General features: G+C 62.0%; 59 protein-coding genes (1 of these 59 only partly in view). 25 read left to right on the forward strand and 34 right to left on the reverse strand.

Annotated elements, in window-relative coordinates; genetic code table 11:
* From ATY78_RS09775 to sdhC, 5 genes are all read right to left on the reverse strand, one after another.
* On the reverse strand, window positions 1-268 hold the 5' portion of the coding sequence (locus ATY78_RS09775) for a protease inhibitor Inh/omp19 family protein (protein ID WP_088682142.1). It extends 248 nt beyond the left edge of the window; the window shows 268 of its 516 coding nt (coding positions 1-268); its start codon is at window positions 266-268; its stop codon lies beyond the left edge, outside the window.
* A gap of 382 nt (window positions 269-650) precedes the next feature.
* Window positions 651-1,430: a succinate dehydrogenase iron-sulfur subunit gene (locus ATY78_RS09785; protein WP_088682144.1), complete on the reverse strand. Its 780-nt coding sequence runs from the start codon at window positions 1,428-1,430 to the stop codon at window positions 651-653.
* Between the two features lie 18 nt (window positions 1,431-1,448).
* Window positions 1,449-3,290, reverse strand: a complete 1,842-nt coding sequence (sdhA, locus tag ATY78_RS09790; protein ID WP_088682145.1) for a succinate dehydrogenase flavoprotein subunit — start codon at window positions 3,288-3,290, stop codon at window positions 1,449-1,451.
* A 7-nt stretch (window positions 3,291-3,297) separates the two neighbouring features.
* A complete protein-coding gene (gene sdhD, locus ATY78_RS09795; RefSeq protein WP_088682146.1) occupies window positions 3,298-3,678 on the reverse strand; it encodes a succinate dehydrogenase, hydrophobic membrane anchor protein in 381 nt (126 codons plus the stop codon).
* Window positions 3,679-3,688: 10 nt separating this feature from the next.
* On the reverse strand, window positions 3,689-4,084 hold the full coding sequence (sdhC, locus tag ATY78_RS09800) for a succinate dehydrogenase, cytochrome b556 subunit (protein WP_088682147.1): 396 nt from the start codon (window positions 4,082-4,084) through the stop codon (window positions 3,689-3,691).
* A 312-nt stretch (window positions 4,085-4,396) separates the two neighbouring features.
* Between sdhC and ATY78_RS09805 the strand changes: the two genes are divergently transcribed.
* The gene (locus ATY78_RS09805) at window positions 4,397-4,891 is read left to right on the forward strand and encodes a hypothetical protein (RefSeq protein WP_088682148.1); all 495 of its coding nucleotides are present in this window, start codon (window positions 4,397-4,399) and stop codon (window positions 4,889-4,891) included.
* Here the strand turns inward: ATY78_RS09805 and ATY78_RS09810 are convergent.
* Genes ATY78_RS09810 through tsaD form a run of 5 tightly spaced genes read right to left on the reverse strand, consistent with a single transcriptional unit; the run spans window position 4,888 to window position 8,347 of the window.
* Window positions 4,888-5,535, reverse strand: coding sequence for a methyltransferase (locus ATY78_RS09810; protein ID WP_088682149.1), 648 nt, complete (start codon window positions 5,533-5,535; stop codon window positions 4,888-4,890). The genes ATY78_RS09805 and ATY78_RS09810 overlap by 4 nt on opposite strands.
* On the reverse strand, window positions 5,532-5,963 hold the full coding sequence (locus tag ATY78_RS09815) for an EVE domain-containing protein (protein WP_088682150.1): 432 nt from the start codon (window positions 5,961-5,963) through the stop codon (window positions 5,532-5,534). The genes ATY78_RS09810 and ATY78_RS09815 overlap by 4 nt, the downstream gene beginning before the upstream one ends.
* 2 nt (window positions 5,964-5,965) lie before the next feature.
* Window positions 5,966-6,259 carry a YciI-like protein gene (locus tag ATY78_RS09820; protein WP_088682151.1) on the reverse strand — a complete coding sequence of 98 codons (294 nt, stop codon included), beginning with the start codon at window positions 6,257-6,259 and terminating at the stop codon, window positions 5,966-5,968.
* Window positions 6,260-6,269: 10 nt separating this feature from the next.
* Window positions 6,270-7,253 carry an NAD(P)H-dependent glycerol-3-phosphate dehydrogenase gene (locus tag ATY78_RS09825; protein WP_088682152.1) on the reverse strand — a complete coding sequence of 328 codons (984 nt, stop codon included), beginning with the start codon at window positions 7,251-7,253 and terminating at the stop codon, window positions 6,270-6,272.
* Complete coding sequence (gene tsaD / locus ATY78_RS09830; protein WP_088682153.1) at window positions 7,250-8,347, reverse strand: tRNA (adenosine(37)-N6)-threonylcarbamoyltransferase complex transferase subunit TsaD; 1,098 nt, start codon at window positions 8,345-8,347, stop codon at window positions 7,250-7,252. Before tsaD ends, ATY78_RS09825 begins: the two co-directional genes overlap by 4 nt.
* Before the next feature lie 72 nt (window positions 8,348-8,419).
* On the opposite strand from tsaD, the gene hemC reads away from it, so the two are divergent.
* The 6 genes from hemC to ATY78_RS09860 all read left to right on the forward strand — a co-directional run bounded on the left by hemC (window position 8,420) and on the right by ATY78_RS09860 (window position 14,261).
* Window positions 8,420-9,349: a hydroxymethylbilane synthase gene (hemC, locus tag ATY78_RS09835; RefSeq protein WP_088682154.1), complete on the forward strand. Its 930-nt coding sequence runs from the start codon at window positions 8,420-8,422 to the stop codon at window positions 9,347-9,349.
* Between the two features lie 7 nt (window positions 9,350-9,356).
* Window positions 9,357-10,064, forward strand: a complete 708-nt coding sequence (locus tag ATY78_RS09840; protein ID WP_088682155.1) for a uroporphyrinogen-III synthase — start codon at window positions 9,357-9,359, stop codon at window positions 10,062-10,064.
* A 68-nt stretch (window positions 10,065-10,132) separates the two neighbouring features.
* Window positions 10,133-11,401, forward strand: coding sequence for a COG4223 family protein (locus ATY78_RS09845; RefSeq protein WP_190237428.1), 1,269 nt, complete (start codon window positions 10,133-10,135; stop codon window positions 11,399-11,401).
* Between the two features lie 4 nt (window positions 11,402-11,405).
* Window positions 11,406-13,016: a heme biosynthesis protein HemY gene (locus ATY78_RS09850; protein WP_088682157.1), complete on the forward strand. Its 1,611-nt coding sequence runs from the start codon at window positions 11,406-11,408 to the stop codon at window positions 13,014-13,016.
* 17 nt (window positions 13,017-13,033) lie between these two features.
* Complete coding sequence (locus ATY78_RS09855; protein WP_088682158.1) at window positions 13,034-13,519, forward strand: TerB family tellurite resistance protein; 486 nt, start codon at window positions 13,034-13,036, stop codon at window positions 13,517-13,519.
* Window positions 13,506-14,261: a glutamine amidotransferase gene (locus ATY78_RS09860; RefSeq protein ID WP_088682159.1), complete on the forward strand. Its 756-nt coding sequence runs from the start codon at window positions 13,506-13,508 to the stop codon at window positions 14,259-14,261. Before ATY78_RS09855 ends, ATY78_RS09860 begins: the two co-directional genes overlap by 14 nt.
* A gap of 25 nt (window positions 14,262-14,286) precedes the next feature.
* Here ATY78_RS09860 and ATY78_RS09865 read toward each other — a convergent pair whose 3' ends face one another.
* Window positions 14,287-15,528, reverse strand: a complete 1,242-nt coding sequence (locus tag ATY78_RS09865; protein ID WP_088682160.1) for an MFS transporter — start codon at window positions 15,526-15,528, stop codon at window positions 14,287-14,289.
* 139 nt (window positions 15,529-15,667) lie between these two features.
* Between ATY78_RS09865 and ATY78_RS09870 the strand changes: the two genes are divergently transcribed.
* Both ATY78_RS09870 and ATY78_RS09875 read left to right on the forward strand, forming a co-directional pair.
* Entirely contained in the window at window positions 15,668-15,958 is a 291-nt protein-coding gene (locus tag ATY78_RS09870; protein WP_088682210.1) for a YggT family protein, read from the forward strand.
* Complete coding sequence (locus tag ATY78_RS09875; protein ID WP_088682161.1) at window positions 15,955-16,266, forward strand: DUF167 domain-containing protein; 312 nt, start codon at window positions 15,955-15,957, stop codon at window positions 16,264-16,266. Before ATY78_RS09870 ends, ATY78_RS09875 begins: the two co-directional genes overlap by 4 nt.
* A 4-nt stretch (window positions 16,267-16,270) precedes the next feature.
* On the opposite strand, the gene ppa is transcribed toward ATY78_RS09875, so the two are convergent.
* From ppa to ATY78_RS09895, 4 genes are all read right to left on the reverse strand, one after another.
* The gene (gene ppa / locus ATY78_RS09880; RefSeq protein WP_088682162.1) at window positions 16,271-16,807 is read right to left on the reverse strand and encodes an inorganic diphosphatase; all 537 of its coding nucleotides are present in this window, start codon (window positions 16,805-16,807) and stop codon (window positions 16,271-16,273) included.
* A gap of 149 nt (window positions 16,808-16,956) precedes the next feature.
* Window positions 16,957-17,463, reverse strand: coding sequence for a GNAT family N-acetyltransferase (locus ATY78_RS09885; RefSeq protein ID WP_088677555.1), 507 nt, complete (start codon window positions 17,461-17,463; stop codon window positions 16,957-16,959).
* Between the two features lie 302 nt (window positions 17,464-17,765).
* Window positions 17,766-19,586, reverse strand: coding sequence for a translational GTPase TypA (typA, locus tag ATY78_RS09890; protein WP_088682163.1), 1,821 nt, complete (start codon window positions 19,584-19,586; stop codon window positions 17,766-17,768).
* 159 nt (window positions 19,587-19,745) lie between these two features.
* Window positions 19,746-21,833, reverse strand: a complete 2,088-nt coding sequence (locus tag ATY78_RS09895) for a M3 family metallopeptidase (protein ID WP_088682211.1) — start codon at window positions 21,831-21,833, stop codon at window positions 19,746-19,748.
* A 248-nt stretch (window positions 21,834-22,081) separates the two neighbouring features.
* On the opposite strand from ATY78_RS09895, the gene ATY78_RS09900 reads away from it, so the two are divergent.
* Entirely contained in the window at window positions 22,082-22,513 is a 432-nt protein-coding gene (locus ATY78_RS09900) for a hypothetical protein (protein ID WP_088682164.1), read from the forward strand.
* Window positions 22,514-22,564: 51 nt separating this feature from the next.
* Here the strand turns inward: ATY78_RS09900 and ATY78_RS09905 are convergent, their stop codons facing one another.
* Window positions 22,565-23,206, reverse strand: a complete 642-nt coding sequence (locus ATY78_RS09905) for a LysE family translocator (protein ID WP_088682165.1) — start codon at window positions 23,204-23,206, stop codon at window positions 22,565-22,567.
* Between the two features lie 235 nt (window positions 23,207-23,441).
* Between ATY78_RS09905 and ATY78_RS09910 the strand changes: the two genes are divergently transcribed.
* Window positions 23,442-24,848, forward strand: coding sequence for an adenylate/guanylate cyclase domain-containing protein (locus ATY78_RS09910; protein WP_088682166.1), 1,407 nt, complete (start codon window positions 23,442-23,444; stop codon window positions 24,846-24,848).
* A gap of 127 nt (window positions 24,849-24,975) precedes the next feature.
* Here the strand turns inward: ATY78_RS09910 and ATY78_RS09915 are convergent, their stop codons facing one another.
* On the reverse strand, window positions 24,976-26,199 hold the full coding sequence (locus ATY78_RS09915; RefSeq protein ID WP_088682212.1) for an argininosuccinate synthase: 1,224 nt from the start codon (window positions 26,197-26,199) through the stop codon (window positions 24,976-24,978).
* 177 nt (window positions 26,200-26,376) lie between these two features.
* Between ATY78_RS09915 and ATY78_RS09920 the strand changes: the two genes are divergently transcribed.
* Together ATY78_RS09920 and ATY78_RS09925 are read left to right on the forward strand one after the other, a co-directional pair.
* Window positions 26,377-27,228: an SDR family NAD(P)-dependent oxidoreductase gene (locus ATY78_RS09920; RefSeq protein ID WP_088682213.1), complete on the forward strand. Its 852-nt coding sequence runs from the start codon at window positions 26,377-26,379 to the stop codon at window positions 27,226-27,228.
* A gap of 83 nt (window positions 27,229-27,311) precedes the next feature.
* Window positions 27,312-27,953: a LysE family translocator gene (locus ATY78_RS09925; RefSeq protein ID WP_088682167.1), complete on the forward strand. Its 642-nt coding sequence runs from the start codon at window positions 27,312-27,314 to the stop codon at window positions 27,951-27,953.
* A 96-nt stretch (window positions 27,954-28,049) separates the two neighbouring features.
* Here the strand turns inward: ATY78_RS09925 and ATY78_RS09930 are convergent, their stop codons facing one another.
* From ATY78_RS09930 to ATY78_RS09950, 5 genes are all read right to left on the reverse strand, one after another.
* Window positions 28,050-28,844 (reverse strand): ABC transporter ATP-binding protein, encoded by a 795-nt coding sequence (locus tag ATY78_RS09930; protein ID WP_088682168.1) that lies wholly within the window; start codon window positions 28,842-28,844, stop codon window positions 28,050-28,052.
* Window positions 28,841-29,719, reverse strand: a complete 879-nt coding sequence (locus tag ATY78_RS09935) for an ABC transporter permease (protein WP_088682169.1) — start codon at window positions 29,717-29,719, stop codon at window positions 28,841-28,843. Before ATY78_RS09935 ends, ATY78_RS09930 begins: the two co-directional genes overlap by 4 nt.
* A gap of 121 nt (window positions 29,720-29,840) precedes the next feature.
* On the reverse strand, window positions 29,841-30,794 hold the full coding sequence (locus tag ATY78_RS09940) for an ABC transporter substrate-binding protein (RefSeq protein WP_088682170.1): 954 nt from the start codon (window positions 30,792-30,794) through the stop codon (window positions 29,841-29,843).
* Window positions 30,795-30,887: 93 nt separating this feature from the next.
* Entirely contained in the window at window positions 30,888-32,117 is a 1,230-nt protein-coding gene (rlmN, locus tag ATY78_RS09945) for a 23S rRNA (adenine(2503)-C(2))-methyltransferase RlmN (RefSeq protein WP_088682171.1), read from the reverse strand.
* A gap of 245 nt (window positions 32,118-32,362) precedes the next feature.
* A complete protein-coding gene (locus ATY78_RS09950; RefSeq protein ID WP_088682172.1) occupies window positions 32,363-32,872 on the reverse strand; it encodes an invasion associated locus B family protein in 510 nt (169 codons plus the stop codon).
* 335 nt (window positions 32,873-33,207) lie between these two features.
* On the opposite strand from ATY78_RS09950, the gene ATY78_RS09955 reads away from it, so the two are divergent.
* The gene (locus tag ATY78_RS09955; RefSeq protein WP_088682173.1) at window positions 33,208-33,765 is read left to right on the forward strand and encodes a sigma-70 family RNA polymerase sigma factor; all 558 of its coding nucleotides are present in this window, start codon (window positions 33,208-33,210) and stop codon (window positions 33,763-33,765) included.
* Here the strand turns inward: ATY78_RS09955 and ATY78_RS09960 are convergent.
* Window positions 33,762-34,154, reverse strand: coding sequence for a YkvA family protein (locus ATY78_RS09960; RefSeq protein WP_088682174.1), 393 nt, complete (start codon window positions 34,152-34,154; stop codon window positions 33,762-33,764). The genes ATY78_RS09955 and ATY78_RS09960 overlap by 4 nt on opposite strands.
* Window positions 34,155-34,204: 50 nt before the next feature.
* Window positions 34,205-34,510 carry a 4a-hydroxytetrahydrobiopterin dehydratase gene (locus ATY78_RS09965; protein ID WP_088682175.1) on the reverse strand — a complete coding sequence of 102 codons (306 nt, stop codon included), beginning with the start codon at window positions 34,508-34,510 and terminating at the stop codon, window positions 34,205-34,207.
* Between the two features lie 201 nt (window positions 34,511-34,711).
* Between ATY78_RS09965 and ATY78_RS09970 the strand changes: the two genes are divergently transcribed.
* Entirely contained in the window at window positions 34,712-35,158 is a 447-nt protein-coding gene (locus ATY78_RS09970) for a low molecular weight protein-tyrosine-phosphatase (RefSeq protein ID WP_088682176.1), read from the forward strand.
* On the opposite strand, the gene thpR is transcribed toward ATY78_RS09970, so the two are convergent.
* Window positions 35,065-35,658: an RNA 2',3'-cyclic phosphodiesterase gene (gene thpR / locus ATY78_RS09975; RefSeq protein ID WP_088682177.1), complete on the reverse strand. Its 594-nt coding sequence runs from the start codon at window positions 35,656-35,658 to the stop codon at window positions 35,065-35,067. The genes ATY78_RS09970 and thpR overlap by 94 nt on opposite strands.
* Window positions 35,659-35,726: 68 nt before the next feature.
* Window positions 35,727-36,371 (reverse strand): arylesterase, encoded by a 645-nt coding sequence (locus ATY78_RS09980; RefSeq protein ID WP_088682178.1) that lies wholly within the window; start codon window positions 36,369-36,371, stop codon window positions 35,727-35,729.
* Between the two features lie 72 nt (window positions 36,372-36,443).
* Here ATY78_RS09980 and ATY78_RS09985 point away from each other — a divergent pair, with 72 nt between their 5' ends.
* The 4 genes from ATY78_RS09985 (at window position 36,444) to ATY78_RS10000 (ending at window position 41,268) form a co-directional block, all read left to right on the forward strand.
* Window positions 36,444-37,151 (forward strand): ABC transporter ATP-binding protein, encoded by a 708-nt coding sequence (locus ATY78_RS09985; RefSeq protein WP_088682179.1) that lies wholly within the window; start codon window positions 36,444-36,446, stop codon window positions 37,149-37,151.
* Window positions 37,148-39,691, forward strand: coding sequence for an ABC transporter permease (locus tag ATY78_RS09990; RefSeq protein ID WP_088682180.1), 2,544 nt, complete (start codon window positions 37,148-37,150; stop codon window positions 39,689-39,691). The genes ATY78_RS09985 and ATY78_RS09990 overlap by 4 nt, the downstream gene beginning before the upstream one ends.
* A gap of 181 nt (window positions 39,692-39,872) precedes the next feature.
* A complete protein-coding gene (locus ATY78_RS09995; RefSeq protein ID WP_088682181.1) occupies window positions 39,873-40,601 on the forward strand; it encodes a Bax inhibitor-1/YccA family protein in 729 nt (242 codons plus the stop codon).
* A 109-nt stretch (window positions 40,602-40,710) separates the two neighbouring features.
* Window positions 40,711-41,268: a GNAT family N-acetyltransferase gene (locus tag ATY78_RS10000; protein WP_088682182.1), complete on the forward strand. Its 558-nt coding sequence runs from the start codon at window positions 40,711-40,713 to the stop codon at window positions 41,266-41,268.
* 6 nt (window positions 41,269-41,274) lie between these two features.
* Here ATY78_RS10000 and ATY78_RS10005 read toward each other — a convergent pair whose 3' ends face one another.
* The 3 genes from ATY78_RS10005 to acnA all read right to left on the reverse strand — a co-directional run bounded on the left by ATY78_RS10005 (window position 41,275) and on the right by acnA (window position 45,654).
* On the reverse strand, window positions 41,275-41,676 hold the full coding sequence (locus tag ATY78_RS10005; protein ID WP_088682183.1) for a DUF2794 domain-containing protein: 402 nt from the start codon (window positions 41,674-41,676) through the stop codon (window positions 41,275-41,277).
* Between the two features lie 312 nt (window positions 41,677-41,988).
* A complete protein-coding gene (locus tag ATY78_RS10010) occupies window positions 41,989-42,729 on the reverse strand; it encodes a thioredoxin family protein (protein ID WP_088682184.1) in 741 nt (246 codons plus the stop codon).
* A 234-nt stretch (window positions 42,730-42,963) separates the two neighbouring features.
* Window positions 42,964-45,654, reverse strand: coding sequence for an aconitate hydratase AcnA (gene acnA / locus ATY78_RS10015; protein ID WP_088682185.1), 2,691 nt, complete (start codon window positions 45,652-45,654; stop codon window positions 42,964-42,966).
* Window positions 45,655-45,915: 261 nt separating this feature from the next.
* Between acnA and ccmA the strand changes: the two genes are divergently transcribed.
* From ccmA to ATY78_RS10045, 5 genes are all read left to right on the forward strand, one after another.
* Window positions 45,916-46,560 carry a heme ABC exporter ATP-binding protein CcmA gene (gene ccmA, locus ATY78_RS10020; protein ID WP_088682186.1) on the forward strand — a complete coding sequence of 215 codons (645 nt, stop codon included), beginning with the start codon at window positions 45,916-45,918 and terminating at the stop codon, window positions 46,558-46,560.
* A gap of 265 nt (window positions 46,561-46,825) precedes the next feature.
* Window positions 46,826-47,485, forward strand: coding sequence for a heme exporter protein CcmB (gene ccmB / locus ATY78_RS10030; protein WP_088682188.1), 660 nt, complete (start codon window positions 46,826-46,828; stop codon window positions 47,483-47,485).
* 47 nt (window positions 47,486-47,532) lie between these two features.
* A complete protein-coding gene (locus tag ATY78_RS10035; protein WP_088682189.1) occupies window positions 47,533-48,294 on the forward strand; it encodes a heme ABC transporter permease in 762 nt (253 codons plus the stop codon).
* Between the two features lie 3 nt (window positions 48,295-48,297).
* Window positions 48,298-48,465 carry a heme exporter protein CcmD gene (gene ccmD / locus ATY78_RS10040; RefSeq protein WP_088682190.1) on the forward strand — a complete coding sequence of 56 codons (168 nt, stop codon included), beginning with the start codon at window positions 48,298-48,300 and terminating at the stop codon, window positions 48,463-48,465.
* The gene (locus tag ATY78_RS10045; protein WP_088682191.1) at window positions 48,462-49,070 is read left to right on the forward strand and encodes a DsbE family thiol:disulfide interchange protein; all 609 of its coding nucleotides are present in this window, start codon (window positions 48,462-48,464) and stop codon (window positions 49,068-49,070) included. Before ccmD ends, ATY78_RS10045 begins: the two co-directional genes overlap by 4 nt.
* A 2-nt stretch (window positions 49,071-49,072) precedes the next feature.
* Here ATY78_RS10045 and ATY78_RS10050 read toward each other — a convergent pair whose 3' ends face one another.
* From ATY78_RS10050 to dapF, 5 genes are all read right to left on the reverse strand, one after another.
* A complete protein-coding gene (locus ATY78_RS10050) occupies window positions 49,073-49,660 on the reverse strand; it encodes a DUF2585 domain-containing protein (RefSeq protein WP_088682192.1) in 588 nt (195 codons plus the stop codon).
* Entirely contained in the window at window positions 49,657-50,301 is a 645-nt protein-coding gene (locus ATY78_RS10055; protein ID WP_088682193.1) for a septation protein A, read from the reverse strand. The genes ATY78_RS10050 and ATY78_RS10055 overlap by 4 nt, the downstream gene beginning before the upstream one ends.
* A 78-nt stretch (window positions 50,302-50,379) precedes the next feature.
* Window positions 50,380-51,921: a signal recognition particle-docking protein FtsY gene (gene ftsY / locus ATY78_RS10060; protein ID WP_088682194.1), complete on the reverse strand. Its 1,542-nt coding sequence runs from the start codon at window positions 51,919-51,921 to the stop codon at window positions 50,380-50,382.
* Between the two features lie 16 nt (window positions 51,922-51,937).
* The gene (gene mtaB / locus ATY78_RS10065) at window positions 51,938-53,209 is read right to left on the reverse strand and encodes a tRNA (N(6)-L-threonylcarbamoyladenosine(37)-C(2))-methylthiotransferase MtaB (RefSeq protein WP_088682195.1); all 1,272 of its coding nucleotides are present in this window, start codon (window positions 53,207-53,209) and stop codon (window positions 51,938-51,940) included.
* Window positions 53,206-54,111, reverse strand: a complete 906-nt coding sequence (gene dapF / locus ATY78_RS10070; protein ID WP_088682196.1) for a diaminopimelate epimerase — start codon at window positions 54,109-54,111, stop codon at window positions 53,206-53,208. Before dapF ends, mtaB begins: the two co-directional genes overlap by 4 nt.
* Window positions 54,112-54,309: 198 nt before the next feature.
* Between dapF and ATY78_RS10075 the strand changes: the two genes are divergently transcribed.
* Window positions 54,310-55,224 carry a cobalamin biosynthesis protein CobT gene (locus ATY78_RS10075; RefSeq protein WP_088682197.1) on the forward strand — a complete coding sequence of 305 codons (915 nt, stop codon included), beginning with the start codon at window positions 54,310-54,312 and terminating at the stop codon, window positions 55,222-55,224.
* Window positions 55,225-55,334 lie beyond the last annotated feature (110 nt).

Consider the following 55,334-nt stretch of genomic DNA (forward strand, 5'->3'; position numbering starts at 1 on the left):
CCATCGATTCCTTGGTGACATCGAGCGCATTCGCGGCCATTGCACCGGGCTGCGCACCCGGCATCGGCGACGTCGCCGTCGGCGCGGCCGGAAACTGCGAGCTGCCGGTCGGCGGCGGAAGCTGCCCACCCTGCACGGAGGGAACGGGCTGCGCCGTCAACGGCGCCGGCCCGGCGTTCGAGTTGGAGCTGTAATCATATGCCGTACGCTGACAACCGGCTAGCGCGAGAGCCACCACCAGACCTGTCATCGCATATCGCAACTGCATCATCATACTCCTGAATTCGGCTATCGCCGCGAAGAAACGGGCGTGAGACAAGTCCGATTATCGTAATTCGCTTTGGTTAATCAAGTCGGGCGGCATAAATTGCCCGTGACAACAACTAACCGAAAAACGATACAGTTCAACTGTCTCGCTGCAAAACTTCCTGCACATAGAATTTGTCAGCAAGGTGTTGCGCGCATTCATCTCTGCCGGGATCCCAGTCAAAGTCTCGTATCATCTTGGAATAGTATGTGACCGACTTCGCAGGAAGGATTGCAGCCGCTCGATGCGAATGCCGGCCCGCGGACCGAGGCGAGCCGCGACCTGATCTCTCTGACGGCTTCCGGATCGAAGCCGTCTATTCCGCCCTCGCCGTGCACCCGGATCAAACCCGGCGCTCGACCATCATCTTCTTGATTTCGGCGATCGCCTTGGCAGGGTTGAGGCCCTTGGGGCAGGTCTGCGCGCAGTTCATGATCGTGTGGCAGCGGTAGAGACGGAACGGATCTTCGAGATTGTCGAGACGCTCGCCGGTCGCTTCGTCTCTGGAATCGATCAGCCAGCGATAGGCCTGCAGCAGGACGGCCGGGCCGAGATAGCGGTCGCCGTTCCACCAGTAGCTCGGACAGGAGGTCGAGCAGCAGGCGCAGAGGATGCATTCATAGAGGCCGTCGAGCTTCTGACGATCCTCGTGGCTCTGCTTCCATTCCTTGGCCGGCGCCGGCGATACCGTCTTCAGCCAGGGCTCGATCGAGCGGTGCTGGGCGTAGAAATTGGTGAGATCGGGAACCAGATCCTTGACGACGGGCAGATGCGGCAGCGGATAGATCTTCACCGAGCCCTTGATATCGTCCATCCCCTTGGTGCAGGCCAGCGTGTTCGTGCCGTCGATGTTCATCGCGCAGGAACCGCAAATGCCCTCGCGACAGGAGCGGCGCAAGGTCAGCGTCGGGTCGATCTTGTTCTTGATGTAGAGCAGACCGTCGAGCACCATCGGGCCGCAATCGTCGACATCGATGTAGAAAGTGTCGATCGACGGGTTCTGCCCGTCGTCCGGGCTCCAGCGGTAGACGCGGAACTCGCGGGTGTTCGTCGCACCCGCCGGCTTCGGCCAGACCTTGCCTTCGCGCATCTGAGAATTCTTGGGGAGAGCGAGTTCAACCATATCCGGTTCCTCTTGAAATCAGTACACGCGAGCTTTCGGCTCGATCTTGTGCGGATCGATGCCTTCGGCGATGAGCTCGGTGTGAACAGGGCGATAGTCGAGCTTGACGTCGCCCGCCTCGTTCACCCAGGCAAGCGTGTGCTTGCGCCAGTTGACGTCGTCGCGGCCGGCGAATGCGCCCTCGGTATAATCCTCGCGGGCATGCGAGCCGCGGCTCTCCTTGCGGGCCTCGGCGCCGTAGATCGTCGTGATGGCGTTTGCCATCAGGTTTTGCAGCTCGAGCGTTTCCACGAGATCGGAGTTCCAGACCATCGAACGGTCGGTGACCTTGATGTCCTTCATTTCACCCCAGATCGCCGAAATACGCCGGCAACCGGATTCCAGCGATTCCTGCGTGCGGAAGACCGCCGCGTCTTCCTGCATGGCGCGCTGCATCTTTTCGCGCAGGTCGGCCGTCGGCGTGCCGCCGCTGGCATGGCGCAGGCCGTCGAAGCGGTCCATGATCTTGTCGCAGGCCGCAACGTTGAGGTGCGGGACCGGCGCTGCGCGGTCGATGACCTCGCCGGCGCGGATCGCAGCGGCGCGGCCGAAGACCACGAGGTCGATCAGCGAGTTGGAGCCGAGACGGTTGGCGCCGTGCACCGAGGCGCAGCCTGCTTCACCCACGGCCATCAGGCCGGGGATGATCCGTTCCGGATTGGCGCTGTCGGCGTTCAGCACTTCGCCCCAGTAATTGGTCGGAATGCCGCCCATATTGTAGTGAACGGTCGGCAGGACCGGGATCGGCTCGCGCGTGACGTCGACGCCGGCGAAGATCTTGGCGCTCTCGGAAATCCCCGGCAGGCGTTCATGCAGAACGGCCGGATCGAGATGGTCGAGGTGCAGGAAGATGTGATCCTTGTTCTTGCCGACGCCGCGGCCTTCACGGATCTCGAGCGTCATGCAGCGCGAGACGACGTCACGCGAGGCAAGGTCCTTGGCCGACGGCGCGTAGCGCTCCATGAAACGCTCGCCTTCGGAATTGACGAGGTAGCCGCCTTCGCCGCGCGCGCCTTCGGTGATCAGACAGCCAGAACCGTAGATGCCGGTCGGGTGGAACTGCACGAATTCCATGTCCTGCAGCGGCAGGCCGGCGCGCGCCACCATGCCGCCACCGTCGCCGGTGCAGGTATGGGCCGAGGTCGCCGAGAAATAAGCGCGGCCGTAGCCGCCGGTCGCCAGCACCACCATCTTGGCGGCGAAACGATGGATCGTGCCGTCATCCAGGCACCAGGCGACGACGCCGGTGCAGCGGCTGCCGTCTTCCGACATGATCAGGTCGAGCGCGAAATATTCGATGAAGAATTCGGCGTTGTGGCGCAGCGACTGGCCGTAGAGCGTGTGCAGGATGGCGTGGCCGGTACGGTCGGCGACGGCGCAGGTGCGCTGCACCGGCGGGCCTTCGCCGTAGTTCTGCATGTGGCCGCCGAACGGGCGCTGGTAGATCTTGCCTTCCTCGTTGCGCGAGAACGGCACGCCATAATGTTCGAGCTCATAGACCGCCTTCGGCGCTTCCATGGTGAGATACTGCATGGCGTCGACGTCGCCGAGCCAGTCGGAACCCTTGACAGTGTCGTAGAGGTGCCATTGCCAGCTGTCCGGCGTCATGTTGCGCAGCGAGGCGGCGATGCCGCCCTGGGCCGCGACGGTGTGTGAGCGGGTCGGGAATACCTTGGTGATGCAGGCGGTGCGGAAACCCTGCTCGGCCATGCCGAGCGTGGCGCGCAGGCCCGCGCCGCCGGCGCCGACGACGATCACGTCATAGGAGTGATCGACATATTTGTAGGCCTTGCCATTCTGGGCGGGTGAGGTCGGTGCCATGACGAGCTTATCCTACGAATGCGATTTTCAGAATGGCGAAGAGACAGAGGCCGGCGATCAGGATCGCGAAGAACGTGTTCAGCATCAGCAGAGCGACCTTGCCGAACTCGCCGTGCACGTAATCCTCGATGATGACCTGCATTCCGAGCTTCATATGAATGACGCCTGAGATCACCATCAGCCCCATGACGACGGCGACGAAGGGGTTCGACAGCGCGCGAACCACATCCGCATAGGGCGCGCCCGCATAGGCGATCATGAAGATGACGAAGAAGAGGATGAGCGGGATGTTGGCGACGGCCGTCAGCCGCTGGCGCCAGAAATGGTCCGTGCCGTCCTTGGCGGAGCCGAGCCCGCGAACCTTGCCGAGGGGGGTGCGCATATCCATGAGAGGGCCTTCAGAAGCGAATGAGGAAGCCGATCACCCAGACCAGAACGGTCAGACAGAGCGACCCGATGACGTTGGCGATGGCAAGCTTGGTCGAAAATTCCTTCTCGAAACCGTAGCCGAGGTCCCACATGAGATGGCGGAAGCCGCCGAGCATGTGGTGCAGCAATGCCCAAGTATAACCGAGCAGCACGAGCTTGCCGATCAGGCTGCCGAGCACCCAGTTGGCCCAGTCGTAGGAGCCCTGGCCGCTTGCCGCCGCGATCAGCCACCAGGCGACGAGCAGCGTGCCGACATAGAGCGCACCACCGGTAATGCGGTGGACGATGGACATGACCATGGTGGGAATAGGTTTATAAATTTGTAAATGCGGCGACAGGGGCCGGTTATTTGTCACGTTCGCCATCAGAACCTCGCGGCGGCTTCTCTGCGCTCCCGGATTCCGGAGCATGCTCAGTCAACCACACGAATGACAAAATTCTCTGTGTGCGTTGCATCAATTGCGACGTTTACTCACCGAAAAGCCAGACGACAAGCACAATCGCTGTCTGCATTTAATTTAATCGATTCGGGTTACCGCGAAGTTTGCGGCTCATCCAAACTAGCCTTTTGTACTCAATATTTATGCCGCTCTTTCCTGGCGAATGGACAAGCTGCCGTTTTTGGCGCAATCTGGCGTTAACGATTTGTTAACGATTGGAATTCCGGAGCCGGCGCCATGTCTCGCAGTCTGACCGCAGTCGCCTTGCTTGCACTTGCAGCACTTGCCGCGCTTCCCGCCGCAGCGGGAGAACGCCGTCATGATGATCGCGTTGCCGGCCATCGTCACGCGCTCCACCGCGGGCTGCTTCTCGGCGAACGTGTGAGCTGGCGCGATCGCGGCATCCGTTTCGACCATGCTTACGGCCGCCGGGCCGGCAGGAACAGGATGCCGATGCTGACGCGGTTTTCGTCGGGGGCAACAAACCGCGTGGCCCGCGGCAATCTCGTCATCCTCGCGCCCCAGGCGCCGGTTTGGGACCAGGGCGGCACCTATTCCGGCTCCTCCTACGTCTATCAGGTCGATGGCGGAACCTATGTCGGCGGCAATGGCTATGGCTTCTATCCGGCGCCACGGCCCGAGCCGATGGCACCTAAGGCGAAGGTCATCGACGTCGCCGTCCAGGGCGATCCTTGCGCCTACGAGGCTAATGTCTGCGTCATCAGACCTTAGGAACCAAAGCGCCAGACCGTCGTCTTCTTGATCTCGCTGTCTTCCAGCGCCCGCGTCACCGGCACCTGATAGGCCGCGCAGAATTCCAGCCGCTCCCGAGGCAGGTAGCTTCGCCCCGGATCCCCGACCAGAACCAGTTTGCCCTCCGCGGCCAGCCGCGTGAACCAGGGAATGAGCGCGTCGGCGAAAGCACGGTCATAAAAGACATCGCCCGCAAGCACGATATCCGCATCGACGGCCTGTCCGACCAGATCCGCGCCGGTAAATTCCAGCGAAACCCTGTTGATCCCGGCATTCAGCCGGATCGCCGTCTCCGCCCAGGGATCGATATCGACCGCCGTGACCTCGCGGGCGCCTGCCAAGACGGCCGCGATACCGACGAGGCCGGAACCGCTGGCAAAATCCAAGACGCGCTGGCCGCGCACCGTTTCCGGATGATCGAGGATGTAGCGCGCCAGTCCCTGCCCGCCCGCCCAGGCGAAAGCCCAGAAGGGCGGCGGCAGGCCGATCGCTTCCAGTTCCTCTTCCGTCTTCAGCCAGAGTTCATGCGCTTCGCTCGCCAGATGGAGCGAAATCTCCGGCACATGCGGCGGCGCCATCAGGCTGGTATTAGCACGGATGAAGGCTTCGGGATCGGTTTTCAACGCGGCGGATTGTCCAGCCCGCCCATACGGCAGACTTCGAGATATTCCTCTTCTGTCACCGGCTGCACCGAAAGCCGCATCGAGGTGACGAGCGACATCTTGGCAAGCGTCTCGCTCGCCTTGACGTCCTTCAGCGTCACCGGCTTCGGCATGTCCATGACGGCGCGGATATCGACGCAATCCCACTTCGGGTCGCCCTTGGCGGTGGAGTCCGGATGCGACAAGGTGCAGACTTCGACGATGCCGACGATCTCCAGCCCGTCATTGGAGTGGTAGAAGAAACCCTTGTCGCCGATCTGCATCGCCCGCATGTTGTTGCGCGCGAGATAATTGCGCACGCCGGTCCATTCCGTGCCCTTTTCGCCGGCGGCCTTCTGCTGCTCCCAGGACCAGGAGGCGGGCTCGGATTTATAAAGCCAGTGCGCCATGCTTACGCCTCCGGCTTGTTGAAGACCCAGTTGTAGGCCTTGATCTCGACGCTTTCGAACAGCCCGGCCTGAGCATAGGGGTCGGCATCGGCGAGCGCCTTTGCCTCTTGCGCGGTCTCCGCCTTGACGATGACGAGGCTGCCGCAAGCCTTGCCCTCGTCGTCGAGGAAGGGGCCGGCGATGGCGAGCTTACCCTCGGCATTGAGCTTGTTGAGATAATCGAGATGCGTCGGCCGCGTCTCCATGCGCACGTTCAGATGTCCCGGCTTGTCTTTGCAGAGAAGGGCGAAAAGCAAGTCTGTTCTCCTATTCGGTGGTGATTGGACGCGTCATCAGCTGCTCAATGGCATCCGATATATCGAGACTACCGTCGATGATGGCGGAAACGGCGTCGGTGATCGGCATGCTGATCGCAAGCTCCGCCGCAAGCCGCGAGGCAACGGAGGCGGCGAGCGCGCCTTCCACCAGCGAGCCCTGTAGAGCATCGGCTTTTTCGCCGCGCCCGAGCGCAATGCCGAAACGCAGGTTGCGCGACTGATGGCTCGTTCCCGTCAGCACCAGATCGCCGAGACCGGAAAGCCCGCGCACCGTATCCGCCTTCCCGCCCTTGGCGACGACGAAACGTGACATCTCCGCAAGTCCGCGCGCAATCAGCGCCGCACGCGCGGAGTCGCCGATACCGCCGCCTTCGACGATGCCGCAGGCGATCGCCAGCACATTCTTGAGCGCGCCGCCAAGCTGGACGCCGATGCGGTCGTCGGAGGCATAAAGCCGGAAGGTCCGGCCTGATATCGCCTGGGCTAGCCGCTCCGCCGTCTCCGTATCCGCCGCCGCGAGCGCCATCGCCGTCGGCAGCCCCTTGGCGATATCGGCGGCAAAACCCGGGCCGGACAGCACGGCGATAGGATGGTCCGGCAGTTCCCGTTCGAGCATGTCGGTCAAGAGATTGCCCGTTGCCCGCTCGATGCCCTTGGCGCAGGTAACGACGATCGCATCCTTCGCAAGATAAGGGCCGTACTGTCGCGCCGCATCGGCTTGCGCCTGCGACGGCATCGCAAAAAGCACGATCGAGGCGCCGCTGATCACATCCGCCTCGGCGGAAAATTCAAGCGACTCCGGCAGCGGGATGCCGGGCAGCACCGCGTCATGCAGCCGTTCGTTCTTCAGATCCGCAATCAGCGCCGGATCGCGCCCGACGAGCGTCACAGCACTTCGCCCGGCAAGGGCGATGACGGCGGCGAGCGCCGTTCCGAAAGCCCCCGATCCGACGACGGCGATCTTTTCGCTCATGCCTTGGCCCCTCTTTTTCCGAAACCGATCAGCGTCTCCGCCTTGGAATCGAGCGGCCAGCGCGAACGCGGCTGGACGTCGAGCGCATCGGGCTGAACACCCGTCGCCATGCGCTCCAATCCCGCCCAGGCGATCATCACGGCATTGTCAGTGCAGAGGCTGAGCGGCGGCGCAATGAAGCGGAAGCCGTTCTTGTCGCAGAGCGCCTGCAGCGTGCCGCGCAGTTCGAGATTGGCGGCGACGCCGCCGGCAACGACGAGCGCCGGTTTCTCGCCGGCGGCAGGAAATTCCGTCTTGAACCGCTGCAGGCCGCGGCCGATACGGTCCTTCAGCGTGCGCGAAATCGCTTTCTGGAACGAGGCACAGATATCCGAGACGTCCTGATCGCTGAGCGGCGCGATCTCCTGTGCGGCCTGCCGCACCGCCGTCTTCAGGCCGGAAAAGGAGAAATCAAGCCGCGCCTCGCCGACGAGCGGGCGCGGAAAATTGAAACGGTCGGGATTGCCGTCCCGCGCCATCCGCTCCACCGCCGGGCCACCGGGATAGGGCAGGCCGAGCAGCTTTGCCGTCTTGTCGAAGGCCTCGCCGAGCGCATCGTCGATCGTCGTGCCCCAGCGTTCATATTGCCCGACGCCGCGCACCAGGATCAGCTGGGTATGGCCGCCCGAGACGAGCAGCATCAGATAGGGAAAGGAAAGTCCGTCCGTCAGCCGCGCCGTCAGCGCATGGCCTTCGAGATGGTTGACCGCATAGAGCGGCTTGCCGGCGGCCCTGGCGATCGCCTTGCCGGTCATCAACCCCACGAGCAGCCCGCCGATCAGCCCCGGCCCCGAAGTGGCGGCGATGGCGTCGACATCGTTGAGCGACACATTGGCGCGCTTCAACGCCTCCTCGATCAATTCGTCCAGCGCTTCGACATGGGCGCGCGCGGCGATCTCCGGCACCACGCCGCCATAGGCGCTATGCTCGTCGAGCTGGGAAAGCACCACGTCGGAGAGTATCTTGGAATGCCCCTCCGCATCGCGCTCGACGACGGCCGCGGCGGTCTCGTCACAGCTCGTTTCGATGCCAAGGATGCGCAGAAAGGGAACCATTGGGCCTGTTCGTTGATTGCGATAGGGCGGAAACCCGTTTACGAGAACTCCGGTAACAACGGATTAGAGCGGATGCAAACAAAACCTTTCCGGATCGGCACGCGAGGCAGCCCGCTGGCGCTTGCCCAGGCGCATGAGGCCCGCGACAGGCTGATGGCCGCGCATAACCTGCCTGAAGAGATGTTCGAAATCGTCGTGCTGACGACGAAGGGCGACCGCATCACCGACCGGTCGCTCGCCGAGATCGGCGGCAAGGGCCTCTTTACCGAGGAGCTCGAACAGAAGCTTGCATCAGGCGAGCTGGATCTTGCCGTGCACTCCACCAAGGACATGCCGACGCACCTGCCGGATGGACTTCATCTCTCCGCCTACCTGCCGCGCGAGGATATCCGCGACGCCGTCGTCGGCCGCACTGCGCCCAAGCTGATCGACCTGCCGCATGGCGCCACCGTCGGCTCCTCTTCGCTCCGCCGCCAGGCGCTGATCCGCCGCATGCGGCCGGATATCAACGTCATCACCTTCCGCGGCCTCGTGGAAACGCGCCTGCGCAAGCTCGAAGAGGGCCAGGTGGACGCGACGCTGCTGGCGCTGGCCGGCCTGAAACGCCTCGGCAAGGTTGACGTAATTACAGATATCCTCGACCCCGACACCTTCCCGCCGGCGCCGGCGCAAGGGGCGATCTGCATCGAAAGCCGCATCGGCGACACTCGGATCGACGATCTGCTGGCGCCGATAAACGATATCACGACCTTCGACACAGTTTCGTGCGAACGCGCCTTCCTCGCCGCTCTCGACGGCTCCTGCCGCACGCCGATCGGTGGTTACGCCGTCTGCGAAGGCGACCTTATCCGCTTCTCCGGCCTCATCATCACGCCCGACGGCCGCAGCCAGCATGCGGTGACGATCGACGGCCACCGCCGTGATGCGGCAGCCCTCGGCACCCGCGCCGGCCAGGACGTGCGAGCAAGAGCCGGCAGCGCCTTTTTCGACGACTGGCACTAGAGCGGCCATGCGCGTGCTCGTCACCCGCCCCGCGCATTCGGCGGCGAGAACCGCACAACGTTTGCGCGATATGGGCCACGAGCCCGTACTGCTGCCGCTGCGCCAGCCGCTGCACGACAGCGCCGTCGCCGCACAGGCGCTTGCAGCCACCAGCGGCGCGATCGCAGTGACCAGCGCCGAAGCCATCCGGGTCGTTTCCGCCCTCGGCGAGGCACTTCGCCCGCATCTTGCCCGCCCGCTTTTCGCGGTCGGGGAGACGACGGCCAGAGAGGCGAAGAGCCTCGGCTTTCAATCCGTTTCCTCATCCTCGGGCAACGGCCGCGATCTCGCCGAGCTCGTCGCGGCGCAGGGAGCGGACGGTTTGCTCTATCTTGCGGGCATACCGCGCGCCGAAACCTTCGAAGCAGGATTGCGTGAACACGGCATCCGCTTTTCCATCACCGAATGTTACCTCATGCAGCCGGTCGCTCCCCATCCCGCCGAGATAGACGCGATTTTCTCAGGGCCTGGCCCCGGCGCCATACTCTTCTATTCCCGCCAGACAGCCGACGATTTCTTTCACGTCGCCGAACTCCGGTCGGCCCTATCGGAACGGGGCGAAATCCGCCTTCTCTGCCTCAGTGAGGCGGTAGCGCAAGCCGTTCCGGAGCCCCTGAAAAAAAGCGTGGCGATTGCGCCGATGCCGGATGAGAAAAGTCTTTTGTCGCTGCTTTGAATGCTTTAGCCGCCCAAATTTGATCTAACCTCTTCCCTTAATTGGCATCACTGTCTAGTTTCGTTGCAATGCAGGATAAAGAGGATCTCATGGTATCGGGAAACCCGCCACGCCATTCCAAGAGCGCCGACGAACCGGTCACGATCGACTTGGATTCACAGGATTTCGCCTCTGCAGCCGATACCGAAAAGCCGGTGGAAAACGAAGCCGGCGAGACCGACAGCACCACCGCCGATGTCGGCACGCCGCCTGAAACGGATGCTGGGCCGCCCGCCGAATATGAAGACGAGCCCGTAGCCGAGGCCCGGCAAGAAGAGCCGGCAGCGTCCGAGCCTGCCTTTACGCCTCCCCCCGAACAGGCCGCGCCAAAAAGCGCCGCTACCTCAGGCCTTATCGCCGCCGGCATCTTCGGCGGCCTCGTCGCCCTGCTCGGCGCAGGCGCCATTCAATATGCCGGTTATCTCCCCGGCTCCTCCTCGCAACAAATGTCCTCGCCCGAGATTGCCGACCTTTCCGGCGAGATCGACGGGCTGAAACAAACCGTTGCCAATCTTGCCGCCAACCCGGCGACCGGCGGCGACAACGCACTGGAAAAGCGCATCGCCGCGCTGGAAGCGGCTAAAAGCGCTCCCGCAGCCGGCGCGCCGGCCGATTCGGCAAATGTCGATGCACTCAACCAGAAGATTGCAGAGCTGAGCGGCCAGGTCGATCAACTGCGCTCCATGCTGGCCCAATCCTCCGACCAGCAGACGAGCAGCGACGCCGACATTGCCAAGCGCCTCGCCGAGGCCGAAAAGAAGCTCAACGAGCCGCGCGAGGATGTCGCCGTCGCCAAGGCGATCGCGGCAGCCGCCCTCAAGGCGGCGATCGATCGCGGCGGCCCCTTCCTTGCGGAGCTCGACACCTTCGCCGGTGTGGCGCCCGACGATCCCGCCGTCGCCGACCTGCGCGGCTTTGCCGAGACCGGCATTCCCTCGCGTGCCGAGCTTATGCGTCAGGTTCCCGACGTTGCGACCGCGATCGTCGAAGCCGTCAACCAGCCGGATCCGAACCAGAGCTGGTCGGACCGGCTGATGGCCAGCGCGAAATCACTGGTGACGGTCCGTCCCGTCGGCAATATCGAAGGCGAGAGCGTCGAAGCCATCGCCGCCCGCATGGAGGACAAGGTGAAGAACGGCGATCTGCCCGGCGCGTCCTCCGAATGGAACAATCTGCCCGCTACCGGCAAGCAGGCATCCGCCGCCTTCAAGCAGTCGCTGGAAGCGCGCATCCGCGTCGAGGAACTGGTCGGCGGGGCGCTGTCGAAGGCTGTCACCGGCACCGGCAAGGAGGGGTGAGACCATGATCAGACTTGTCGCCTTCGCCCTCTTCGTGCTGCTTCTCGCTTATGGCTTCTCCTGGTTCGCCGATCGTCCCGGCGACATTTCGCTGATCTGGGAAGGCCAGATCTACCAGACGAAGCTGATCGTCGCCGTGAGCGCAATCATTGCTTTGATCGCCGCCGTGATGATCGTCTGGTGGTTCGTCCGTCTGATCTGGACTTCGCCGCATTCGGTGACCCGCTATTTCCGTGCCCGCAAGCGCGATCGCGGCTACCAGGCGCTGTCGACCGGCCTGATTGCCGCCGGCGCCGGCAATGCGTTGCTCGCCCGAAAGATGGCCGCCCGTTCGCGCGGCCTGATCCGCGCCGACCAGGAGCCGCTGATCAACCTGCTCGAGGCCCAGGCAGCCCTGATCGAGGGTCGCCATGACGAGGCGCGCGCCAAGTTCGAGGCCATGGCCAACGACCCCGAGACGCGCGAACTCGGCCTGCGCGGCCTTTATCTCGAAGCCCGCCGCCTCGGAGCCAACGAAGCCGCCCGCCAATATGCCGAGAAGGCCGCCGACAACGCGCCCTATCTGCCCTGGGCCGCGCAGGCGACGCTCGAATATCGCAGCCAGGCCGGCCGCTGGGACGATGCGATCCGCCTGCTCGAACAGCAGAAGGCCGCCCGCGTCGTCGAAAAGGCCGAGGCCAACCGCCTGCACGCCGTCCTCCTGACGGCGCGCGCCGGCGAGAAGCTGGAAGGCGACCCGGCTGGGGCTCGCGACGATGCCCTGCAGGCGCTGAAGCTCGCCGCCGATTTCATTCCGGCCGCCCTCATCGCCGCAAAGGCGCTCTTCCGCGAAAACGGCCTGCGCAAGGCCGCCTCGATCCTCGAACAAGCCTGGAAAGCGGGACCGCATCCCGAGATCGGCCGCACCTATGTCAGGGCGCGGAGCGGCGATTCCACCCTCGACCGGCTGAAGCGTGCCGAGCGGCTGGAAGGAATGCGCCCGAACAATGTCGAATCCCTTCTCGTCGTCGCCCAGGCGGCCCTCGACGCGCAGGAATTCGCCAAGGCTCGCGCCAAGGCGGAGGCCGCGGCGCGCATCGAGCCGCGCGAAGCCGCCTTCCTTCTGCTTGCCGACATCGAGGAAGCCGAAACCGGCGATCAGGGCCGCGTGCGCCATTGGCTCGCCCAGGCGCTCAAGGCGCCGCGCGATCCGGCCTGGGTGGCGGATGGTTTCGTCTCCGACAAATGGCTGCCGGTATCGCCGGTGACCGGCCGCATCGACGCCTTCGAATGGAAAGCGCCCTTCGGCCAGATCGAGGGTGCGCTCGAAGACGGTTCGGCGCATGCCTCGATCGAAACCGCGCTGAAGACGCTGCCGCCGCTGCGCGACGTCAAGCCGGAAAGCCCGGTCAACGACCATCGCATCATCGAGCTCGAACGCGCGGCAACCATTGCCGAGGCCGTGCGGCCGGCACCCAAGCCGGCGCCCGCAAAGCAAAAACCCGAACCCGCCGCCGGCGATAGAACACCGGCGCCGAGCGACACCAAGCCTTTCTTCGGCGGATTGCCTGATGATCCCGGTGTTCGCGATCCCCGGGCGGAACCGGAACCCAGGACACGGCTCCGCCTCTTCTGAAATGGAACGACAACCGCATGTTCGAACGCTTCCAGGCATTCTTCCACAATCTGACGTCCGATCACTCCAAGAAGGGCTTTGCCCCGGATGATCCGCGCATTGCGGTGGCGGCACTTTGCATGCAGGTCATGGAAGCCGACGGCCAGATCAAGACCAGCGAGAAGAAACGGCTGCGCAAGCTCCTGAAGGAGCAATATGCGCTCGACGGCAAACAGCTCGACGCCCTGATGGCCGCCGGCCTCGAAGCCGAAAGCACCGCGGTCGACTATTATCGCTTCACCTCCGACCTGAAGCGCCACCTCAACACGGAGCAACGGCTGGAACTGATCGGCGTCCTCTGGGACATCGTCTATGCCGATGGCGAACGCAGCGAAATGGAAGACCATGTGATCTGGCGGATCGCCGACCTGCTCGGCGTCTCCTCGCGCGAGCGCATCCAGAAGCGGCAGGAAGCCGCCGCCAGGGTGACCGATGTTCAGGTTCTGCAAGATGACAGCGACTGAGCAAGATCCGAACCGCGACCGGCGCCCCATCCTCATCGTCCTGCATCAGGAGCGGTCGAGCCCGGGGCGCGTCGGCCAGTTGCTCGTCGAAAAAGGCTACCGCCTCGATATCCGGCGTCCGGTTCTCGGCGAACAGCTTCCGGCGACGCTCGAAGATCATGCCGGCGTCGTCGTCTTCGGCGGGCCGATGAGCGCCAATGATCCCGATGACTTCGTCAAGAAGGAGATCGAGTGGATCAAGGTTCCGCTCAAGGAAAAGCGCCCCTATCTTGGCATTTGCTTGGGCGCGCAGATGCTGGTCCATCATCTCGGCGGCAAGGTGCAATCGAATGCCGACGGCTCGACGGAGATCGGCTGGTATCCGCTGCGGCCGACGGAGAGAGGCCGGCTGTTGATGCACTGGCCGAAGATGGTCTATCATTTCCACCGCGAGGGCTTCGAGCTGCCGCACGGCGCCGATCTGCTCGCCGAAGGCGATGCCTATCCGAACCAGGCCTTCCGCTACGACAGCAACGCCTGGGGCCTGCAGTTCCATGCCGAACTCACCCGGGTGATGATGCATCGCTGGGTCGTCCATGGCGCGCACCGCTTCATCCTGCCGAACGCCCAGCAGGGCCGCGAGCATCTGGAAGGCCGCATGCTGTTCGATGCGCCGCTGAAAGCCTGGCTGACCGAATTTCTCGATATCGTCTTCGAAGGCAAGGCGGCGAAAGCCGCCTCCCCGATCACTCTCTCCGCATAAACTGCGGTGGCCCGAGGCCGCGCCGCTATGCTGATCGACTGGGCGCGTCGAGCGTATCGATCCGGCGTAATTTCGGGAAGCTCGAAGCCCAGAGCGCCGCGACGACGAGCGTTCCGACACCGCCGATAACGACTGCCGGCACCGCGCCGAAGATCGACGCCATCGTCCCTGCCCTGAATTCGCCGAGCTCGTTCGACGCGCCGACGAAGACCATGTTGACCGCATTGACCCGGCCGCGCAAGTGATCCGGCGTCCAGAGCGCGATCAGGCTCTCCCGCACATAGACCGATATCATGTCGGCCGCCCCCATAAGGGCGAGCGCGGCGATCGAGACTTCGGTATTGGTCGAGATGCCGAAGATGATGGTTCCGACACCGAACAAGGCGACGCCGATGAACATGTAGAGGCCGGCGCGATGCTTCAGCGGATAGGCGGCCAGGAAGATCGCCATCACGATGGCGCCAAGCCCGGGCGCGGCGCGCAGCAACCCGAGTCCCCAAGGCCCGAGCGTCAGGATATCACGCGCGAAGATCGGCATCAGTGCGGTGGCGCCGCCGAGCAGAACGGCAAAGAGATCGAGCGAGATCGCTCCGAGCACCACTTTTTCGGTGCGGATGAAGCTGAAGCCGCCGAGGATCATCGCCCAGCTTTTGGCCTCGCCCGTCGTCTTCTGTTCCGGCTTCGGGATCATATAGAGAAGAGCGGCGCCGAGGATGGAAAAAACCACCGCTACCGTATAGGCCGTCGTCGCGCTGATGCCGTAGAGCAGGCCGCCGATCACCGGCCCGGTGATCGCGGCGAGCTGCCAGGACGAGGAATTCCAGGCGATTGCATTGGAAAGCGCGTGTTCCGGCACGAGATTGGGCGCGAGAGACTGCACCGCCGGCGACATGAAGGCGCGTTCGATGCCGAAGATCAGAAGCACCCCGAAGACCGGCCACGGCGCGAAGGTTTCGGTCGCCGTCATGACAAGCAGCGCCAGCGTGCAGAGCGCGCTCACCAGCGAGCAAAGCGCTGCGATCGCCCGGCGATTGTGCCGGTCCGCCACCGAACCGGTGACGAGGATGAGCAGCAGCGACGGCAGGAACTGTACCAGCCCGATCAGCCCGAGATAAATCGCCTTGCCCGTCTGGTCGTACATCTGCCAGCCGACGGCGACGCTGACGATCTGCTGCGAAAAGGAGAGCAGAAAACGCGCGAAGAAGAAGCGGGTGTAGGACGAATGCCGGAACGCGGCAAAACGGTCTCCGGTGGGCGAAAACGACATGGATGTTTTCCGAGGAAACGGGCGCCGGAATAGCTGCAAAGCCGCCCGTTAAACATGATTCACCATGCGTTTCCACACGGCACTTGCCCGTTTAGTCGCCAATGTCTACATCTCTGTCAACAACGAATTGGAGACGATGATGTTTGCACTGTTTCAAACCATTGATTTGGCTTTGAATATTTACACCTGGATCCTGATTGCCAGCGCCATTTTTTCCTGGCTCTACGCCTTCAACGTCATCAATTCCAGCAATCAGTTCGTCAATTCGGTCGGCACGTTCCTCTATAATGTCACCGAACCGGCGCTGAGGCCGATCCGCCGCTTCCTGCCGAACCTTGGCGGCATCGATATTTCGCCGATCATCCTGCTGCTGATCATCTTCTTCCTGCGCACCCTGCTTTGGACCACGCTATACCCGCTGGTCGCTTGAGCCGCCCCTGGAGCCTCCATGACGACCATCTGCGCCTCGCCGTCCGGCTGACGCCGAATGGCGGGCGTGATGCGATTGATGGCATCGAAGTGGATAGCGAGGGCGAAACCCATCTGAAGGCGCGCGTCACCTCAGTGCCGGAAAAAGGCAAGGCCAACAAGGCCCTCATCCTTCTGGTCGCCGGATCGCTGCGCATTCCCAAATCTTCCATCAGCCTCGTCTCCGGCGAGACAGCGCGCAAAAAAATCCTCCGGATCGAGGGCGACCCGGAGGATTTGGCAAAAAAGCTAGAAGCACTTTTCGGCTGAGCGATCAGCCCTTCGTGTTCTTGGCGCGCTCGACGGCTTCGATGATGAGCTGGCCGGCTTCCTTGGAGTCGCCCCAGCCGTAGATCTTCACCCACTTGCCGGGCTCCAGATCCTTATAGTGCTCGAAGAAGTGCTCGATCTGCTTCAGCGTGATCTCCGGAAGATCGGTGTAATCCTTCACCTTCTCGTAGCGCAGCGTCAGCTTCGGCGACGGCACGGCGATGATCTTCTCGTCCTTGCCGGAATTGTCTTCCATCTTCAGCACGCCGATCGGGCGCACGTTGATGACGCAGCCCGGGACGAGCGGACGGGTGCTGGCGATCAGCACGTCGATCGGGTCGCCGTCTTCGGACAGCGTGTGCGGCACGAAACCGTAATTGCCCGGATAGGTCATGGGCGTATAGAGGAAACGGTCGACGACGAGCGTACCGGCTTCCTTGTCCATTTCATACTTGATCGGATGGCCGCCGACGGGAACCTCGACGATTACGTTGACGTCTTCAGGGGGATTCTTACCGATTGCAACGGCGTCGATGCGCATACGAAACTCCTGCGAGGTTGAATTGCTCGCAGCCAGTTAATCGGTTTCATGCGGCAACGCAACATTGGAGATCACCAATGCGTGATGGTGCCAACACGCAACCACATCAAAATTCTAGCAGGAGATGAGCGAACCGCCTCCGAGGCGGTTCAGTTCCAGATGAAGCCGATTTTCTTCAACTGCTTGTGGTCGAAATTTTCCATGCCTTCGCAGAAATCCATGCCGCCATGGCTGCGGTAAAACCGGCTGGCATTCTCGTTGTCCTCGAGGCACCAGACGACCAGCCCGTTGCAGCCGAGCGACTTCAGGAGCCGCCTCGCCTCCCCGAACAACATCCTGCCGAGGCCGATGCCCTGATATTCGGGGCGAAGATAAAGCTCGTAGATTTCGCCTTCCTGGGGCAGGGCGCGGGCGCGGTTGAGCCCAAGCGTGGCATAGCCGGCGACCGTTCCGGCAACATCGAGCACCAGCAGCGTCGCGGGGCCGCGTGTTGCCTTGCGCCACCAGTTTTCACCGCGCCGCTCGATCATCTGCGTCAGCGCGCGATGCGGAATGATCCCTGCATAGGTATGCTGCCAGGCGAGCCTGTGGGTTTCCGAAATGGCTCGGGCATCATGCGGCTCGGCCCGCCGGACATCGATCGACAACGTCTTCATAACGCTTACTCTGGTCCTGCCAGGAGCAATTAACCATATGCGACAGCGCATTCCGGCCGATTGCCCACAGACTTAACATGTGGACGATGGTCAAATTTTAACGCTTTTTTAACGATTGTCACAAGCCGGAATCGACGCAGCGCACAACAAAAAACCCCGGCGCGAAGGCCGGGGTTCAAAAGAGATATTAGAGCATGTCGCGCAAAAGTGTGCGGCGGTTTTGCGTGAACGACATGCGTAACAACAAAGACCTAAAGCGCCAAGAGCGAATCTGAAAGATCGCGACGCGCTTTAGAACACTCTCAGAGAGCAGCCTTCGACTTTTCGAAACGCTTGCGGTCGTTGGCGTCGAGATACATCTTGCGCAGACGAATATTCTTCGGCGTCACTTCCATCAGCTCGTCGTCCTGGATCCAGGAAAGCGCACGATCAAGCGTCATGCGGATCGGCGGCGTCAGCTTCACCGCTTCGTCCTTGCCCGCAGCGCGGATGTTGGTGAGCTGCTTGCCCTTCAGGACGTTCACTTCAAGATCGTTGTCGCGCGAGTGGATGCCGATGATCATACCGGCATAGACCTTTTCGCCCGGCTCGATGATCATCGGGCCGCGATCCTCCAAATTGAACATCGCATAGGCGACGGCTTCGCCGGCAGCGTTGGCGAGAAGCACGCCGTTGACGCGGCCACCGATCACACCCTTGTAGGGCTGGTAGTCGTGGAACAGGCGGTTCATGATCGCCGTGCCGCGCGTATCCGTCAGCAGTTCCGACTGGTAGCCGATCAGGCCGCGCGTCGGTGCGTAGAAACGCAGGCGAAGACGGTTGCCGCCCGACGGACGCAGCTCGACCATTTCGGCCTTGCGCTCGGACATCTTCTGCACGACGACACCGGAATGTTCTTCGTCGACGTCGATGACGACTTCTTCGATCGGCTCCAGAAGCTGACCGCTTTCATCCTTGTGCATCACGACGCGCGGGCGTGACACGGCAAGCTCGAAACCTTCACGACGCATGGTCTCGATGAGAACGGCGAGCTGAAGTTCGCCGCGGCCGGACACGTAGAACGAATCCTTGCCTTCGGCTTCTTCGATCTTCAGGGCGACGTTGCCTTCGGCTTCCTTGAACAGACGATCGCGGATGACGCGTGAGGTCACCTTGTCGCCTTCGGTGCCGGCCAGCGGGCTGTCGTTGACGATGAAGGACATGGTCACCGTCGGCGGATCGATCGGCTGCGCCTTCATGGCTTCCGAGACGGACGGATCGCAGAATGTGTCTGCGACAGTGCCCTTGGAAAGACCGGCGATCGCGACGATGTCGCCCGCGTGCGCTTCGTCGATCGCTGTGCGCTCGATACCGCGGAAGGCGAGGATCTTGGAGATTCGGCCAGTTTCGATCAGCTTGCCATCCTGGCCGAGAACCTTGACGGCCTGGTTCGGCTTGATCGAGCCCGAGGCGATACGGCCGGTGATGATACGGCCGAGGAAGGGGTTGGCTTCGAGGATGGTGCCGATCATGCGGAACGGGCCTTCTTCGACAGTCGGCTCCGGAACGTGCTTGAGCACCAGGTCGAGAAGCGGAGCAAGACCCTCATCCTTCGGGCCTTCCGGATTGACGTTCATCCAGCCGTCGCGGCCCGAACCGTACATGATCGGGAAGTCGAGCTGTTCGTCGGTCGCGTCGAGATTTGCAAAGAGGTCGAAGACTTCGTTGATGACTTCTTCATGGCGGCCGTCCGGACGGTCGATCTTGTTGATCGCGACGATCGGGCGAAGGCCGACCTTCAGCGCCTTGGAGACGACGAACTTGGTCTGCGGCATCGGTCCTTCGGAGGAATCGACCAGAACGATCGCGCCATCTACCATCGAGAGAATGCGCTCGACCTCACCGCCGAAGTCGGCGTGGCCGGGGGTGTCGACGATGTTGATGCGGACACCTTTCCATTCCACCGAGGTCGCCTTGGCGAGAATGGTGATGCCGCGTTCCTTTTCAAGGTCGTTCGAGTCCATCACGCGTTCTGCAACGCGCTGGTTCTCGCGGAACGAGCCGGACTGTTTCAGAAGCTCGTCAACGAGGGTCGTTTTGCCATGGTCAACGTGCGCGATGATCGCGATGTTGCGAAGTGCCATTTGTCATAATCTCTGAGGCTGGGGCGCTACGCCAAGTGGACGCGCCATTTACGTTTGGCGCGCTCTTACCGGTTTTTTCGCGATTGCGAAAGGGGGTGGCACGCGAAAGCTGCGGCATGGTTGCCACCATGCCGCTTTGCTCCATGTCATCAAACTGTCTTAAGCGTCGCTGCCTGTCAATTCCTCGAAGGTCGCAAGCCCCTTCTTGACCAGCATCGCATCCGGGCTCGGCAACTTGCCGCGGAAGGCCTTGTAGGCATCCTCGGGATCGACCGAGCCGCCGGTGGAGTAGATGTTTTCCCTGAGTTTGCGCGCCATTTCGCCGTTGAAGGCGTCTCCCGTCTCCTCGAAGGCGGCAAAGGCGTCGGCATCGAGCACCTCGGACCACATGTAGGAGTAATAGCCGGCCGAATAGCCGCCGGAGAAGATGTGCTGGAAATGCGGGGTGGCATGCCGCATGACGATCGATTTCGGCATGCCGATCTCGGCCAGCACCTCGGCCTGCACCGCCATCGGGTCCTCGACGGTCTCCCGCGTGTGAAACGCCATGTCGACCAACGCCGAGGAGGTGAACTCGACCGTATTGAAGCCGGCATTGAAGGTGCGCGCCGCCAGCACCTTGTCGAGCAGGACCTGCGGCATCGGCTCGCCAGTTTCGAAATGCACGGCATATTGCTTGAGGATGGCGGGAACCGTCAGCCAGTGCTCGTAAAGCTGCGAGGGCAGTTCGACGAAATCGCGCGATACGCCGGTGCCTGAAACGGAGGGGTAAGTGACATTAGACAGCATGCCGTGCAGCGCATGGCCGAATTCGTGGAACAGCGTGCGGGCATCGTCGAGCGACAGCAGCGCCGGCTTGCCTTCGGCCGGCTTGGCGAAATTGCAGACATTATAGATGATCGGCAACTCGCCGTGGCGGCCGTTCTTGAGCTCCAGCCTGTGCTGCGATTGCAGCGAGCTCATCCAGGCACCTGAGCGCTTCGAACTGCGGGCGAAATAATCGCCGAGGAAGAGCGCGACCAGCCTGTCGTCGCGATCCCTGATTTCGAAGACCCTGACATCCGGGTGATAGGCCGGCACGCCCTTTTTCTCCACGGCACGGATGCCGAACAGCCGGCCCGCCACGTCGAAGCAGGCATCGATGATTTTTTCGAGCTGCAAATAGGGCTTGAGTTCGGCCTCGGAGAAATCGAACTTCCGCGCCCGGATCTTTTCGGCGTAGTGGCGCCAGTCCCAGGGCATCACCTCATGGTTCCGGCCCTCCTCGGCGATCAGCGCCGCAATGTCGATCTCTTCCTCGCCGGCGCGTTTCACCGCCCGCGCCCAGACGGCCTTCAATAGGCCGTTCACCGCATCGGCCGTCTTGGCCATCGTGTTGTCGAGCTTCAGCTCGGCGAAATTGCCATGGCCGAGCAGCCTCGCCACCTCATGCCGTAAGGCCAGCGTTTCCTTGATGACGGCGCGATTGTCCGTCGTCCCGCCATTTGCGCCGCGCGCCACCCATGCCTTGAAAGCCTGCTCGCGCAGATCACGGCGTTCCGAGAAGGTCAGGAACGGCTCGATGATCGAGCGGGACAGCGTCACGGCATATTTACCCTCCTCGCCGCGCTCGCGTGCCGCCGCAGCCATTGCGTCGCGCAGGAATTCCGGCAGTCCGTCGAGCTCCGCGCCCTCGGAAAGCGTCAGCGCCCAGGCCGTCTCGTCGGCCAGCACGTTCTGGCCGAATTGCGTGCCGAGGCCGGCGAGCTTTTCATTGATCGCTGCAAGCTTTTCCTGTTCGGCCTTTTCAAGCTTGGCGCCCGACTTGACGAAACCTTTCCAATGGCGTTCCAGCACGCGCGTCTGTTCGAGCGTCAGGCCAAGGCTCTTGCGGTTTTCCCAGAGCGTATCGATGCGGGCAAAAAGCGCGGCATTCATGCCGATCTTCGAATAGTGGCGCGACATCTTCGGCGAGATCTCCCGCTCCAGCGCCTGGATGACGTCATTGGTATGGGCGCCTGCCCTGTTCCAGAACAGCGCCGAGACGCGCGACAGCGCATCTCCCGCTATCTCCAGCGCCACGACCGTATTCTCGAATGTCGGCGCATCGGCATTTCCGGCGATCTCGTCGATCTCCCTTTCATGCTCGGCAAGCGCCGCCTCGAAAGCGGCGGCAAAATCGCCGTCGTTCAACGCATCGAAACGCGGCAGGCCGTGAAGGCCGTCCCATTTGACCAGCGCCGGATTGAAATCATGGGAAGAGGGCATCGGAGAATCCTTTTTGGCATGCGAATGGATGGTCAATATAGGAGAGCAACCGCAGAATTGGTATGTCGCCGGCAATGGCCTTTTGTCTCGCACGCCAAATCTGGCGGGCGCGCGCCAAATCCGGTGGACATCACAAAAATCTGGTGGACAAAATTTGACTCACGAAAATTAACCATTTGTTAACGATTGACGCGAATCGGACGCAAGCGCTAGTTTCCCGGTGTTCTTCTTGTAAGGGGACATGCGCCATGGAAATTTTTTCTGTGCGGTCTTCTCAGAGTTTGCTATTTAAAAACAATCCTAATAACGCAAAAAGTTCGAAGACCTCTGATATTGAAATCGAGACCAGAGCTCCGGCCCCGGCCTCGTTCCAGATCGAAGACGACCTTGATGACGGGCTCGATTTTACCGCGGTCAGCCCTGGAGAATTGCGCAATTACGCGCGCCAAAGCTTCGACAGCGGCCTGATCGACCAGAATACCTATGCCGCGATTTCCGAACCGCTGCCGATGCATGCGATCGATCCACTCGGCAATCTCATCGATCTCTCCAGCGTCACCGACGGCACGAGCTTCAATTTCCTCGATTATTATAAGGACCAGCTCCAGATCGCCATGTCGATCGGCGATGCGGGCGAAGTTCAGACGCTGAAATCGATCGTCAATTTTTTGGATAGCTGATCAGAGCACGATACCGAAAAGTGTCAGCGGTATCATGCTCTCGGTTCCAGGTCAGGCCCTGCGCCAGCCGAGCAGGCCGGGCGTCGCGTGCCAGAGCGCCTGAACGGCAAACCCCATGAAGAGCACGCCTGAGGTGCGCACGATCAGCCGCTCATGCGCGCGGTAGAAGCGGCGTACCGCACCCGCGCCGATGATGCCGATCAGGATGATGTCGGCGGTCACGAAACCCACGAACGACACGCCGAGAAGCACCGGCAGCGCCTCGAAATCGAGCGCGCCGGCCGAGCCTGCGACCAGCGCGGTGAAGGTGGCGAGAGCGACCGGATAACCCTTCGGATTGGTGACTCCGAAAATCAGGCCGCGGCGAAACGGCCGTTCGACCATCACGAGCGCCTGCCCGTCCGCTTTCGGCTTGGCATTGACGGCGCTCCAGCCGATCCAGGCGAGATAGAAGCCGCAGGCGAGGCCGAGCAGATCGAAGACGAAGGTTCCGATCGTCTTCGCCCCAACGATCGCGATCAGCGCCAGCGACGACCAGATGATATCCCCGACCAGATGCCCCATCATGAAGAAGGCGCCGGCCTTGCGCCCCTGCCCGGCGCCGATGCCGAGCAGTTGCAGGAAAGCGGGTCCGGGGATGAGCACGTAGAAGAGCGCCGCCAGGAAGGCGCCGAAGAGCAGGGACTGCGTCATGGAAATGCTCCGGAGGATGATTGCGGCAGACTAAGCGATCACGAACGTCCGTCAAGAGTAGTTGCACTGCATGAGACGTGGAACCAGATCTGCCGGAGCGGCCTCCGGCCCGCAACGCCGCGCCGGACGGGAAGCGAGCGGCATCCGCGCTACAGATTTCTATTGGAAAATTCCCATGTTATGATGCCGGTATCGGCGTCATCCGCCGCAGGTTATGCGCACAGAGACTTGTCTGATGAGCGAAGTGGACGTGCTTTTTACCACATTGCGACAGGCAGCCGACCCGAAGACGGTCGATTGCATCGAAAACGTGGTCTTGCGTGGTTTGGATCGCGATCTCAATCGCATCAATGCGCTCGCCTTCGCCGAGAAGCACAATCTCGACGAAGAGAAAACGATCGCAGCACTTCTCCATGCTGCGCGCATGGGCGCGTTCGAGATGACCTGGAATGTCCTTTGTCCAGGATGCGGCGGCGTCCTGGACAGCGGCGCAACCCTCAAAGGGGTCGTCCAGGACACCTACCATTGCGCGCTCTGCGCGGCCGGATATGAACCGACCCTCGACGAAATGGTCGAGGTAACGTTCACGGTCAGTCCACGCGTGCGCAGGATTGCCGCCCACGAGCCCGATCTGCTGCCTCCGCTCGAATATTACCGCCAAATCTTCTTCAGCTCCGGGATCGACCTGCCGGAGAACCTGGAAGCGAAATTCGCACGCATCATGCTGGAGATCATCGAGCTGGCGCCGGGCGAGAAGGCTTTCGTCTCACTGCAACTGCCGGCGCAATTCGTCATCATCTTCGATGCGGTCACACACTCGGCACAGTTCATCGACGTGAAGGGCGAACCGACCGACGAACGTCAAAACCTCTCGATGGTCATCAGCCGGGGGCATGCGCTGAACGAGACGCTGACGCTGCGTCCCGGCTTGCTGCGGCTCACCCTCGAGAACCACACCGATCGCCGAGTCGTGCCGAACGTCTGCATAGCAGGAGATGATCTACACGAACTGCTCGGCCGCAGACGGCCTTTTCTGACGGCCAAGCGCCTGCTGACGAACCAGAGTTTCCGGGATATTTATCGGACCGATACTCTCGACGTCGACCAGCGCCTCAAGATCACCAGCCTGACTTTCCTCTTCACCGACTTGAGGGGCTCGACCGCTCTTTACGAGCGCGTCGGAGATCTCGCCGCCTTCGATCTGGTGCGGGCGCATTTCCGCGTTCTTCATGAAATCGTCGCCACGGAGGCCGGAGCGGTCGTCAAGACCATAGGCGACGCCGTGATGGCGACCTTTCCGAGGCCGGACCGCGCGGTGGCGGCCGCCTTGCGGATGCGGGAAGCAATGCTCCGGCTGAATGCCGAACACGGCAGCGACGATCTTCTCCTGAAGATCGGCATCCATGAGGGGCCATGCCTCGCGGTCAACCTGAACGATCGGCAGGACTATTTCGGCCAGACCGTCAACATCGCCTCCCGCGTCCAGGGCCTTGCCGATCCCAATGTGATCATGACGACGGAGGCGATTGTCGGGGACGCCCGGGTTTCGGAGATCCTGCATAACGGCGGCATCTCATCGGCCTCCCGGATGGCCGAGCTTCAAGGCATCGGAAGAGAAGTGAGAATCTTCGCCTTGTCGTAAGCTGCACTCGCTCCTCGGCGCCAAGCAGACTGGGCAGCAGCACTGCTGCCATGGCACCTCAGCTCACAAAAAAGCCCGCACGGCACAAATGCCGGCGGGCTCATATTCGTTCAAGCGCGAAGCAGGATTACTTCGCGAGGTTCCGCTTGCCGAGCGTGCGCAGGCGCAGCGCGTTGAGCTTGATGAAGCCGGCCGCATCCTTCTGGTCGTAGGCGCCCTGGTCGTCCTCGAAGGTAACGAGCTTGTCGGAATAGAGCGACTTGGCACTCTCGCGGCCGATGACCATGACGTTGCCCTTGTAGAGCTTCAGCGTCACTTCACCTTCGACATGCTCCTGGCTCTTGTCGATCAGCGCCTGCAGCATCTCGCGCTCCGGCGAGAACCAGAAGCCGTAATAGATCAGCTCGGCGTAGCGCGGCATGATCTCGTCCTTGAGATGGGCCGCTCCGCGGTCGAGGGTGATCGATTCAATGGCGCGGTGCGCCGAAAGGAGGATCGTGCCGCCCGGCGTTTCATAAACGCCGCGCGACTTCATGCCGACGAAGCGGTTTTCGACGAGGTCGAGGCGGCCGATACCATTGTCGCGGCCGTAATTATTGAGCGTGGCGAGCAGCGTGGCCGGGGACATCTCGACACCATTGATCGACACGGCATCGCCCTTGCGGAAGCCGACCTTGATGGTTGTCGCCTTGTCGGGGGCCGCTTCCGGCGAGATCGTGCGCATATGCACATATTCAGGAGCTTCCTGCGCCGGATCTTCGAGAACCTTGCCCTCGGAAGAAGAGTGCAGCAGGTTGGCGTCGACGGAGAAGGGAGCCTCGCCCTTCTTGTCCTTGGCGACCGGGATCTGATGCTGCTCGGCAAAAGCGAGCAGATCGGTGCGGCTCTTGAAGGACCAATCACGCCACGGCGCGATGATCTTGATATCGGGGTTCAAGGCATAGGCGGAAAGCTCGAAACGGACCTGGTCGTTGCCCTTGCCGGTCGCACCATGGGCGATCGCGTCCGCGCCGGTCTTGCGGGCGATATCGATCAGATGCTTGGAAATCAGCGGACGGGCGATCGAGGTGCCCAAGAGATAGACGCCCTCGTAGACGGCATTGGCGCGGAACATCGGGAAGACGAAATCGCGCACGAATTCCTCGCGCACGTCCTCGATGTAGATCTCCTTGATGCCGAGCATCTCGGCCTTCTTGCGCGCCGGCTCCAGCTCTTCGCCCTGGCCGAGATCGGCGGTGAAGGTGACGACTTCGGCGCCGAGCTCCGTCTGCAGCCACTTCAGGATGATCGAGGTGTCGAGGCCGCCGGAATAGGCGAGCACGACTTTCTTCACGTCTTTGTATGATGCCATGGTGATGAGGTCCGTTACATAAAGGCCGGCGAAAACCCGGTGTCGCGGCACTTTTAGCGAGATTGGCGCGTGACGCAAGGGCAAGTGCTGCGGCTGACGGCGCCGATACCGTTTGACAGTCCGAAAGCGGAGCCCATATTCGCCAACGTCCGAACAATGATCGAGGAGGGGCTCCCCGTGACGAATATTCAAGACATTTTCAAGAAATCCAATGTTGCAGTCGTCACCGGCGGCGCTTCCGGCATCGGCTTTGCCGCGGCGAAATATTTCGCCGAGCGCGGCATGAGCGTCGTCATCGCCGATCTCGGCGGCGACCGGCTGGCGAACGCCGCCGACGAACTCAAGGCCATTTCAGGCGAGGAAAATGTGATGGCGGTCGAGACCGACGTCGCAAGCCGCGACTCGCTGGAAGCGCTCGAACGCGCGGTGCTCCAGCGTTTCGGCCGCGTGCACGTGCTGATGAACAATGCCGGCATCGGCCCGGAAACCTCGATCTTCAGCCCGCAGGCGAACTGGGACCATATCTTCGCCGTCAACCTGATGGGCGTCATAAACGGCACGCGCACCTTCGGCCCGAAGATGCTGTCGCATGGCGAGCCCGGCCTCATCATCAACACCGGCTCCAAGCAGGGCATCACCACGCCGCCCGGCAATCCCGCCTACAATATCTCCAAATCAGGCGTGAAGGTCTTCACCGAGGCATTGGAGCACGAGCTTCGCAACACCGAAGGCGCGAAGATCTCCGCGCATCTCCTGATCCCCGGCTTCGTCTTCACCGGCCTCACCCAGGGCGACCGCGCGGAAAAGCCGGCCGGCGCCTGGACGCCGGAGCAGACGGTCGATTTCATGATCGAAAGCCTCGCACGCGGCGATTTCTATATTCTCTGCCCCGACAACGACGTGGCCCGCCCGCTCGACGAACGCCGCATGGCATGGGCTGCCGGCGATATCATCGAGAACCGCCCGCCGCTGTCGCGCTGGCACAAGGACTATGCCGACAAGTTCAAGGCCTTTCTGGAACAGAAGTGATCGGCGCCATCAGCAGGTTTGATTGGTAATTTTCTGACAGCCGCGTAAGAAATTACCGGTCTTTCCGGCTTTCAGAGCGTGCCATGGATTTCCTGCCCGACCTGCCGACACTTCTGGCCTTTGCCGCCGCAACGCTCCTGCTTGCGGCGACCCCGGGCCCTGACATGACGCTGTCGATCAGCCGTGCGCTGGCCCAGGGCAAGAAGGCAGCACTCTTCGTCGTCATCGGCACCAGCCTCGGCATCGTCGTCCACACCATGCTGGTCGCCTTCGGCATTTCGGCGCTGATCACCGCTTCGTCGACCGCCTTCCTGATCCTGAAGACCGGCGGTGCTGCGTATCTGTTCTGGCTGGCGGTGCAGGCGATCCGCTTCGGCTCGAAGCTCACCGTCGCCAAGGTCGAGGCGCAGAAGGGAACCGCGCTCGCAAACATCTCGTCCGGCTTCTGGGTCAACCTCCTGAACCCGAAGGTCATCATCTTCTTCATGACCTTCCTGCCGCAATTCGTCAGCGCCGGCGATCCCGCCGTCACGCAGAAGCTGCTTTTCCTTGGGCTTTGCTTCATCCTGTTCGCCATGCCGGTCAATGCCGCCGTGGTCCTTGCCGCCGACTGGCTGGCCTCGTGGCTGCAGAACAACAGGAAGGTGCTGCGCGGCATGGACTACACCTTCGCCGGCGTCTTCTCGCTCTTCGCGGCCAAGATCCTGCTCACCCAGGCACGCTGAGCTCAGCCGATCAGCACGCGGTCGCGCAGCGATCCGCACGCTGTCGGTTTATCCGATCAGCACGCTGTTGGCTCAGCCGATCAGCACGCTGTTGGCTTAGCCAATCAGCAAAGCATCGTCATCGAGCGTCTGGCCGCGCATCTTGCGGAACATGGCGATGAGGTCTTCGACCTGCAGGTTCTTTCGGTTGTCGCCCGCCACGTCGAGAACGATCTCGCCGCCATGCAGCATGATCGTGCGGTGGCCGTAATCCAGCGCCTGGCGCATGGAATGCGTCACCATCATCGTCGTCAGCTTGCGCTCGGCAACGATCTTCTGCGTGAGGTTCATCACGAACTCGGCCATCCCGGGATCGAGCGCTGCCGTATGTTCGTCGAGCAATAGCACTTCCGAGCCGGCAAGTGTCGCCATGACGAGCGAAACCGCCTGCCGCTGTCCGCCCGAGAGCAGATCCATGCGATCCTTCAGCCGGTTTTCCAGCCCGAGGTTCAACTCGGCGATCCGCTCCTTGAAATAGTCGCGCCTGTTACCGCCGAGCGCCGGCAGAAGTCCGCGCTTTTCGCCGCGCCGGGCGGCCAGAGCAAGATTCTCTTCGATCGACAGCGCGCCGCAGCTTCCCGTCAGCGGATCCTGGAAAACGCGGGCGACGAGACCGGCGCGCGCCGCCGTCGACTTGCGCGTCACGTCGCTCTTGCCGATCAGCACCTGGCCTTCGCTCGGCAGGACGTCGCCGGCGAGCACGCCGAGCAGCGTAGATTTGCCAGCGCCGTTGGAGCCGATGACGGTGACGAAGGAGCCTTGCTCGATGGTCAGGCTGACGCCGTTCAGCGCCTGCTTCTGCAGCGGCGTGCCGCGCCCGAAAACGACCTTGATATCCCTAACGCTGATCACGATGCGGCACCTCGGCGAAGACGGGGAAGGATGAGTGCGACGGTCACCAGCACCGCCGTGACGAAGTTGAGGTCGGAGGCCTGCAAGCCGATGACATCGCTCGAAAGCGCCAGCTGGATCGCGATACGATAGAGGATCGAACCGAGCACGCAGCCGATCAGCGCGATCAACAGACCCCGGCGCCCGAGCAGCGTCTCGCCGATGATGACGGCGGCGAGGCCGACGACGATCGTGCCGACGCCGGAGGTGACGTCGGCAAAGCCGTTCGTCTGGGCAAACAATGCGCCGCCGAAGGCGACAAGCGCATTGGAGATCGCCATGCCGAGATAGATCTGCCGGCTGGTATCGACGCCTTGGGCGCGGGCCATCCGCGCATTGGCGCCGGTCGCGCGCATGGCAAGCCCGGCATCGCTTTCCAGGAAGCGCCAGACCAGGAGGAGCGCGACGACGACGAGAACGCCGACGAAGAGCGGCCGCACGTAGAAATCACGCAGGCCATGGCCGAAGAACGGGCTGATCATCGTGTCGGCATTGATCAGCGCGACGTTGGGTTTGCCCATTACTCTCAAATTGACGGAAAACAGCGCGATCATCGTCAGGATCGAGGCGAGCAGATTGAGGATCTTGAAGCGCACGTTGAGCAGCGCCGTCACCATGCCGGCCGCTGCTCCTGCCGCCATTGCGATCAACGCCGCAAGCCAGGCGTTGACGCCGGCGATGATCAGCACTGCCGTTACCGCCGCGCCGAGCGGAAAGGAACCGTCCACCGTCAGGTCGGGAAAATCGAGGACGCGGAAGGCGAGATAGACGCCGAGAGCGACGAAGGAATAGACCAGGCCGAGCTCGACGGCCCCCCAGAATGCGATTTGGCTCAAGGCTTTCAGCCCCTTTTTGTTTCCGTTCCGCCCGTCGCGAAACCGCAGCCTTTTAATACTTCAGCCGCCCCCGTGCAAACGGGAGCGGCTGAATGTGAATGGTCGATGCAACGATGAACGCTTATTCGATGACCTTGTTGGCGCGCGAAAGCACGCTTTCAGGCAGGGTGATTCCCATCTTGGCCGCAGCAGCCTTGTTGACGACGAGATCGCTGCCGGCTGCGGTCTTGACGGCGATATCGCCCGGGTTCTCACCCTTCAGCACGCGAACGACGATTTCGCCCGTCTGCTTGCCGACATCGTAATAGTTGAAGCCGAGGGCGGCGATCGAACCGCGCGAAACCGAATCCGTATCGGCAGTGAAGAGCGGCAGCTTGCTCTCTTCGGCAACCGCGACGGCGCCTTCGAGCGCGGAGATGATCGTGTTGTCGGTCGGAACGTAGATTGCGTCGGCGCGGCCGACGAGGGCACGCGCGGCACCCTGAACTTCGGCAGACTTAGTGGCGGCCGATTCCACAACCGTGAGGCCGGCCTTTTCGGCTTCGGCCTTCAGGACGGCAAGCAGCGAAACCGAATTCGCCTCGCCCGAATTGTAGAGATAACCGATCGTTTTAACCTTCGGCACGATTTCCTTGATCAGCGCCAGGTGTTCGGCAACGGGAGACATGTCGGAAAGGCCGGTGACGTTGCCGCCCGGCTTGTCCATGTTCTTGACGAGCTGGGCGCCAAGCGGATCGGAGACGGCGGTGAAGACGACGGGAATGTCGCGCGTCGCGGAGACGACGGCCTGGGCGGATGGCGTCGAGATCGGCACGATGACATTGGGCTCGTCGCCGGCGAACTGGCGAGCGATCTGGGCTGCCGTCGCCGGATTGCCCTGCGCCGATTCGAACAGGAACTTCAGGTTCTCGCCCTCTTTGTAGCCGGCCGCCGTCAGCACGTCGAGAACGCCCTTGCGGGCTGCGTCCAGCGCCGGGTGTTCGACGATCGCCGTCACGGCAACGGTAACGTCATCGGCCTTTGCGGGCAGGGAAAGCGCCAAAGTGGCGGCAAGAGCGAGCAGAATCGGGCGCATTTGTATCCTCCTGATTGATTTTGGCGGCACTATTAGGAAAAGCGCATGCTTAAATCAATGCAGGAGAATTGTAGCGAGGATCAAACTTGCTGATCAGTCGTCAGCGCCGTGATTGGCGATCATCATCGCCTCGAAGGCCAGGCGCTCGGTCTTGCGCATGCGTTCGGATTCCGATTTCAGCTGGCCGCAGGCGGCCAGAATGTCGCGGCCGCGCGGCGTGCGGATCGGCGAAGCGTAGCCGGCCGAATTGATGAAATCGGCGAATTTCTCGATCTGCTCCCAGTCGGAACACTGATAATTGGTGCCAGGCCAGGGGTTGAACGGAATGAGGTTGATCTTGGCCGGCACGCCCTTCAGGAGCTTGATTAGCCCCTTGGCGTCCTCAAGGCTGTCGTTGACGTCCTTCAGCATCACATATTCGAAGGTGATGCGCCGTGCGTTGGAAAGGCCGGGATAGGCCTTGCAGGCCTCGATCAGCTCTTTCAGCGGGTACTTCTTGTTGATCGGCACCAGAATGTCACGCAGGTCATCCCGCACCGCATGCAGCGAGATCGCCAGCATGACGCCGATCTCTTCGCCGGTGCGGAAGATCTCCGGCACGACGCCCGAGGTGGAAAGCGTCACGCGGCGCTTGGAGAGCGACAGCCCATCGCCATCGGTGGCGATCAACAATGCCTGCTTGACGGCATCGAAGTTATAAAGCGGCTCGCCCATGCCCATCATCACGATGTTGCTGACCTTGCGGCCCTCGGCAGGCATGATCGTACCCTGCGGCGCTTCGCGATCCGGGAAGTCGCCGAGCCGGTCGCGGGCAAGCAACAGCTGCGACAGAATTTCCTCCGCCGTCAGGTTGCGCACCAGGCGCTGTGTCCCGGTGTGACAGAATGAACAGGTGAGCGTGCAGCCGACCTGGCTTGAGATGCAGAGCGTGCCGCGGCCCTCTTCCGGAATGTAGACGGCCTCGATCTCGACGGGGCGGCCTGCGCCGCGCGCGGGAAAGCGCAGCAGCCATTTGCGCGTTCCGTCGTTGGAAACCTGCTCCTCGACGATTTCAGGACGCTCGATGGTGAAATGCTGCTTCAGCATTTCGCGCATGTCCTTGGCGACATTCGTCATATGGTCGAAGTCGGAAACCCCGCGCACATAGATCCAGTTCCAGAGCTGCGAGACGCGCATCTTGATCTGCTTCTCGGCCACACCCTTTTCCCGGAGCGCAGCCGCCATCTCCTCGCGGGAGAGCCCGATCAGCGACGGCTTCTCGACGCCGGAAGAGGGGCGCGCGGCCTGCGGCTTTTTGACGACGATCGCATCCATGACCGACATAGTCTTTCATCCCGAATTCGAACACGTAACCGTTCCGCAAGCCGCGGACTTCAGGGTCTGATCCGGAAGACTTGCGGGCGCATGACGGCACATTGGCAGAAATTGATGGCGGACGGCGACTGATATCGCGATCTGTCCGCTGTTTGCGCGGCCTTTAGCATCATTTTGCCCGCGCGTCACTATAGATGGAAATAACGAAGGCCGGCGCAAGGCCGGCCTTTTGAATTCTATCGACGAAAGTCCGCTTACTTGCAGGTTTCGATCTGCTTCAGCGCAGCCGAGATACCCGAAAGCGAATAGCTGTAGGAGGTGCCGGTGCCCTTGCGCGAGACGGCATTCACCGTCATCGAGTGACCGCTCTTCATCGCGGCGACGAGGGCCGGCTCCTGTGCGGCGTTTTCGACCCAGCCGGCCTTGTCCTTGGTGAACATCACGAAGGTCTTGTTGTCGATGACGACGTTGATCTTCGAATTTTCCTTCACCGTATAGCCCATCATCGCCTGCGGCTCGTAGGAAATGTTCTGGCCCGGACGCTGGGAGACAATGAAGAAATTGTCGCCGTGATCGACGCTTGCGGGCTGCTTTGCCGTCGGAACGGACAGCACGTAGCAGACGGTGCTGCTGCCCGACTTGTAGGAATAGGCGCCCCAGGCCTGGAACTGCTGGATGCGGTTCGGCGCGGCCTGCTGCGCTGCCGCCACTCCGGCCATGGTCAAGGTGAGTGCGAGGGCGGATACGATACTTTTTACAAACATGGATTCCTGCCGGTTCTTGCGATTCAAGGCCCGAAGCGATCATAGCGGGCGCCGCATAATCACGATCTGCTTTATTTTGACTTAATTCAGGTTACCAAATGGTCAACAATAGCTGCGATTTGTATCTGCCTGTGTCATTTCAACCCGAGTATCAATTTTCGTCCCTTTGACGGTCTTGGTCGTGACACCATGACGTGATGGCATCGGCCGTGCGTTCGGCTGAATTTAAGACACAAAGATTCAGGCAAGAGTTTGACCTTTCTCAATTCCGTTGTACCTCATTAAGACTTGGAAATTCGGGGCAAAATTTCGCCGCAGGGGGCTCGTGAGAGAACATGGATGCCGGGGAAAGACAGCGTTTCGCTGCCCTCGCAAAGGCCGTTGCGGACGACCGCGACCAGCAGGCCTTTTCCATCCTGTTCGATTATTTCGCGCCCCGCCTGAAATCCTGGCTGATGCGCCGGAAGATGACGGCAGGCGAGGCCGAGGAGCTGGTCCAGGAAATCATGATCGTGCTTTGGCACAAGGCCGGTCTCTACGATGCCACGCGATCTTCGCTGTCGACCTGGCTTTTCCGTATTGCCCGCAACCGCCGGATCGACCTGCAGCGCCGCACCAGCACCCGCGTCTTCGACGAGACCGATCCGGCCCTGCGGCCGCCCGCCGAGATCGGCGCGGATGAAATGATCGCCAACGACGACCGCGACGCCAAGATACGCGCCGCCATCGGAGAACTGCCGGAGGAACAGCGCGACATGCTGCGCGCCGCCTTCTTCCTCGGCCAATCGCATTCGGAAATCGCCGAGGCGACCGGACTGCCGCTCGGCACGGTCAAATCGCGCATCCGGCTTGCCTTCGGCAAGCTCCGCAAGGTGCTGGAGCAGGAGAGTTAAATGGTTTTCATCACCTCTTCCGGCCCGTCGGCGAGCACGCGGTCGGCCGCTTCGTAATGGCCTGGCCGGATATGGCCGCGCACCATGGCGAAGGCAGCCGAGAGCACCGCGATATCGTCGGAAAAACCGATGACGGCGAAAATGTCGGGGATCATGTCGACCGGCATGACGAAATAGGCAAGTGCCGCGAGCAGCACGCCGCGCACCTTGGTCGGCGTCTGCGGATCGAGCGCGCAGTAGAAACCGGCGACGACATCACGCGAAAACGGAATCTGCCGCACCGCCCGCCGGAAGGTCGGCCAGAATTTCTGCCGCACGGTCTTTTCCCGGCGGCTCTGCGTATCCTCGTCGCCCGGCAGCAGGATTTCCCCGAATTTGACGTCGTCCATCCCTCACATCCTTTCGTCCATGCGAACATATGGTGATGGCGCGTCCGCTTTCAAACAAGTCGTCTCGCCGCCGCCTTCTCCATCGCCCTGGCGAGTTTGAAATCCAGCTCCGTCAGTCCGCCGGCATCATGCGTGTTCAGCGTCACCTCCACCTTGGAATAGACATTGAACCATTCGGGATGGTGGTTGAGCTTTTCAGCCGTAATCGCTGCTTCCGTCATGAAGCCGAAAGCCTCGATGAAATTTGAAAACTTGAATGTTTTCGATATCGCGGAGGCCGTGTCGTTGAGCGTCCAGCCCTCAAGCTTGCTCAGTTCAGCCTCGACTGCCGCACGCTCCAGTTTTTCCCATTTCATGCCATGGTCCTCCTATCCGTCTGCAGGTCTACCGATGAAACGCATCAGTATCCTCTTCGTTTGCATGGGCAATATATGCCGTTCGCCGCCAGAACAGGATGATTTAAGGCCGGATCGGCCTTAAATCTGAATCCTGTTCTTAATTAAAGAGTTAGAGCATGATGTCGTCCGAAAACCGCTCACAATTTTCGGCATCATGCTCTGGCGGAAGGAATTTTTGGCCATCTCGTCACGCAAGCGGGCCTGACCGATCATTTTACGATCGATTCTGCCGGCGCCGGCGGCTGGCACGAAGGCGATCAGCCCGACCAGCGCTCGATCGCCACCGCGAAAAGCCATGGCATAGACATATCGGGACAGCACGCCCGGCGCATCCAACCCAAGGATTTCATGGATTTCGATCTGATCCTCGCCATGGACCGCGACAACGTGGCGGCACTTGAAAAGATCGCACCGCCGGGAACCGACATCCGTCTTTTCGGCGACGCCGCGCTTGGAACCGGAGAAGATATCCCCGATCCCTATTATGGCGGCCCGGGCGGTTTCGAGCTGGTTTATACCAGGCTCTTGACCGGCTGCAGCAGCCTGCTCGAAACGCTCGGCGTCGAGCGCGCCTCGTGCAGCGGGAACACTTCCTCGGTGAGGTAAGGGCCGCCGCCGACCGATTCGCGCGATGAAAGCAGCACGAAGCGCGGCGCCGTGAAGGTCGCGGTGTGGAAGTTGCCGCGTCCGGCCAGATACTGCACGACATCGTCGAGCCGCGAGGACTTGAGCCTTGCCAGCGTCACATGCGGCGTGAATTTGCGCGGATCCGGCGGCAGGCCGATGCGCTGGCAGATGCGCTCGATCTCAGCCTGCAGAGCATACATCTCAGGCGATTGCGAAACGCCGGCCCAGACCGAATGCGGTTTCTTCGAGCCGAAGGAACCGATACCTTCGAGCCGGAACTGAAATTCCGGCCGGTCGATCCGGTCGAGGCGTTCTACGATTTCATCGGCCGTACGGCCGTCGACATCACCGATGAAGCGCAACGTGATGTGGTAATTCTCCACATCGATCCATCGTGCTCCGGGGAGGCCACCGCGCAGCAATGAAAGGCTCATCGCCGCATTGCGCGGAATTTCGAGGGCGGTAAACAGTCTCGGCATAACGAGCACTCCCCGAATCTTTTGCAGGTACTCACACGGAATCACGCAATCAACAACCGCGCAAGCCCCTATTTCTTCACAGTAGAAATCGTCCCGATGAAATTTGTGACATCGGCTTCCATCTTGCCGACCATGACGTCCACGCCCTTGGCATTCGGATGCATTCCGTCCTCGAGCTTCAGCCCCGCATCCAGCGCCACACCGTCGAGGAAGAAGGCATAGAGCGGAACCCCGTGTTTTTCCGAAAGTTCCCGGTAGATCGGATTGAAGCGCGCGGCATAGTCCGCCCCCATGTTCGGCGGTGCCATCATGCCGACGAGCAGCACGGCAATTCCTCGTTCCTTTAGCCGGGCAATCATCTGGTCGAGATTCTTTTCGCTCTCCTGAGGCGGGATGCCGCGCAACGCATCATTGGCGCCGAGCTCCAGAATGACGCCATCGGTGCCGTCGGGAACCGACCAGTCGATCCGGGCAAGCCCTCCTGTCGTCGTATCGCCGGAGACACCGGCATTGGCGATCGCGACGTCGAGCCCCTTCGCCTTCAGGGCCGCCTGCAGCTTTTCGGGAAAGCCGTCACCGGGCGGCAGCTGATACCCCGCCATCAGGCTGTCGCCAAATCCGACGAGATTGATCGTCCGTGCATTTGCTGCGGCGGCAAAGATCAGCGAGACGGCAATGACGGTGAATTGAAGGGCGGCAACTTTAAATCTCATCCTGCTTTCCCTAGATTGGCGAGGGGCCGTTATGCGGCCATTGGATTACGGACTTATATAGGGCGATTTCCCTTGGCAAAAACCATCATCGAGTTGAAGAGCGCCGATCTGACCCTCGGCAGCGCCGCCGCTTCCGTCCATGTGCTGAAGGGCATCGATCTCGATATCGCCGCCGGCGAATCCGTCGGCATCGTCGGCCCTTCCGGTTCCGGCAAGTCCACTCTGCTGATGGTGCTGGCCGGGCTGGAGAAGCTCGACAGCGGCGAGATCAACATCAACGACACGCCGCTCCACAGCCTGAGCGAGGACCAGGTCGCCGATTTCCGCGGCCGCAACATCGGTATCGTCTTCCAGTCCTTCCACCTGATCGCCAACATGACGGCGCTGGAAAACGTCGCCGTGCCGCTGGAGCTCGCCAATGTTGCGAATGCCTTCGACATCGCCCATCGCGAGCTGAATTCGGTCGGCCTCGGCGAGCGGCTGAACCACTATCCCGGCCAGCTTTCCGGCGGCGAACAGCAACGCGTGGCGATCGCCAGGGCGCTTGCCCCCTCGCCCGCCCTGCTGATCGCCGACGAACCCACAGGCAATCTCGATACCGAGACCGGCCGCCAGATCGCCGACCTGCTGTTTGCCAAGCAGGCCGAACGCGGCATGACCCTGCTTCTCGTCACCCATGACGTCTCGCTTGCAAACCGCTGCTCGCGCCAGATCCGCGTTCGCTCCGGCAGGATCGAAGGCGACAGCGCCGCCCGCCACAGCGAGGCGGCATTCGCATGAGGATCGTCACGCCACGCGTTTCGCTCGCTCTTCGCCTGGCGCTCCGCGAGCTGCGCGGCGGCATTCGCGGCTTCTACATCTTCCTTGCCTGCATCGCGCTCGGCACCGGCGCCATCGCCGCCGTCAATTCGGTTTCGCAATCGATCACCGACACGATCGCCTCGCAGGGCCAGGAGCTGCTTGCCGGCGACGTCCGCTTCGAGCTGAACAACCGCGAGGCCACGCCGGCCGAAATGAATTTCCTCGAAGGTCTCGGCGCCGTCTCGGTTTCGACCGGCCTGCGCTCGATGGCCCGCAAGCCCGACGGTTCCGACCAGGCACTGGTCGAGGTCAAGGCGGTCGACGACGCCTATCCGCTCTATGGCAAATTCGCGGCCGAGCCGGATTATCTGCTTGCAGCGCTGCTTTCAGGCGAAGGCGGCACTTACGGCGCGGTGGCGGCCCCCCTGCTTCTCGATCGCCTCGGCCTCTCGGTCGGCGACGAATTGCTGCTCGGCAACGTCAAGCTCAGCATCACAGGCACGGTGAAAACCGAGCCGGACGCGCTGTCGGAAGGTTTCGGCTTTGCGCCGCGCCTGCTCGTCAGCCGCAAGGCGCTCCAGGCCTCGGGGCTGATCCAGACGGGAAGCCTGGTCGAACATGCCTATAAGATCCGGCTGGAAGACAGGGCCGCGATGTCGGGTATCCAGGCGCGCGCCGCCAAGGAATTCCCTTCCGCAGGCTGGGCGATCCGTACCAGCGACCGCGCGGCACCCTCGCTCACCGAAAACATCACCCGCTTTTCGCAATTCCTGACGCTGGTCGGCCTGACCGCGCTGATCGTCGGCGGCGTCGGTGTCGCCAATGCCGTGCGCGCCTTCCTGGATTCCAAGCGCACCACCATCGCCACCTTCAAATGCCTCGGCGCGCCAGCGGCAACGGTCGTTCTGATCTACCTCTTCCAGATCGCCATCATCGCCTTCGGCGGCATTGCGATCGGCCTCGTCATCGGCGCCCTGTCGCCGATCTTCGCAGCGCAGTTCCTGGCGCAATTCCTGCCGGTCTCCACAGCGCCGACCCTTTATCCCGGCGCCCTGCTGCTCGCGAGCCTCTTCGGCATCCTGACGACGCTCGCCTTCGCCATCCTGCCGCTCGGCCACGCCCGCGAAGTGCCCGCGACGGCGCTCTTCCGCGAGCAGGGCTTCGAAGCCCGCCATCTGCCGTCCTGGCCCTATGTCCTGCTGGCCGCCCTCTTCATGGCGGCCCTTGCGGGCCTTGCCATCCTCACCGCCTATGATCGTTTCATCGCCGTGGTCTTCGTCGGCGCCATCGTCTTCGCCTTCGTCGTCTTGCGCCTGGTCGCGGCACTGATCGCCTGGCTTGCGCGCCGCAGCCCCCGCGTCAACTCGCCCGCGCTCAGGCTTGCGATCGGCAACATCCATCGCCCCGGCGCGCTGACGCCGTCTGTCGTGCTTTCGCTCGGCCTCGGCCTGGCATTGCTGGTGACGCTGACCCTGATCGACGGAAACCTGCGCCGGCAGCTGACCGGCCGCATGAACGAGGGCGCGCCGAACTTCTTCTTCGTCGACATCCAGAGCGCCGAGGTCGGCGCTTTCCGAGATCTCGTCCAGGCGCAGGCGCCGAAGGGCAAGCTCATGGAAGTGCCGATGCTGCGCGGCCGGATCGTCGCCTTCAACGGGCAGGACGTCACCAAGATGAACGTACCGGCCGCCGGCCGCTGGGTGCTGAATGGCGACCGCGGCATCACCTACGCCGACACCCTGCCGGAAAATGCCGCCCTCACCGAAGGCAGCTGGTGGGACAAGGATTACAGCGGCGAACCGCTCGTCTCCTTCTCCTCCGAAGAGGCGCACGAACTCGGCCTCAAGATCGGCGATACCGTCACCGTCAACGTGCTCGGACGCAACATCACGGCGAAGATCGCCAATCTGCGCCGTGTCCAATGGGAATCGCTGTCGATCAATTTCGTCATGGTCTTCTCGCCCAATACCTTCCGCGGCGCCCCGCACGCCTGGCTGGCGACCCTGACCGATCCCTCCTCGACGCCGGCCGAGGATGCGGCGATCCTGAAATCCGTCACCAATACTTACCCGACGATCACCAGCGTCCGCGTGAAAGACGCGATCGACATCGTCAATCAGCTGGTCGCGCAGCTGGCGACCGCGATCCGCGCCGCAGCCTCGGTCGCGCTGATCGCCTCGATCCTCGTCCTTGCCGGCGCGCTCGCCGCCGGAAACCGGGCGCGCACCCACGACGCCGTGGTGCTGAAGACGCTCGGCGCCACGCGCGCCATGCTGATCCGCGCCTTCAGCTACGAATATCTGATCCTGGGGCTCGCGACCGCGATCTTCTCGCTGATCGCCGGCGCCGTCGCCGCCTGGTTCATCGTCGCCCGCATCATGCGCCTGCCATCCACCTTCCTGCCCGATGTGGCCGGGCTGACGCTCGTCACCGCACTGGTGCTCACCGTCGGCATCGGCCTCATCGGCACCTGGCGCATCCTCGGGCAGAAGGCGGCGCCCGTACTGCGCGAGCTTTGATGAGGCTACGGCGCACAAAAGCCCTTCACCTTACGGCGATTTAACCGGCTGCGCCTTGGCAACCCTCTTGTTTGCAATGGGCGAAAGCCTCATATTGTCGGCAGGCATGCTGGAGCTCCGCAGCGGCGCCCGGGTCGAAAACCCGACACCGTATCTCCATCGGAGCTTGTAAGAGGAAACTATGGCTGATCTTCGTAACTATCAAAGCCGCGCTCAGACCGGCGAGATGATTGATCAAGGCCTGCGCGCATATATGCTCAAGGTCTACAACCTGATGGCGCTGGGTCTGGCGATCACCGGTGTGGCCGCATATCTCGGATTCAACTTCGCCGTACAGGACGGCCAGCTCACCCAGTTCGGCGCGGTTCTGTTCCAGTCGCCGTTGCGCTGGGTCGTCATTCTTGCGCCGCTGGCGGTCGTCTTCTTCCTGAGCTTCCGCATTCACCAGATGAGCGTGTCCGCCGCCCAGACGACCTTCTGGGTCTACGCCGCCCTGGTGGGTCTGTCGCTCTCGTCGATCTTCCTGGTCTATACGGGCCAGAGCGTCGTCCAGACCTTCTTCGTCACCGCCGCTTCCTTCGGCGCGCTGTCGCTTTACGGCTACACGACGAAGCGTGACCTGTCGGCAATGGGCTCGTTCCTGATGATGGGTCTCTTCGGCCTGATCATCGCCTCGATCGTCAACATCTTCCTAGCCTCATCCGCCATGCAGTTCGCGATCTCGGTGATCGGCGTTCTGATCTTCGCAGGCCTCACTGCCTACGATACGCAGCGGATCAAGGAACTCTACTACGAAGCCGATGACGTCGCCGTCGCCGGCCGCAAGGCGATCATGGGCGCGCTGACGCTCTATCTCGACTTCCTCAACCTCTTCATGTTCCTGTTGCAGTTCATGGGCAACCGCAGATAATCAGGCGCATTGAGATCGAAAAAGGCGGCTTCGGCCGCCTTTTTTGTTGCGCCGGTTTCCGGAGGATGGTTTTAGGAGGGCCTTGCTTCCCGATGGACCAGCCGCCGAAATGTCCTTCCTCCTGCGCGATGCGTCGCAAGCCGATATTCCCGCCATTACGGAGATCTATCGCGACTCCGTCCTGAACGGCGTTGCAAGCTATGAGATTGCTCCACCCTCCGAGGCCGAGATGATGCAGCGTTTTTCGGCGATCGTCGGCCAGCAATATCCCTATATCGCCGCGACAGATGCGGACGAAAACCTCCTCGGCTACGCCTACGCCTCGGCCTTCCGCGCCCGTCCCGCCTATCGCTGGATGGTGGAGGATTCGATCTATCTGGCGCCTGAAGCTCGCGGGCGGGGCATCGGCAAGGCGCTGCTCGACGAACTGATCGGCCGCTGCACTGCTCTCGGTTTTCGTCAGATGGTGGCCGTCATCGGCGGCGCGAGCCCCGCTTCGATCGCCGTTCATCTCAAGACTGGCTTTGTCGAAGTCGGCCTGATGAGAGGCACCGGCTACAAGCACGGCCGCTGGCTGGACACGATGTTCATGCAGCGCACCCTTGGCGATGGCACGATGACCGATCCGGACTTATCAGCCTACCCCGGCACGCTGTTTGTCGGCTGATACGCCCTATTTCTCAACGAGCTTCAGGGCCTTGTCGAACACTTTGAGGACCTGGTTCAGCTCGTGTCCGCGCTTCAGGATCATCCCGTTGACGTTGATGACGGAATAGGCGCCCTGCTTGGCGGCGAGCTTCGGGTTCTTTTCGATACGGAAGAGCGGCATTTCGCCGGAGCGCTTGAAGACGGAAAAGACCGCCCTGTCCTTCAGGTGATCGATGGCGTAATCGCGCCATTCACCCTCGCCGACCATGCGGCCATAGATCCAGAGGATCGCGTCCAGTTCGCGCCGATGAAAAGTGACCGGAAGCGGGTCCTTGCTTTGTTTGTATTCCCTGAGATCGACGACGACTGAGGAACTGTTGTCGACGGAGCGGCTTTCGCCGTGTCGCAAATCCGGCTGATCTGTCATCAGTCTCCCGAGGCCTCCGCTTGTGACAGGAGAGTGACAGTTTGCCCGAGCCGTCATAAATTGCAAGAGCGCCGCCCGTCACATTCCGCCGCACCGCAGTGCCGCGCGTCCCCGCACCTTCGCTGGGGACGAAGGTTGCTTTCTCCCCAGTGCCGCATTTCAGTCAAAACAGCGCCTCATTTGCAGGGGATTTATGCATCCCGGTTTGGCGCCAGCGCGCCAAAGGGCCCGGCGGAGCGTATCGACCTTAACCCCAGCCCCGAATACGCTCGGCCGGGCCGCCCGGCCCTTCATCCGTTACCGGATGAAGTCTCAGATGTTTTTTCCAGCCATCACCACGGTCGCGCCAAGGATCGCAGCCGGATCGCCGTCGGCGTTCGCCGACTGCAGCAGAATCGCGCAGCCCTCGAGCTGCGGCCGCTGCAACACGCTCGCCGGTAGCGTCAGGCTGGTCGCCTTGCCGTCCCACATGCCGACCGTTTCGACATTGGTGACGCTGTGCAGATAGGAGATCTTCTTGCCGCTGTTCTCGCCCTTTTCGACGTCGATCGTCTTTTCCTTGTCGAAATAGACCATCACGACATTGGCCTTGCCCTGTCCCGCGCCGATCTTGATCTCCAACTCGTCGCCGCGCATCGCGGCGCTGATCGGAATGTTCAGCCCATTGCCTTCGCTGCTGTCGGTCTCGATCTTGCTGTTGATGCCGTTGAGATCGGAGCCTGCGAGGTGGCTGCGTCCGTTGACGACCGCCTGCGGCGTATAGACGTTGCTGCGGCCCATCGTCCTGGCATAACCATATTGCCGCTCGGTATTTTCCTTGGAGCTCAGCGTATCGGCCCAGCCGAGATAATTCCAGTAATCGACGTGGTAGGCGAGCGCGATGACGTCGCCCTGGTTCACCAGCTTGCGGAAGGCCGCATCAGCGGGAGGACAGGAGGAACAGCCCTGCGAGGTGAAAAGTTCGACGACGCCTTTCGGCGTGCCGTCTTCGGCATGCAACGAGCCTGCGAGAACAATGCCGGCGATCAGCGGAATCAAAAAACGGGGGGACATTCACCTGCACCTCTTTTTCAGCGCCGACGGCATGTTGGAACCGGAGGCCCTGACATATGAACGTACGAATAATCCTTCCGGGTCCAAACGAAAAGTCACGAACGGGTGAGACGTAGCTCGACGGGAAGGCGGTGAAAACAAATCATCGTGAGCCCGATCAGATACTGCCGCCGCAAAGAAAAGCCGCCGGAAATTGCTTTCCGGCGGCCATTATCAATGGGAAGCTCTCAACAATCAGGCAGCGAGATCGCGCAGGACCGTCTGCAGGATGCCGCCATTGTTGAGGTAGATCACCTCGTCGAGCGTATCGACGCGCGACAGCAGCGGAACTTCCTTCACGGAGCCGTCGCCATAAGTGATCTTGGCGATCTTCCGCTCGCGCGGCTTGATCTTGTCGAGGCCCTCGATGGTGACGAGTTCATCGCCCTTCAGGCCGAGGCTCTGCCAGGTCGTGCCCTCTTCGAAGACGAAGGGGATGACGCCCATGCCGACCAGGTTCGAGCGATGGATACGCTCGAAGGACTGGGCGACCACAGCCTTGACGCCGAGCAGGTTGGTGCCCTTGGCAGCCCAGTCGCGCGACGAGCCGTTGCCGTATTCGACACCGGCGAAGATGACGAGCGGCACGCCTTCGGCCTTGTACTGCATGGCGGCGTCGTAGATCGACGTCTCTTCCTTCGACGGGTAGTGGATGGTGTAGCCACCTTCCTTGCCGTTCGGGCCGAGCATGTGGTTGCGGATGCGGATATTGGCGAAGGTGCCGCGCATCATCACTTCATGGTTGCCGCGGCGCGTGCCGTACTGGTTGAAGTCGGCAACGGCGACGTCGTGGCCGATGAGGTAGGCGCCAGCGGGCGATGCCGCCTTGATCGAACCGGCCGGGGAGATGTGGTCGGTGGTGATCTTGTCGCCGAACAGGCCGAGGACGCGCGCGCCCTTGATGTCTGCGACGCCGGTGCCCTTCTTGCCCATGCCGACGAAGTAGGGCGGGTTCTGGACATAGGTCGAGTTGTCGTCCCAGGCATAGGTCTGGCCCGGCGGGACCTGAACGGCCTGCCAGTTGACGTCGCCCTTGAAGACGTCGGCATATTTGCTTTCGTAGAGCTCGCGGGTGACGTACTTCTGGATGAACTCCTGCACTTCGTGCGAGGTCGGCCAGATATCCTTGAGATAGACGGGGTTGCCGTTCTGGTCTTCGCCGATCGGCTCCTTCGTCAGGTCCTTCTGCACCGTGCCGGCGAGAGCGTAGGCGACGACGAGCGGCGGCGAAGCGAGGTAATTCGCCTGGACGTCAGGCGAGATACGGCCTTCGAAGTTACGGTTGCCGGAGAGCACGCCCGATACGATCAGGCCCTTGTCGTTGATCGTCTTCGAGATCGGCGCCGGCAGCGGACCGGAATTGCCGATGCAGGTGGTGCAGCCGAAGCCGACCAAGTTGAAGCCGAGTTTGTCGAGGTCGGCCTGCAGGCCCGACTTGGCGAGATATTCGCCGACGACCTGCGATCCCGGCGCCAGCGAGGTCTTGACCCACGGCTTGGTCTTCAGGCCCTTGGCAACGGCGTTGCGGGCGAGAAGGCCGGCCGCGATCAGCACCGACGGGTTGGAGGTGTTGGTGCAGGAGGTGATGGCGGCAATCGCGACGTCACCATGGCCGAGATCGAAATCCGTGCCTTCGACCGCATAGCGGTTGGCAAGCTGGCCGGGCTTCTTGTAATCGGCATCCATCGAGCCGGCGAAGCCGGAAGCGATGTTTTCAAGCGCGATGCGGCCTTCCGGACGCTTGGGGCCGGCCATCGACGGCACGACGTCGCCGAGGTCGAGTTCGAGCGTGTCGGTGAAGACGAGATCGGAACCATCGCCTTCGCGCCACATGCCCTGGGCCTTCGAATAGGCTTCGACGAGTGCGATCCGGTCGTGCGTACGGCCGGACATGGTGAGGTAGTTGATGGTTTCGCCGTCGACCGGGAAGAAGCCGCAGGTCGCGCCGTATTCCGGACCCATGTTGCCGATCGTCGCGCGGTCGGCGAGCGGCATGTTGTCCATGCCCGGGCCGAAGAATTCGACGAACTTGGAAACGACGCCCTTCTTGCGCAGCATCTGCACGACGGTCAGAACGAGGTCGGTCGCGGTGACGCCTTCCTTGAGCTTGCCGGTCAGCTTGAAGCCGATGACTTCGGGCAGGAGCATCGAAACCGGCTGGCCGAGCATGGCCGCTTCCGCCTCGATACCGCCGACGCCCCAGCCGAGAACGCCGAGGCCGTTGATCATCGTCGTGTGGCTGTCGGTGCCGACGCAGGTATCGGGATAGGCGATCGTCTCGCCGTCCTCTTCCTTGGTCCAGACGGTCTGGCCGAGATATTCGAGGTTGACCTGGTGACAGATACCGGTGCCGGGGGGAACGACGCGGAAGTTCTTGAATGCCTGCTGCCCCCACTTCAGGAAGCGGTAGCGCTCGCCGTTGCGCTGATATTCCAGCTCGACGTTCTTGGCGAAGGCCTGCGGCGTGCCGAATTCGTCGACGATGACGGAGTGGTCGATGACGAGGTCGACGGGAACGAGCGGGTTGATCTTCTCAGGATCACCGCCGAGCGACACCATCGCGTCGCGCATCGCGGCCAGATCGACGACGGCGGGAACGCCGGTGAAGTCCTGCATCAGCACGCGCGCCGGGCGATAGGCGATCTCGTTTTCGACAGCACCCTTGTTGTTCAGCCACTCGGCGACCGCAACGATGTGCTCCTTGGTGACCGACTGGCCATCTTCGAAGCGCAGCAGATTTTCGAGCAGCACTTTCATCGAATAGGGAAGCTTCGATACGCCGGCCAGACCGTTTGCCTCAGCCTTGGGCAGGCTGTAATAGACATAGTCCTTTCCACCAACGGAAAGCGTGGAACGACAATTGAAACTGTCAAGAGATTTAGACACGAGAGACCCCGTTCTGATAGCCAACACAGTCGTGCGAACGCCTATGCACTTAATGCACATCAGGATGCGGGTACGGCCATTTCCGCTGTCCGCACGTGGAGCAGACGCTCCAAGTTCGGCGCAAGGATGAAATTCACGCCGACCGCTGGCGTGGTTGCCGGTCTTATAGATAATTTCCTAAAAACTTGCCATACCCGAGAACGATCAAAATCTGACATTTTTTGACCCCGCCGCAAGCAGCAACGAAGAAAGAGCAGACGCATGCATCTCACCGCCGAAAATCTGGCTGCCAGGCGCGGTGAGGATTTGATTTTCGTTAACGTTTCCTTTCGCTTGGCGGCAGGAGAGGCGCTCGTCCTGACCGGCAAAAATGGATCGGGAAAGTCCACTTTGCTGCGCGTTGTCGCCGGTCTCCTCAGGCCGGAAAAAGGCACTGTGATCTTCCGCGACGAAGAGAGCCCACAAGGCCGCCATCCCGGTGAGGCCAGCCACTACCTCGGCCATCGAAATGCGATGAAGGGTGAACTTACGGTTGCAGAGAACCTGGACTTCTGGCGATCCTTCCTCGGCAGCCCAGGCACCACCGGTCTCCCTCTCGAAGACGCCGCCGAAGCCGTCGGCCTCGCAGGCATCACCCACCTTCCCTTCGGCTATCTCTCCGCCGGCCAGCAGCGCCGCTTCGCCTTCGCCAAACTGCTCGTCGCTCACCGGCCGATATGGATTCTCGACGAACCCACAGCGGCGCTGGACGCGAGCGCCGACCGGCTGTTCGCAGGACTGATCGAGGCGCACCTGGCCAAGGGCGGCATCGTACTGGCCGCGACGCACCAGCCACTGGGGCTGAAGAATGTACAGGAAATGAAGATGACGGGCTTTGCCGGCGTGGATCACGGAGTATGGGGGTGATGGTTTGCGGGTATTTGCGAGGACATGAAATGAAGACCCCTCCCCAACCCCTCCCCACAAGGGGGAGGGGCTACTTTGCCGCACGGTCTCTTTCAAATCCAGCCTCCACGGTAAACAGAACATCAGCAACCTGCAAAACCTTCGCTTTTGGCCGCCGCGGCGAGCCGCGGTTGAGCCCCTCCCCCTTGTGGGGAGGGGTTGGGGAGGGGTTTTCAGCCACTCACGACGCGCGGTCTTCTGCACCTGCCAAGGAAAACCACCCCGCATGACCGCCCTCTTCCTCCGCGATCTCAAACTCTCGATCCGCGCCGGCGGCGGCGCGTTGATCGGCGTGCTGTTCTTCCTCACGATCGTCGCCGTCATCCCCTTCGGCGTCGGCCCCGACCTCAAGCTTCTCTCCCGCATCGGCCCGGCCATCGTCTGGATCGGCGCGCTGCTGGCCGCCCTTCTCGGCCTCGATCGCCTGTTCCAGGCCGAGCGCGACGACGGATCGCTCGACCTGATGCTGATGCAGGAAGCGCCGCTCGTCCTGACCGTGCTCGTCAAATGCTTTGCCCATTGGACGGCCACCAGCCTGCCGCTGGTCATCGCCTCGCCGCTGCTCGGCCTGTTCATGAACATGGACGAGACGGCGATCGGCGCCACCATGCTGACCCTCTTCGTCGGCTCGCCTGCCATCACCTTCATCGGCGCCGTCGGCGCTGCCGTCGCCGTCGCCCTGCCCCGCGGCGGCCTTCTGGTCTCGATCCTCGTGCTGCCGCTGACCATCCCCGTGCTGATCTTCGGCGTCAGCGCCACCTATGCCGCGGTCGAGGAGCCGGCGCCGTTCCTGCCGCCCTTCCTGATCCTCATCGCGCTCACACTCTTCTTCGCGGTCATCGGCCCGGCCGCCGCCGCCCTTGCACTACGAAACACGGCGGATTGATTGGCATTCGATTGCGGGAAAAGCCGGATCAAGGTAAGGAAGCGCTCATGAGCCAACCGAGCCTTGCCATCAGCAAATTCAGCGATCTCGCCAACCCGACGCGGTTTCTGGCGCTGGCGGCGCGCATCATTCCCTGGATGGCCGGCATCACCGCCCTCTGTTTTGCGGCCGGCCTTTATCTGAGCTTCGCCACCGAAGGCGATTATCAGCAGGGCGAGACCGTGCGCATCATGTATATCCACGTGCCCGCGGCCTGGCTTTCGATGATGTGCTACACGATCATGAGCGTCTCGGCGATCGGCACGCTGGTCTGGCGCCATCCGCTCGCCGATGTCTCCGCCAAGGCCGCAGCCCCGCTCGGCGCCGCCTTCACCCTGCTTGCCCTCATCACCGGCTCGCTCTGGGGCAAGCCGATGTGGGGTACCTGGTGGGTCTGGGATGCCAGGCTGACCTCCGTCTTCATTCTCTTCCTGATGTATCTTGGACTGATTGCGCTCAGCCGCGCCATCGACGATCCGTCAAAGGCGGCGCGCGTCTCCGCCGTGCTGATCCTGGTCGGCTTCGTCAACATCCCGATCATCAAGTTCTCGGTCGACTGGTGGAACACGCTGCATCAGCCGGCAAGCGTGATGCGCCTCGACGGCCCGGCGATCGATCCGGAATTCCTGCGCCCGCTTTTCGTCATGGCGATCGCCTTCACGCTGCTCTTCTTCACCCTGCACATCATGGCGATGAGAAACGAGATCTGGCGCCGCCGCATCGCCGCCCAGCGCCGTCTCGCCGCCCGCATGGCCAGCCGGGAGGAATAGGCCGTGACGCACGCCTTCTATGTCTACGCATCCTATGGCATCGCAGCCCTGGTGACCGTTGCCGTCATCCTATGGACCTGGGCCGACGGCCGGGCGCGCCGGCGCGAACTCGCGGCGCTCGAAGCCGCCGGCATCCGCCGCCGCTCGGCGCGCGCAAAGGACGGCGAATGAACGAGAAGCCTGAGACCACCACCGCCAAGCCGCGCGGGCGCGGCAGCTATGCGCTGGCGCTTCTGCCGCTGATCGTTTTCGGCGGCATTGCCGCGACGGCCGCGAAGATGCTCTACGACCAGGATTTTCACGGCAAGAACATCGCCGAAATCCCTTCCGCCCTGATCGGCACCAAGGCGCCGTCGCTGAACCTGCCGCCGCTCGACGGCGCGAACCTGCCGGCGCTGACCGATGCAGCGGTCAAAGGCAAGCTGACGCTCGTCAACGTCTTCGCCTCCTGGTGCGTCCCCTGCCGCGACGAGCACCCCATTCTGAAGGAACTGGCGAAAGACGGCCGGCTGAACATCGTCGCCATCAATTACAAGGACAAGAACGAGAACGCCCTGCGCTTCCTCGGCGAACTCGGCAACCCCTATAAGGCGATCGGCGTCGACCCGAACGGCAAGGCAGCGATCGACTGGGGTGTCTACGGCATTCCGGAAAGCTACCTCGTCGGCCCTGACGGCACCATCCTCTACAAGCGCGTCGGCCCCTTCGACGATATCAGCCTGAAGGAAGGGCTGTTTCCGGCGATGGAAAAGGCACTGGGGAAGCCGGCTTCGTAAGTCTAAACCCCGCCCTGCCAAACCTTGATCGCCTCGACCGGCCAGATCAGCATCACCACATTGAGCGTGAGGTTGTCGCGGATCACATAACCCGTGAAAATCTCGAAAAAGATGGCGATCGCCACCGTCAGCGCCACCGGCGCGCGCCAGGCGAAGAAGAAGCCGAGGCACATGAAGACGGTGTCCGTCGCCGAGTTCAGGATGCTGTCGCCGTAATAGTCGAGCGCGATCGTCGCCGTGCGGTAGCGGTCGATGATGAGAGGTGAATTTTCCAAGAGTTCCCAGCCGGATTCGATGAACAGCGCCAGAAGCAGCTTTGCCGCCAGCGGCTTGCGGCGCAGGACGAGATGGCCGAGCCCGTAGAACAGGAAGCCGTGAATGATATGCGACGGGGTGTACCAGTCCGACAGATGCTGCGAATTGCCGCTGGTATTGACCCCGCCCTCCCACAGCTTGACATAACCGCAGGCGCAGATCGGCACGCGGCCCATCAGATGTTCGGCGACGGTCTGGGCGACCAGGACCGCGAGGCAGGCGACGAACCAGAATGTCTGGTTCTTTACCCGATATTCGGCGTCTGCAGCACTCACTTTTCACCATCCGTTTCGGGGTTGAGGCTGTGCTTCAGCACCAGCGGCATCTGTGCCAGCGTGAAGATGATGGTGATCGGCATCGTGCCCCAGACCTTGAAGGCGACCCAGGTATCGTCCGAAAAATTGCGCCAGACGACCTCGTTCAGCACGGCGAGAAACAGGAAGAAGATGCCCCAGCGGATGGTGAGCTTGCGCCAGCCCTCGGCGTCGAGCTGGAAGGCGGCATTGAAGACATAGCCGAGCAGCGACTTGCCGAAGGCGAGCCCGCCGAGCAGCGCGACCCCGAACAGCGCGTTGACGATGGTCGGCTTCATCTTGATGAAGGTCTCGTTCTGCAGCCAGATCGACAGCGAGCCGAAGATGACGACGACGATGCCGGAAACGAACGGCATGATGGGCAGGTGGCCGAGCACGATCTTCGAAACCACGAGCGAAATCACCGTCGCCCCCATGAAGAGCGCGGTTGCGACGAACAGCGGGCCGCCCAGTTCGGAAAGGGCGGGAAATTTTTCCACCAGCCACTGACCGCGCAGATTGGCAAAGAAGAAGATCAGCAGCGGCCCGAGTTCCAGCGCCAGTTTCAGCATCGGATGATGGCGGTCGGCCGCGGACGGCGTGATATCGCTTTCGGTGGTCATGCGTTCTTCGAACCTGCTATTCCTGAAAACCTGTTTCCCGACCGTCCCTTGCAGGCTTTCGGCGGCATATCTGTGGCATCATTGCCCAAGCCCGGCAATGGCATGGGCGAAATCCTCGGCCTCGAAGGGCTCCAGATCGTCGACACCCTCGCCGACGCCGATGAAATAGACCGGCAGCTTGTGCTTGGCGGAGATCGCAACGAGGATGCCGCCGCGCGCCGTGCCGTCGAGCTTGGTCATGATCAACCCGTTGACGCCAGCGACGTTGCGGAAGATCTCGACCTGGCTCAGCGCATTCTGCCCCGTCGTGGCGTCGAGCGTCTGCAGCACCGTATGCGGCGCATCGGGATCGAGCTTGCCGAGCACGCGCACGATCTTCTCCAGCTCGGCCATCAGCTCGGCCTTGTTCTGCAGGCGGCCGGCGGTATCGACGATCAGCACGTCGCATTTCCTAGCCTTCGCCTGTTCGAAGGCGTCGTAGGCGAGGCCCGCGGCATCGGCGCCGAGCTTGGTGCCGATGAACTCGGAATTGGTCCGCTCGGCCCAGATCTTCAGCTGCTCGATCGCCGCCGCGCGGAACGTATCGCCGGCGGCCAGCATCACCTTCAGCCCGGCGCCGGAGAGCTTGGCCGCGAGCTTGCCGATCGTCGTCGTCTTGCCGGTGCCGTTGACGCCGACGACGAGGATGACATGCGGCTTGTGCGAAAGGTCGAGCTGCAGCGGCTTGGCGACCGGTTTCAGCACCTTGGCGATTTCGGACGCCATGATCCGGCTCACATCCTCGCCGGTCACATCCTTGCCGTAGCGCTCGGAAGCCAGCGTATCGGTGACACGCAGCGCCGTCTCGACGCCGAGGTCGGCCTGGATCAGCAGGTCTTCGAGATCCTGCAGCGTCTCGTCGTCGAGTTTGCGCTTGGTGAAGAGCGCGGTGATCTGGCCGGTGAGCTGCGAGGAGGTGCGTGCGAGGCCGTTGCGCAGGCGCTGGAACCAGCTGAGCTTCGGCTGCGGGAGAACGGGTTCGGGTTCGGCGACCTTCGGGCCGGTGGCGAAGCCTTTGGGAAGGATGGGCTCAACAGCTGGCGCCGCTTCCATCGACTCCGGTGACGGCAGGGGTGTTTCGACCGAAATGTCGCGGTCCTCGGCCTCCTCCCCTACCCTGCCGGGCATCCCCCCCACAGGTGGGGGGAAACTCGTGGCGATGTCTTGCGTCACATCTACCGAATCCCGCAAGGCGGCAGCAGGGTGATCTTCGCCATCGATTGCCTGGCGATCGGTCTCCGCACTCCTAGTCCCCCCACCTGTGGGGGGGACGCCCGGCAGGGTAGGGGGGGTATCTTCCTCCGCTTCCGCCTCGGCCTCCAGCAGCGACAACGGCACGACGCCCATGTCGCTCAGCTGGTCCGAAGCCGGCAGGATCGCGGGCTCTTCCCCAGCGTCCTGCACGATATCGGCAGCAGGGCCGCCCGCAGTCTCCATTTCCTCGGGAAGAACGGGATCATCCGCAATCGGCAGGTCTTCGTCGCGCGAGCGCGGCTCGAGCTCCCTTTCGACGGCTTCAGGCACGGGCTCTTCAGCCGGCTTGCCGAAGGTGAAGACCTTTTTGATGAAACTGAGCGCCATGGAGATTCCGTGAAAGTCAGGCCGCTGCGGCCGTCAATTGCATGTCGAGATGCTTGCCATTGTGGCCGGTGATCGTGGCCGGCACAAGTTCGCCGGGACAAAGTCCGGCGGCTGCCACCAACGTGAAGTTTTCCGTATGCGCCAGGCCGTTGTTTTCGACAAGCAGCCACTGCCGGGTGCCGATCATGCCATCGAGATGGCATTGATGCAGCCTATGTCCAGTGGCGCGCAACCGTGCGGCGCGATCCTTGATGAGCGACCGGTCGAGCTGCGGCATGCGGGCGGCGGGCGTGCCGGGACGCGGGCTGTAGGGGAAAACGTGCAGATGCGCGATGCCAGCCTCTTCGGCGAGCCGCACTGTATTGGCGAACATCTCTTCCGTTTCCGTCGGGAAACCGGCGATCATATCGGCGCCGAAGCTCATTTCAGGGCGAAGGCGGCGCGCTTCCTCGATGAAACGCAGCGCATCGGCGCGCGAATGCCGGCGCTTCATCCGCTTCAGGATCATGTCGTCGCCATGCTGCAGCGATAGATGCAGATGCGGCATGAAACGCGGCTCGTCGGCAATGAGGTCCATCAGATGGGCGTCGGCCTCGATGCTGTCGATCGAGGAAAGCCGCAGACGACGGATTTCAGGGAGCTGTTTCAGCAGCGTCTTCGCCAGAAGGCCGAGCGTCGGCGCGCCCGGCAGATCGGCACCATAGCTGGTGGCGTCGACCCCGGTCAGCACGATCTCGCGATAACCGCTGTCTGCGAGTTTGCGCGCCTGATCGACGACCGCACCCATCGGCACGGAGCGGGAATTGCCGCGGCCATAGGGGATGATGCAGAAGGTGCAGCGATGGTCGCAGCCGTTCTGCACCTGAATGAAGGCGCGCACGTGGCCGTCGATGTGCCTGACCATCTGCGGCGCCGTCGCCTTGACGCTCATGATATCGTTGACGCGGAGCTTCTCTTCGGCCGAAACGCCGAAATCCGGCAGGCTGCGATAAGAGGCGCTCGTCAGCTTCTCCTCGTTGCCGAGCACCGCATCGACCTCGGCCATGGCGGCGAAGGTTTGTTTTTCCGTCTGCGCGGCGCAGCCGGTGACGATGATGCGCGCATGCGGATTGTCGCGCCGCGCCCGGCGGATCGCCTGGCGGGCCTGGCGCACGGCCTCGCCGGTTACGGCGCAGGTATTGACCAGGATGGCGTTGTTGAGCCCGGCCTTCTCGGCCTGCGCCTTCATCACTTCGGATTCATATGTGTTGAGGCGGCAGCCGAAGGTAATGACCTCGATACCGCTCACTGCGCCTCGACCTCTCGGGTGCCGTCGCGCGACCAGAGGCCGGTCGAAGGATCGACCCGGCCCGACCATTCCCATTCCGCCGGTCCCGTCATGATGACGTGATCGTCACGCTCGCGCCATTCGATGGAAAGTGTCGCCGGCGGCTTGGCGCTTGCCACGTTGATCGTGACCTTGCGGCTGGTGCGGCCGGTGCGCGCCGCGCTGACGGCGGCCGAACAGGCGGCCGAACCGCAGGCAAGCGTCAGTCCCGCGCCGCGCTCCCACGTGCGCGTCGTCACCGATGTCGGAGACGTCACCTGCGCCAGCGTGATATTGGCGCGCTCCGGAAACATCGGATGGTTTTCGAGCAGCGGCCCGAAGCGGGCGAGATCATAGGACATCACGTCCCTGTCCACCCAGAAGATCGCGTGCGGATTGCCCATCGACATTGCCGAGGGCGAATGCAGCACCGGATTGTCGATCGGGCCGATCTGCAGTTCGATGCGGCTCGTATCGTGGAATTCTTCCGCCAGCGGGATTCTGTTCCAATCGAAGACCGGCCGGCCCATATCGACGGAGATCGTCCCGTCCTCGTGCTCGACGGCGTTGAGGATGCCGGCGACCGTCTGGAAGGTGAAGGCCTTCTTTCCGGTTTCGGCGGCAAGCGCCTGCACGACGCAGCGCGTGCCGTTGCCGCAGGCCTGCGCCTTCGAGCCGTCGGAATTCAGAATATCGATGAAAGCGTCGGTGCCGTCGGCCTTCGGATCATGGATCGCCATGATCTGGTCGAACTCGGTCTGCGGATCGGCATTGAGCGCGATTGCCGCCACAGGCGTCACCTTGTCCGGCCGCCCACGCATGTCGACGACCAGGATCTTGTTGCCAAGCCCGTTCATCCTCGCGAATTCGACCGTTGCGCTCATGATATCATTCCGTCCGTCTTTCCGCTGTATATGGCGGAAACGCGAGGGAATTACCAGTGGGGAAGGCTCGCGGCATGCCATCACGCAACTTCCGGAATCCAAATGGCTTCCTTCAAAACCTTGGAGAAGATTGAAACCTGGTAAAAATTCGATAGGCTCGCGATTGAAACTTGTCGCCAATGAAATTCGATCTCAATCATGTTTAAATCATTATTCAACCGGGCCCTAAAAAGAGCCGGGTCAAAAGCCGCGGATACTTACTCGGTTTTCACACGCGATTTCGACGTCGTTGTCGATGCAACACGTCTGAAGGAGGTATTGGCCCCGCTGAGCCCTGATGATGCAACCGCACTTGATGATGCTTGGACGACATTTGAAACGTCGCTCAATTCATGGCGCACAACGGCCAACCTACAGGCGTTGGAAACAACGGGATCTATAAGAGACGCGACATCGGAACATGAGCGACAAGATACTGTCGTTTCCATTCTAGTAGATCATTCAGGCTCTATGCGTGGCCAATCGATACTATTGGCGGCGGCTACGGTAGAGATTGCTTGCGATTTCCTGTCTCGTCTCGGTTACCGGGTAGAGATTTTGGGCTTTACAACATTAGACTGGAAGGGAGGCCAATCACGTAGATTGTGGAAGAGGCGAGGAAGTCCTCAATACCCGGGCCGTTTATGCGACTTGCTCCACATCGTTTATCGGTCGGCAGATAAGAGAGGGCCACCCGCGCTGGGCTACGTCCTCAAGGACATGCTGCGAAGGGACTTGTTAAAGGAAAATGTCGATGGCGAAGCGCTCGAGTGGGCAGCAAGCCGCTTATATCAGAGGCCGGAGAAGCACAAAATTCTGATAGTCCTCTCGGACGGCGCCCCCGTCGACGATTCCACGCTGCATGAAAACGGACCCAATTTTTTGATCGATCATCTACGTACCGTTATTGCGCGCATAGAAGCAGATGATCGCATACTGCTAGCAGCTATCGGGATCAATTGGGAGACCGACAGTCTTTACAAGCATAACCTGCGCGTCACTGCACCCGAGGACCTAGCCGGCGCAATGACAGACATGCTCCGCAATGTCCTGATCGGAAGCGAACCGCAGTAATCGCTTTCGAATAAATCCGTCGTCAGGCTCATCACCGTTCTTGCCGCGCAATGCGGGCCTGCCCGCACCCTGCCCGTGAGATGGCATTCGCGCCTCTCCACACTTGGGCG

The sequence above is a fragment of the Rhizobium sp. R635 genome (genome assembly GCF_002211285.1).
Lineage (GTDB): Bacteria > Pseudomonadota > Alphaproteobacteria > Rhizobiales > Rhizobiaceae > Rhizobium.

Excerpts from the sequence above, each read along its gene's own strand:
- dapF (WP_088682196.1), bottom strand. The coding sequence starts at position 54,111 with ATGAGCGCAACGGTCGAATTCGCGAGGATGAACGGGCTTGGCAACAAG.
- ATY78_RS09965 (WP_088682175.1), bottom strand. The coding sequence starts at position 34,510 with ATGAAATGGGAAAAACTGGAGCGTGCGGCAGTCGAGGCTGAACTGAGC.
- ATY78_RS09950 (WP_088682172.1), bottom strand. The coding sequence starts at position 32,872 with ATGTTTGTAAAAAGTATCGTATCCGCCCTCGCACTCACCTTGACCATG.
- ftsY (WP_088682194.1), bottom strand. The coding sequence starts at position 51,921 with ATGGCGCTCAGTTTCATCAAAAAGGTCTTCACCTTCGGCAAGCCGGCT.
- ATY78_RS10075 (WP_088682197.1), top strand. The coding sequence starts at position 54,310 with ATGTTTAAATCATTATTCAACCGGGCCCTAAAAAGAGCCGGGTCAAAA.
- ATY78_RS10045 (WP_088682191.1), top strand. The coding sequence starts at position 48,462 with ATGAACGAGAAGCCTGAGACCACCACCGCCAAGCCGCGCGGGCGCGGC.
- ATY78_RS10055 (WP_088682193.1), bottom strand. The coding sequence starts at position 50,301 with ATGACCACCGAAAGCGATATCACGCCGTCCGCGGCCGACCGCCATCAT.
- ATY78_RS09905 (WP_088682165.1), bottom strand. The coding sequence starts at position 23,206 with ATGACGCAGTCCCTGCTCTTCGGCGCCTTCCTGGCGGCGCTCTTCTAC.
- ATY78_RS09865 (WP_088682160.1), bottom strand. The coding sequence starts at position 15,528 with ATGTCGTTTTCGCCCACCGGAGACCGTTTTGCCGCGTTCCGGCATTCG.
- ATY78_RS10000 (WP_088682182.1), top strand. The coding sequence starts at position 40,711 with ATGTCCTTCCTCCTGCGCGATGCGTCGCAAGCCGATATTCCCGCCATT.
- ccmA (WP_088682186.1), top strand. The coding sequence starts at position 45,916 with ATGCATCTCACCGCCGAAAATCTGGCTGCCAGGCGCGGTGAGGATTTG.
- ATY78_RS09940 (WP_088682170.1), bottom strand. The coding sequence starts at position 30,794 with ATGCGCCCGATTCTGCTCGCTCTTGCCGCCACTTTGGCGCTTTCCCTG.
- ATY78_RS09825 (WP_088682152.1), bottom strand. The coding sequence starts at position 7,253 with ATGAGCGAAAAGATCGCCGTCGTCGGATCGGGGGCTTTCGGAACGGCG.
- ATY78_RS09995 (WP_088682181.1), top strand. The coding sequence starts at position 39,873 with ATGGCTGATCTTCGTAACTATCAAAGCCGCGCTCAGACCGGCGAGATG.
- ATY78_RS09915 (WP_088682212.1), bottom strand. The coding sequence starts at position 26,199 with ATGGCATCATACAAAGACGTGAAGAAAGTCGTGCTCGCCTATTCCGGC.
- ATY78_RS09900 (WP_088682164.1), top strand. The coding sequence starts at position 22,082 with ATGGAAATTTTTTCTGTGCGGTCTTCTCAGAGTTTGCTATTTAAAAAC.
- ATY78_RS09885 (WP_088677555.1), bottom strand. The coding sequence starts at position 17,463 with ATGAAGACGTTGTCGATCGATGTCCGGCGGGCCGAGCCGCATGATGCC.
- ccmB (WP_088682188.1), top strand. The coding sequence starts at position 46,826 with ATGACCGCCCTCTTCCTCCGCGATCTCAAACTCTCGATCCGCGCCGGC.
- tsaD (WP_088682153.1), bottom strand. The coding sequence starts at position 8,347 with ATGGTTCCCTTTCTGCGCATCCTTGGCATCGAAACGAGCTGTGACGAG.
- ATY78_RS09845 (WP_190237428.1), top strand. The coding sequence starts at position 10,133 with ATGCAGGATAAAGAGGATCTCATGGTATCGGGAAACCCGCCACGCCAT.
- ATY78_RS09960 (WP_088682174.1), bottom strand. The coding sequence starts at position 34,154 with ATGGACGACGTCAAATTCGGGGAAATCCTGCTGCCGGGCGACGAGGAT.
- sdhA (WP_088682145.1), bottom strand. The coding sequence starts at position 3,290 with ATGGCACCGACCTCACCCGCCCAGAATGGCAAGGCCTACAAATATGTC.
- sdhD (WP_088682146.1), bottom strand. The coding sequence starts at position 3,678 with ATGGATATGCGCACCCCCCTCGGCAAGGTTCGCGGGCTCGGCTCCGCC.
- ATY78_RS09855 (WP_088682158.1), top strand. The coding sequence starts at position 13,034 with ATGTTCGAACGCTTCCAGGCATTCTTCCACAATCTGACGTCCGATCAC.
- ATY78_RS10035 (WP_088682189.1), top strand. The coding sequence starts at position 47,533 with ATGAGCCAACCGAGCCTTGCCATCAGCAAATTCAGCGATCTCGCCAAC.
- rlmN (WP_088682171.1), bottom strand. The coding sequence starts at position 32,117 with ATGTCGGTCATGGATGCGATCGTCGTCAAAAAGCCGCAGGCCGCGCGC.
- ppa (WP_088682162.1), bottom strand. The coding sequence starts at position 16,807 with ATGCGCATCGACGCCGTTGCAATCGGTAAGAATCCCCCTGAAGACGTC.
- ATY78_RS09990 (WP_088682180.1), top strand. The coding sequence starts at position 37,148 with ATGAGGATCGTCACGCCACGCGTTTCGCTCGCTCTTCGCCTGGCGCTC.
- ATY78_RS10005 (WP_088682183.1), bottom strand. The coding sequence starts at position 41,676 with ATGACAGATCAGCCGGATTTGCGACACGGCGAAAGCCGCTCCGTCGAC.
- ATY78_RS09870 (WP_088682210.1), top strand. The coding sequence starts at position 15,668 with ATGTTTGCACTGTTTCAAACCATTGATTTGGCTTTGAATATTTACACC.
- ATY78_RS09805 (WP_088682148.1), top strand. The coding sequence starts at position 4,397 with ATGTCTCGCAGTCTGACCGCAGTCGCCTTGCTTGCACTTGCAGCACTT.
- ATY78_RS10010 (WP_088682184.1), bottom strand. The coding sequence starts at position 42,729 with ATGTCCCCCCGTTTTTTGATTCCGCTGATCGCCGGCATTGTTCTCGCA.
- thpR (WP_088682177.1), bottom strand. The coding sequence starts at position 35,658 with ATGCCGAGACTGTTTACCGCCCTCGAAATTCCGCGCAATGCGGCGATG.
- sdhC (WP_088682147.1), bottom strand. The coding sequence starts at position 4,084 with ATGGCGAACGTGACAAATAACCGGCCCCTGTCGCCGCATTTACAAATT.
- ATY78_RS09980 (WP_088682178.1), bottom strand. The coding sequence starts at position 36,371 with ATGAGATTTAAAGTTGCCGCCCTTCAATTCACCGTCATTGCCGTCTCG.
- ATY78_RS09925 (WP_088682167.1), top strand. The coding sequence starts at position 27,312 with ATGGATTTCCTGCCCGACCTGCCGACACTTCTGGCCTTTGCCGCCGCA.
- ATY78_RS09895 (WP_088682211.1), bottom strand. The coding sequence starts at position 21,833 with ATGCCCTCTTCCCATGATTTCAATCCGGCGCTGGTCAAATGGGACGGC.
- ATY78_RS09910 (WP_088682166.1), top strand. The coding sequence starts at position 23,442 with ATGAGCGAAGTGGACGTGCTTTTTACCACATTGCGACAGGCAGCCGAC.
- ATY78_RS09840 (WP_088682155.1), top strand. The coding sequence starts at position 9,357 with ATGCGCGTGCTCGTCACCCGCCCCGCGCATTCGGCGGCGAGAACCGCA.
- ATY78_RS09815 (WP_088682150.1), bottom strand. The coding sequence starts at position 5,963 with ATGGCGCACTGGCTTTATAAATCCGAGCCCGCCTCCTGGTCCTGGGAG.
- ATY78_RS09955 (WP_088682173.1), top strand. The coding sequence starts at position 33,208 with ATGGATGCCGGGGAAAGACAGCGTTTCGCTGCCCTCGCAAAGGCCGTT.
- ATY78_RS09785 (WP_088682144.1), bottom strand. The coding sequence starts at position 1,430 with ATGGTTGAACTCGCTCTCCCCAAGAATTCTCAGATGCGCGAAGGCAAG.
- typA (WP_088682163.1), bottom strand. The coding sequence starts at position 19,586 with ATGGCACTTCGCAACATCGCGATCATCGCGCACGTTGACCATGGCAAA.
- hemC (WP_088682154.1), top strand. The coding sequence starts at position 8,420 with ATGCAAACAAAACCTTTCCGGATCGGCACGCGAGGCAGCCCGCTGGCG.
- ATY78_RS09860 (WP_088682159.1), top strand. The coding sequence starts at position 13,506 with ATGACAGCGACTGAGCAAGATCCGAACCGCGACCGGCGCCCCATCCTC.
- ATY78_RS09850 (WP_088682157.1), top strand. The coding sequence starts at position 11,406 with ATGATCAGACTTGTCGCCTTCGCCCTCTTCGTGCTGCTTCTCGCTTAT.